Consider the following 55,718-nt stretch of genomic DNA (forward strand, 5'->3'; position numbering starts at 1 on the left):
TCCCGGCAACCGCCCTGACGCGCAGTAGGTTCGGGGCATGCATGCGATGACGATTCCCGTACCCGGCGGCCCCGAGGCACTGGTGTGGGCCGAGGTGCCCGATCCGGTGCCCGGCGAGGGCGAGGTCCTGGTCGAGGTGGCGGCCACCGCCGTCAACCGTGCCGACCTGCTCCAGCGGCAGGGCTTCTACAACCCGCCGCCCGGCGCCTCGCCGTACCCGGGCCTGGAGTGCGCCGGGCGGATCGTCGCGCTCGGGCCGGGGGTCTCCGGCTGGGCGGTCGGCGACGAGGTGTGCGCGCTGCTGTCCGGCGGCGGCTACGCGCAGCGGGTCGCGGTGCCGAGCGGGCAGCTGCTGCCGCTGCCCGCGGGGCTGAGCCCGGAGCAGGCCGCGGCGCTGCCGGAGGTCGCCTGCACGGTGTGGTCCAACGTCTTTCTCACCGCGCACCTGCGGCCCGGCGAGACCGTGCTGCTGCACGGCGGTGCGAGCGGCATCGGGACCATGGCGATCCAGCTGGCCAAGGCGGTCGGCGCCCGGGTGGCGGTCACCGCGGGCAGCGCGGCGAAGCTGGCCCGGTGCACCGAGCTGGGTGCGGACATCGCGATCGACTACCGCGAGCAGGACTTCGTCGAGGTGCTTCGGGACGCCACCGGCGGGGTCGGCGCGGACGTGATCCTGGACATCATGGGCGCCAAGTACCTGCAGCGGAACGTGGACGCGCTCGCGGTGAACGGGCGCCTGGTGATCATCGGGCTGCAGGGCGGGGTGAAGGGCGAGCTCGACCTCAACGCGCTGCTGCGCAAGCGGGCGGCGGTGATCGCCACCAACCTGCGCGGGCGGCCGCTGGCGGAGAAGGCGGCGATCGTGGCCGCGGTGCGGGAGCACGTGTGGCCGCTGGTCGAGTCCGGGGTGGTGAAGCCGGTGGTGGACCGGGTGCTGCCGCTGACCGACGCGGGCGAGGGGCACCGGGTGCTGGAGGCCGGGGAACAGGTCGGGAAGGTCGTGCTGCGGGCCTGAGACGGCGGACGGGGTGCGGCGGTCGGTGCCGCCGGAGCCCGACATGCCCGGATTGTCGGATCGTGCGAGGCTGGTCCGGAGCTGTCCCGCCGCCGACCCCGCCCCCGGGCGCGGCCGGCCGTCGGAAGGACTCCGACCGTGGCCGCATCTCTCAGCACGTTCCTCGGGCCGCTGCCCGTAGCGCCGCACCACCGTCGTACCCGTCGTTTCCGTCGCCGGCCGTGGCCGGGCCGCGCCCAGCGGCTGTGCGCGGCGGCCGTGCTGGGGCTCGCCCTCCCGCTGGCCGCCGCGACGGCGGCGGTGGCGATGCCGTCGCCGTCGGCGGGGGTCTCGCTTCTTCCTTCCCCTTCTCCCGCTGCGCCCTCTTCTCCCGCTTCTCCCGAGCCGGCACCGGGCACCGAGTCGGGCGAGCCGGGCGGGCCGGGCGCGGGGGCGACTTCCGAGGCGCCGCCGGTCTCCTCGACCGCGCCCAAGCCGGCCGCCGTGCCGCCGCAGCACCCGGCACCCCGCCCGTACCAGGATGACGACTTCCCCCGGCTCCACCGGCACCGTCCGGCATCACTGCCGGAGCGCCCGGACGCCACCGTGGACCAGGCACCGGACCAGGTGACCGGCCGGGCCCCTGACCAGGCCCCTGACCAGGCCCCCGACCAGGCCGCCGGGCAAGCCGGCGCGCAGGCTCCCGGCCAGGCCCAGGCCCAGGCCCAGGCGCAGGCCCAGGCGCAGGCGCAGAGCGCCGAAGCCGTCCGACCGGAGGCCGATCCGGACGGCTCGGACCCGGCGGCCGCCGGTGACGCCGTCGCACCGGACGCCGTCACGGCCGCCCCCGGCCGGCCCGTCGCGGCCGTCACCATCCCGGTCGTCCTCCCCGCCCGCTGGCAGGACGCCTCCACGACCCAGCTCCCGCTCGGCGTCGGCCTCGGGCTGATCGGCTGCGGCCTGGGGCTGATCGGCGTGAGACTGCGGAAGGGCTGAGCGAGCCGGCGGGTTCCACGGCGGGTGGACGGTGGACGTCACCCGCCGTGGCGGGGTGGGTACGGGCGGGGGCGACGTGCTCGGCCTCCGGTGCGGGTGGGGGTGGAGGTTCGGTGCGGGTTCCGTGGGGCGGGGGCGTCGGCGGGCGGTCGTTCTGCGGGGCACGGGATCTGAGTAGCCGTACGGATTCCCGCGCGGCGCGCGGGGGCGTACCTTCGTCACGGGTGTCGCAGGACGGCGGGACGAACGGGGGCTTCCGCCCGACCAACCCCAGTGAGAGAGAATGTTGTTCATGACGAATCCGATGAACGAGCGCTCGTCGCAGGAGCCCTACCAGGCCGCCGGCGGGCAGCCGCAGGACGGCCAGAAGGTGCTGATCGTCGGACCGGACGGGTTGCCCGTGGGCCAGGGGTTCGCCGGCCCGGCGGGGGAGGGCGACGACGACGGCGACATGCCGCGTGAGCTCCCGGTGACCGAGATGGTCGAGCAGCCCGCCAAGGTCATGCGCATCGGCAGTATGATCAAGCAGTTGCTGGAGGAGGTCCGGGCGGCGCCCCTCGACGAGGCGAGCCGGGTCCGGCTGAAGGACATCCACGCGAGCTCGATCAAGGAGCTCGAACTCGGCCTCGCCCCGGAGCTGGTCGCCGAACTGGAGCGGCTGTCGCTGCCGTTCACCGAGGAGACCATCCCGACCGAGGCCGAGCTGCGGATCGCCCAGGCCCAGCTGGTCGGCTGGCTGGAGGGCCTGTTCCACGGCATCCAGACGGCGCTGTTCGCCCAGCAGATGGCGGCGCGGGCCCAGCTGGAGCAGATGCGGCGGGCGCTGCCGCCGGGGCTGCACGGCGGGGACCTGGACGAGGACGAGCCGGGTCAGGGCCGCGGCATCCGCTCCGGTCCGTACCTGTAGCCCGAGCCCGTCGCAGCCCGTACTCGGAGCCGGCGTCCGCCGCCGGGACCGGACGGTCCGCCGGACCGGACGTACCACGACGATCCGCCCGGGGCCGTCGCCGCCGGGATCCGGCGCCGACGGCCCGGGGCCAGGACCGGCCCCGGGGCCGATCACCGTCGGCGCGAGCCGATACCCTGACCCCTGTCGCAGGCCGGTCGAGCCGCCGCGACAGGGGTCCGCCAGGCCAGCGGGCCGGGCCCACCAGCACGGACGAGACCGAACGTCACGGTTGCGGCAGCACGGCCGCGCCGAGGGGGAGCAGAGGACCATGAGCGAGCACGGCAACGCGGCGGTCGAGGGCTTCTCCCTGGGCAACGGCCGCTATGTGCTGCAGCGGCTGCTGGGCGAGGGCGGCATGGCGTCCGTGCACCTCGCCTACGACAGCGTGCTGGACCGGCAGGTCGCGCTGAAGAGCATGCACAGCGAGCTCGGCCGGGACGACTCGTTCAAGGAGCGGTTCCGCCGCGAGGCCCAGGCGGTGGCCCGGCTGGAGCACCCGAACATCGTCACGGTGTACGACAGCGGCGAGGACGTCGCCCCGGACGGCTCCAGCACGCCGTACATCGTCATGCAGCTGGTCGACGGCAAGGGCCTGCGCGAGGCGATCAACGAGGCGGTCGCCCAGTACGGCGCGATGCCGACCGAGGAGGCCCTGAAGGTCATCGTCGGCGTGCTGAACGCGCTGGAGGCCTCGCACGACATGTCCCTCGTGCACCGCGACATCAAGCCCGGCAACGTCATGTTCGACCGCAAGGGCAACGTCAAGGTCATGGACTTCGGCATCGCCCGGGCGCTGGAGTCCGGCGTCACGTCGATGACCCAGACCGGCATGGTGGTCGGCACCCCGCAGTACCTCTCGCCCGAGCAGGCGCTCGGCAAGCCGGTCGACGCCCGTTCCGACCTGTACTCGGTCGGCGTGATGCTCTTCGAGATGCTCACCGGCCAGCTGGTCTTCGACGGCGACTCGGCGTTCTCGATCGCCTACAAGCACGTCCAGGAGGAGCCGCCGGCCCCCTCCGCCCTCAACCGGTCGGTCACCCCCGAGGTGGACGCCTTCGTCGCCCAGGCGCTGCGCAAGGACCCGGCGCACCGGTTCCAGAGCGCGGCGGCGATGCGCGACGAGGCGGAGCGGCTGATCGCGGCCGCGAAGGGCGGCGGCAGCGGGCACCCGCTGCAGGCCAGCACCCCGCTGGTGATCAACGAGGGCCCGCGCTCGGTGAACGCCGCCCCGCAGGCCCCGCACACGCCGCACCCGCAGTACCTCCAGCAGGGCGGTCAGCAGGCGCCGCAGTACCAGACGCCGCCGCCGGCCTACCAGACGCCGCGTCCGCAGGCCCCCCACACGCCGCACCCCTTCCCGCAGCCCCAGCCGCAGTACCAGACGCCGCCGCCGGCCTACCAGGCGCCGCGCCCGCAGGCCCCGCACACGCCGCACCCGCAGTTCCTCCAGCAAGGGGGGCCGCAGCAGGCGCACACCCCGCCGCCGCAGCCGATGCCGCCGTACCAGCAGCCGAAGGCGCCCAGCGGTGGCGGCTGTTCGACGGTGGTGGTCGTGGTCGGGATCATCATCGGCGTGCTCGTGCTGGCCGGCATCATCATCGCGATCGTGGTCAACAACGCCGACAAGAAGACCAACGGCAAGTTCAGCCACTCGGCCCGTCCCGCGAACGTGCTGGTGGTCGACCTCCCGGCCGACCGGAATGGTCGGCTCTGACGGTTTCCGACCGGTTGGCGCATGCCACGGGTGCGCGCCGGAAGCGGTAGCGTTCGGGGATACGTAAGCGACAGGGCACCGCGATCCGAGCGAACGCCCGGGGCGAGGAGCGATGGCACAGACGCAGCATCCGGACGACGACGCCGGTGCCCGAGCGGTCGGCCGGACCGGCGGGACGCCGAGGATCCCCGAGCCCGGCAGCGAGGCCGCGACCTCGGCGGTGCCGCCCTTCGGCGGCCCGCACACCCCCGGTCGCGGGTCCGCCGTACCGCTGGGCACCGTCGGTGACGGCCGCTACCGGCTGACCCACCGGCTGGGCCGCGGCGGCATGGCCGAGGTGTTCGCCGCCGAGGACGTGCGGCTGGGCCGCACCGTCGCCGTCAAGCTGCTGCGCGGAGAGCTGGCCCAGGACGACATCGCCCGGATCCGCTTCACCCGCGAGGCACACGCCGTCGCTGCGCTCAACCACCACTCGATCGTCTCGGTCTACGACACCGGCGAGGAGTACGTCGGGGACGAGTCCACGCCGTACATCGTGATGGAGCTGGTCGAGGGCCGGACCGTCCGGGAACTGCTGGCGGACGAGGAGGCGCCGCCGGTCGACCAGGCGCTGATCATCATCGCCGGGGTGCTGGAGGCGCTCGCCTACAGCCACCGGAACGGCATCGTCCACCGGGACATCAAGCCCGCCAACGTGATCATCACGACCACCGGCGCGGTCAAGGTGATGGACTTCGGCATCGCCCGGGCGCTGACCGGCGGGGCCACCACGATGACCCAGACCGGCATGGTCATGGGCACCCCGCAGTACCTCTCGCCCGAGCAGGCGCTGGGCAAGCCGGTCGACCACCGCTCCGACCTGTACGCGGCCGGCTGCATGCTGTACGAACTGCTCACGCTGCGCCCGCCGTTCACCGGCGACACTCCGCTCTCGGTGGTCTACCAGCACGTCCAGGACATGCCGGTGCCGCCCTCGCAGGCCAACGGCCGGGTGCCGGTCGGCCTCGACCCGCTGGTGCTGCGCTCGCTCGCCAAGAACCCGGACGACCGCTTCCAGGACGCCGACGAGTTCCGCGCCCACCTGCAGCACGCGCTGCGCGAGATGCACGGCGCGGCCGGGGCCGGCTGGGCCGGTGGGCCCGGGGGCACGGGCGACACCGGTGCGACCCAGGTGCTCCGGCCGGACCAGACGGCGGCCACCGCGGCCTTCGGCGTGGTCCGCCCCGGCGACCAGACTGCCGCGCTGCCCTACCAGAGCGACTCGCAGACCCCCTTCACCCCCTACTCGGGGGGCGGCGGCCCGTACGGCGGCGGGGACGACGACGGGGACGACGACGGGCGCGGCCGGCGGCGCGGGCCGTGGGCCTGGGTGGCCGGCGGCATCGCCGTGCTGGTCGCCGCGGGTGCCGGGATCGCGTTCGCGCTCAGCGGCGGCGACAACGGCGTCACCAGGGACCACGGGGTGCCCACGACGCCGCCGCCGGTGGTCAGCACGGCCGAGTCGACCGCGCCGACCCAGACCGGCCTGCCGAGCCCGTCGGCGACGGTACCCGGCAGCAAGAAGCCGCAGCAGCCGACCGACACCGGCAACAACTCCGGTAACAACACCACCAACAACAGCGGCAACAACATGTCGCCGTCGGCGAGTTCGAGCAAGCACACCTCGACCCCGACGCCGACGGGCACCCCCACCCACACGCCGACGGCCTCCTCGTCGGCGACTCCGACCAGCGGGTCGACGGGCGGGTCGACGCCGACCTCGGGCGGGGGCGGCGGCACGCCCACCAACCCGCCGCCGAAGCCGGACCCGAAGCCGACGGGGACGCTGCCGGCCGGGTGACCCGGTCAGTTGGCGAAGGCGTCCAGGACCTGCTCGTACTCCTGGCACCACCATGCCAGTTGGCCCGCCGAGGCGGGGTAGAGCGGGTCGGCCCGGAGGTCGGCCCGCTGGTAGCGCCACTGCAGCATCCAGAAGTCGTTCAGCCGCTCCCACCACACCCGGTGGGCGGCGGCGGCCAGGTGCTCGGCGGTGGCGGCGCCGGAGGCCCGGTAGGCCTGTGAGTAGCGGCGGACCCGGACCAGGTCGAGGGCGCCGGACACGCGGTCGTTGAACAGCAGGGTGGCGGCCCGGACGGCCTCCTCGGCGCGCGGCTGCGTGCCGAGCTTGTCCCAGTCCAGGACGGCCGCCACCCGGCCGCCCGCCCGGTCGTCGCCGTACAGCAGGTTGAGGCCGTGGAAGTCGCCGTGGGTCCAGCCGGTGGGCGGCGCGGCCTGCGGGGCGGGGCGGCGGTGGGCGTGCTCGGCGAGCAGTTCCAGCCGTTCCGTGAGCCGTTGCTCGACCAGCGCGTCCAGGTCCCCGTACGGGCGGTGCTCGCGGGCGCGGTGCCGCAGGTCACGGGCCAGTGCGGCGCTGTCGGCCGGGTCGGCGCTGCGGTATCCGGCGGGCTGTTCGAAGGGGGCGCAGACGTCGTCGAGTGCGCCGTGCAGCCGGCCGAGCAGCGCGCCGAGCGCCTCGCACTGCGGGAGACCGAGCTCCGTACCGTGCCGGTGTCGGCCATCGGTCCACGGGAACAGCGCGAACAGCCGGCCGCCCCAGCCGGCCACCGTGCCCGAGCGTTCGGCGCAGGCCAGCGGGGGTGCGACGGGCAGTCCGAGGGTGTTCAGCGCGGCCATCGCGCGGTGGTGGGCGAGGATCTTCGGCCGGCCGGCGGTGGCGGTGTCGACGTAGCACTTCAGGAAGTAGTGGCCGGCCTCGGTGGTGACCCGGTACCCCCGGTTCAGCAGGCCTTCGGCGACCGGTTCGGCGGTCACCGGGCGCCCCACCCGGTAGCGGGCCAGGACCTCGACGAGCGCGGTGTGCGGGACGGGCGGGCTGAGGGTCCCCATCGGCGGTGCGGAGAGGTCGGGGCGGGCCGGGGCGCAGGCGAGGGTCTGGCTGAAAGTCACAGCCAGAGGGTATGGCCCCCTGGCGGGGGCCCTTGACAAACCGTCAGTTGTGTGAAGCCGTAAGGTCAGTACTGGTGGTCGGCCTGGTGCCGCGCCACGAAGGCGGCCGCTTGGGTGCGTCGCTCCATGCCCATCTTGGCGAGCAGACTGGAGACGTAGTTCTTCACCGTCTTCTCGGCCAGGTGCAACTCGTTGCCGATCTGACGATTCGTCATCCCCTCGCCGATCAGGTCGAGGATCCGCCGCTCCTGCCTGGTGAGTTGGGACAGCCGCTCGTCCTCCTTCTCGCCGCCGTCGCGCAGCCGGGCGAGCACCCGGCTGGTGGCGACCGGGTCGAGCAGCGAGCGGCCGGCGGCGACGTCCCGGACGGCGGTGATCAGGTCGGTGCCGCGGATCGCCTTCAGGACGTAGCCGGAGGCGCCCGCCATGATCGAGTCGAACAGCGCCTCGTCGTCCGAGAACGAGGTCAGCATCAGGCACTTGATCTCCGGCAGCAGGGACCGGACCTCGCGGCAGACCTCGACCCCGTTGCCGTCCGGCAGGCGGACGTCGAGCACCGCGACGTCGGGGTGGACCGCGGGGATCCGGGTGAGCGCCTCGGCGGCCGTGCCGGCCTCGCCGACCACCTCGATGTCGTCCTCGACCGAGAGCAGATCGTGCACGCCCCGCCGGACGACCTCGTGGTCGTCGAGCAGGAATACCCTGATTTGTCCGTTATCAGTCACGTCCAAAGCCTCCCATATCACCGTACGAAAGACCTATCGCTCGGATCGCCGTAAAGACGTGATCCGGCCAGAGACATCCGAAACCGATACCGAGAACCCCCTTACGTACGGGCGTCTGCCCGGATAACGTGCGCTGGTGTCCTGAAGGCGCTCGAATTGAGAGCTGCGTCACGTCGCCCGTCACCCCCACCCTTCCGACGGCGGTCCGAGCGCGGCACCCTCGGGGTTGTGGCCCTGAACAAGTAGGACGTCCTAGCGCAAGCGCGCCAAGGGCGGACGCTGGGTAACGTTCTCGTGAGGGACGCCGTCGGAACAGGATCACCACCTGCCCCGCAGTAGGTGCGCACACCCACGCGCGCCCCGCGAGGCGGTGACCGGACCGGTCACCGGCGACCCCGGGCGGCCGGACAGACCGAGGAGTGAACGTGACCGTCAAAAGCACGGCGAGGGCTCGCAAGAAGGCGGCCCCCGCTGTCCCTGACACCCTCCGCGCCACGGGTAAGGACGCCCAGCCGGAGCTCGTCCAGCTGCTCACGCCGGAAGGCGAGCGGGTCGAGCACCCGGACTACCCCCTCACCACCACTCCGGAGGAGCTGCGCTCCCTCTACCGCGACCTGGTGCTGGTGCGCCGGTTCGACGGTGAGGCCACCGCGCTGCAGCGCCAGGGCGAGCTGGGCCTGTGGGCCTCGCTGCTCGGCCAGGAGGCCGCCCAGGTCGGCTCCGGCCGCGCCATGCGCACCGGCGACTACGCCTTCCCCACCTACCGCGAGCACGGCGTGGCCTGGTGCCGCGACGTCGACCCGCTGAACCTGCTCGGCATGTTCCGCGGCGTGAACCACGGCGGCTGGGACCCGAACGAGAAGAACTTCCACCTGTACACCATCGTGATCGGCTCGCAGACGCTGCACGCCACCGGTTACGCGATGGGCATCAGCAAGGACGGCGCCGACGACGCGGTCATCGCGTACTTCGGCGACGGCGCCTCCAGCCAGGGCGACGTCAACGAGGCCTTCACCTTCGCCTCGGTCTACAACGCGCCGGTCGTGTTCTTCTGCCAGAACAACCAGTGGGCGATCTCCGAGCCCACCACCACCCAGACCAAGATCCCGCTGTACCGCCGCGCCTCCGGCTTCGGCTTCCCCGGCGTGCGGGTCGACGGCAACGACGTGCTGGCCTGCCTCGCGGTCACCCGCTGGGCGCTCGACCACGCCCGCAACGGCAACGGCCCGGTGCTGATCGAGGCGTTCACCTACCGGATGGGCGCCCACACCACCTCCGACGACCCCACCCGCTACCGGCACGCCGAGGAGACCGAGGCCTGGAAGGCCAAGGACCCGATCACCCGGCTCCGCGCCCACCTGGAGAAGGAGGGTCTGGCCGACGAGGAGTTCTTCGCCGCCGTCGACGCCGAGAGCGAGAAGCTGGGGCTGCGGGTGCGCGAGGGCGTGCGCAGCATGCCGGACCCGGACCCGACCCTGATCTTCGACCACGTGTACAGCGAGCCGCACGCACTGGTCGATGAGGAACGGGCCGAGTACGTCGAGTACGCGGCCTCCTTCGAGGCGGGGGAGAACCTCTGATGGCCGGTCAGCTGAGCATCGCCAAGGCGCTGAACGGGGCGCTGCGCAAGTCGCTGGAGAACGACCCGAAGACCCTCCTCATGGGTGAGGACATCGGCAAGCTCGGTGGCGTCTTCCGGATCACCGACGGCCTGCAGAAGGACTTCGGCGAGGGCCGGGTGATCGACTCCCCGCTCGCCGAGTCCGGCATCGTCGGCACCGCGATCGGCCTGGCACTGCGCGGCTACCGCCCGGTGGTGGAGATCCAGTTCGACGGCTTCGTCTACCCGGCCTTCGACCAGATCGTCTCCCAGCTGGCGAAGATGCACGCCCGCGCGCTCGGACACGTCAAGATGCCGGTCACCATCCGCATCCCCTACGCGGGTGGCATCGGCGCGGTCGAGCACCACAGCGAGTCGCACGAGGCGTACTTCGCGCACACCGCCGGTCTGCGCGTGGTCACCCCCTCCAACGCGCACGACGCGCACTGGATGCTGCGGCAGTCGATCGAGTCGGACGACCCGGTCATCTTCCTGGAGCCGAAGCGCCGCTACTGGGACAAGGGCGAGGTCGGCGACGCCGCCGACCTGGGCCTGCACGACGCCCGGATCGTCCGCCCCGGCACCGACGCGACGCTGATCGCGTACGGCCCGATGGTCAAGGTCTGCCTGGAGGCCGCCGCGGCCGCCGAGGAGGACGGCCGCCGCCTGGAGGTCGTCGACCTGCGCTCGCTCTCCCCGGTGGACTTCACCACCGTGGAGGAGTCGGTCAAGCGCACCGGTCGGGCCGTCGTGGTGCACGAGGCACCGGTCTTCCTGGGCATGGGCGCCGAGCTGGCCGCCCGGCTCACGGAGAAGTGCTTCTACCACCTGGAGGCCCCGGTCCTGCGGGTCGGCGGCTACTACGCGCCGTACCCGCCGTCCCGGGTCGAGGAGGCCTTCCTCCCCGACCTTGACCGCGTGCTCGACGCCGTCGACCGCGCGCTCGCGTTCTGATCCAGGGGAGCGAAGATGACCACCGAAGTTCGCTCGCTCCGCGAGTTCAAGATGCCCGATGTGGGCGAGGGCCTCACCGAGGCCGAGATCCTCAGCTGGTACGTCAAGCCGGGTGACACCGTCACCGACGGGCAGGTCGTCTGCGAGGTGGAGACCGCCAAGGCGGCCGTGGAGCTGCCCATCCCGTTCAACGGGGTGGTCGAGACGCTGCACTTCCCCGAGGGGACGACGGTCGACGTCGGCACCGTGATCATCTCGATCGCGGTCGCCGGGGAGGCGGGAGCCGCGGCGCCGGCCGCCCCCGTCGCGGCTCCGGCCGCCCCGGCGCCCGCCGAGGAGGCCGAGCCCGAGCGCCGCGAGGTGCTGGTCGGGTACGGCCCGCGCACCGGCGGCAGCCAGCGCCGGGCCCGCCGGACCACCACCACCACGGTCACCGCGACCAAGCCGGCCGCGGCTCCGGTCGCGCCCGCTCCGGCGGCCCCGGTCGTCCAGGCCGCTCCGGCGGCTCCGGTCGCTCCGGCGCCGGTGGCCGGAGTCCCGGCCGGGGAGCGGCCGTTGGCGAAGCCGCCGGTCCGCAAGCTGGCCAAGGACCTGGGCGTCGACCTGCGCGAGGTGACCCCGACCGGGCGGGACGGCGTGATCACCCGCGAGGACGTGCACGCGTTCGCCGCGGCCAAGGCCGCTCCGGCGGCGCCGGTCGCCCCGGTGGCCGAGGCCGCCGCTGCCGTCGCCACCGAGCCGGCCGCGGTGCCGGCGTCGGTGTCCACCTCGGATGACGTCCGGGTGCCGATCAAGGGAGTCCGCAAGGCGACCGCGCAGGCGATGGTGGCCTCGGCCTTCACCGCCCCGCACGTCACCGAGTTCGTCCAGGTCGACGTGACCCGCACGATGAAGTTCGTCCGCCGGCTCAAGGAGAGCGGCGAGCTGGGCCGGGACGTCCGGGTCAGCCCGCTGCTGCTGGTCGCCAAGGCGCTGCTCACCGCGGTCAAGCGGCACCCCGAGATCAACGCCCAGTGGGACGAGGCGGCCCAGGAGATCGTCATCAGGGGCCGGGTGAACCTCGGCATCGCCGCGGCCACCCCGCGCGGCCTGATCGTTCCGAACATCAAGGACGCCGGGTCCAAGACCCTGTCGGGGCTGGCCGTTTCGCTCGGCGAGCTGGTCGAGACCGCCCGCCAGGGCAAGACCTCGCCGGCCGACATGCAGGGCGGCACGATCACCATCACCAACGTCGGCGTCTTCGGCGTCGACACCGGCACGCCGATCCTGAACCCGGGCGAGGCCGCCATCCTGGCCTTCGGCGCGGTCCGGGAGCTGCCGTGGGTGCACAAGGGCAAGGTGGTCCCGCGTCAGGTGACGACGCTGGCGCTCTCCTTCGACCACCGCCTGGTGGACGGGGAGCTGGGCTCCAAGGTGCTGGCCGACGTGGCCGCCCTGCTGGAGTACCCGAAGCGCCTGATCACCTGGGGCTGACGGCCCGCAGGGCCTGAGCGACGACGAAGGGGCCCCTCCTCCGCACCGCCGTGCGGAGGAGGGGCCCCTTCGTGTGCCCGTTCGTCGACTAGCGCTGGGGACGGAGTCGGCGGACGGCGATCAGGACGCCGGCTCCGAGGGCGAGGAGGGCGGCGGAGGAGAGGGCGAGGAAGGTGTTGGTGGAGGAGGCGCCGGTCTGGGCCAGTTCGGGGGTGCCGGCGGGGGCAGTGGTGGGGGCGGTGGTGGGGGTCGCGTCGGGTGCCTTGGCGGGTGCGGCGGCCTCGGCCGGGGTGCGGTCGGCGACCGGGACGGCCGGCTTGGCGGGCTTGGTTTCCTTGGCCGGCGTGGTCGGCGCGGGCTTGGGCTTGGCCGGAGTGGTCGGCTTGGTGGCCTCGGCGGACGCCGGACGGACCACCTTGACCGTCGTCATGGCTCCCGTGAAGTGGCCGTTGCTGCCGTACACCTCCAGCTCCTTCAGGGCCTTGGGTGCGTTGGCCGAGACCGAGAGCCGGAACATGTAGCGGCGGGCGTGACCGACCGTGAGCGGCTCGCCGATGGACTCCAGCCCGACGGCGTGGATGGCCGGGTCGCAGCTGCCCGCCATGGTGAGGCGCTTCCACTGGCCGTGGTTCAGGACCTCCACGGTGACCTGGGACGGCAGCGGCGTGGCACCCTTCGGGTTGAAGAGCCCGAAGCCCGCGACGGCCTTGTGGTAGTCGGCCTTGCTGAAGTTCGCGATCTCCACGCCGAATTCGGCCTTGGCGCCGCCGACGGTGATCGTGGACGGGGTGGGGCTGATGAACGCCGCGGTCGAACCCGGGCCGTGCAGGTCGTAGTTGTTGTCCTGGAGGGTCTCCTGAGAGAGCTTGGTGTCGTCGCCGGGGGCGCCGCAGGCCCAGGCGGAGTCGGTGGCGAGGAACTGGATGCCGCCGGCGAGGACGGTGGTGGCGGCGAGGACGGCGATGCGGCGGCGGCCGGAGAGCGTGCGGTCGTTCTTCGCGAAACGGCTGATAACGGGCATGCGCATGACGTGACTCCCCAGGGTCATGTGACTGACGGTGTGTGTGGGTGAAGACGACCGGCTCCGCTCCTCCTGAGCGGAAGCGCCCCCCGGCTCTGCCGGTCTCGCTCTCCGTGCCTTCATCCGTATAGACGCGCATCTCCGGCAGGGGTTGCAGGTGGATCCAAAAACTTTTTCGGGAGTCTTCGGCGGTGGTCGGGAACGCGGAAGGGGCCCCCGCCCCCGCACCGTGGCGCGGAGATGGAGGACCCCTTCGTTGTGGGCCGTTCGTCGACTAGCGCTGGGGACGGAGCCGGCGGACGGCGATCAGGACGCCGGCTCCGAGGGCGAGGAGGGCGGCGGAGGAGAGGGCGAGGAAGGTGTTGGTGGAGGAGGCGCCGGTGTGCGCGAGCTCGGGGGTGCCGGCCGGGGCGGTGGTCGCCGGGGCGGTGGAAGTGGCCTGCGGAGCCGGGGACTTGGTGGTCTCGGCGGCGGGCGCGGTGGTGGGCTCGGCGGCCTTGGCCGGGGTCTGGTCGGCGGCGGGCGCGGCCTTCTTGGTCTCCTTGGCCGGCGTGGGCTTGGCGGTCTTGGTCGGGGTGGTCGGCTTCGCGGCCGCCTGCGGGTGCGTCACCTTGATGTCGGTGATCGCCCCCCGGCCGTAGCTCGGCGCGACGATGACCTGCAGTCCGTCGATGTCCTTGGCCACATCGGCGGAGAGCCCGACCCGGAAGCGGTAGCGGACGGCGCGGCCGTCGGCGAGCGGGCCGCCCGCGGACGGGGCGGAGCCGCCGACGGCCGGGTCGCAACCGTTCGCCAGCGCCACGCGCTGCCACCGGCCGTTCGACATGATCTCGGCGGTGATCTGCGAGGGCCGCGGGGTGGCGCCGTGCGTGTTGACGAAGGCGATGCTCGGGACGACCCGGTGGTAGTCGGCGCCCGTTCCGTTGAAGAACTGGACCTCGATCTCGGCCTTGGGGCCACCGGCGGTGATCGCGGCAGGGGTCGACAGGAAGGCAGTGGTGGATCCCTGGCCGTGCAGCTTGACGGACTGGTCGTCCTCGTTCGCGGTGGTCGGCTTCGCGGGGGCGGTGACCGGGGCGTTGTCCGGGGCGCCGCAGGCCCAGGCGCTGTCGGTGGCGAGGAACTGGATGCCGCCGGCGAGGACGGTGGTGGCGGCGAGGACGGCGATGCGGCGGCGGCCGGAGAGCGTGCGGTCGTTCTTCGCGAAACGGGTGATAACGGGCATGCGCATGACGTGACTCCCCAGGGTCATGTGACTGACGGTGTGTGTGGGTGAAGACGACCGGCTCCGCTCCTCCTGAGCGGAAGCGCCCCCCGGCTCTGCCGGTCTCGCTCTCCGTGCCTTCATCCGTATAGACGCGCATCCCCGGCAGGGGTTGCAGGTGGATCCAAAAACTTTTTCGGGAGTCTTCGTCAGGCCTCCGGGATACTGCCGGGATGACGGATGAGCTGACGATCCGACCGGAGACTGAGCCGGTCGGGAGCGGGGACCGTCGGTCGCTGCGGCGGGACGCGTCGGGGCCGGCACTGCTGGCCGGGCTGGTGTGCGTCGCGGTGTCCTTCTCGGGACCGCTGGTGGTGGTGCTCGCGGCGGCCGCGGCCGGACGGTTGGACCCGGCGCACACCGCGTCCTGGATCTGGGCGGTGGCGATCGGCAGCGGGGTGAGCGGCTTCGCGCTGAGCTGGTGGACCCGGACGCCGGTGATCACCGCCTGGTCCACCCCGGGGGCCGCGCTGCTGGTGACCAGCCTGGGCGACTACCCGTACCGGGAGGCGGTCGGGGCGTTCCTGGCGAGCGCGGTGGTGGTGGCACTGTTCGGGGTGACCGGCTGGTTCGGCCGGCTGATCGCGGCGGTGCCGGTCGGGATCGTGAACGCGATGCTCGCGGGCATCCTGTTCTCCTTCGGCGCCGGGATCTTCGGCGCGGTGCACAGCGCGCCGGTCCTGGTGGTGGGCAGCTTCGCCGCCTTCCTGCTGGCCAAGCGGTTCGCGCCGCGGTACGCCGTACCGGTCGCGCTGCTGGTCGGCGGGGTGCTGGCGGCGCTGACCGTCGGGTTGCCGCTGCACCCGGGCTCGGGCGGGCCGACCGTGCCGGTGCTGACGGTGCCGGCGTTCTCCTGGTCGGCCCTGGTCGGGCTGGCGCTGCCGCTCACGATCGTCTCGCTGGCCTCGCAGAACGCGCCGGGCCTCGGCGTGATGCGGGCCTTCGGCTACCGGGCGGACGACCGGCTGCTGATCGGCTCGACCGGCGCGGTGTCGATGCTGATGGCTCCGTTCGGCTCGCCCGGGGTGAACCTGGCGGCGATCACGGCGGCGATCTGCTCCGGCCAGGAGGCCCATCCGGACCCGCGCCGCCGGTACGTCGCGGGGATGTCCTCGGGCGTGCTGTACGTGCTGGTGGGCAGCTTCGGCGGGGTGCTGGTCAGCCTGTTCACCGGGCTGCCGAAGGAGCTGATCGCGGTGATCGCCGGGGTCGCGCTGCTGGCCTCGCTGCAGGGCAGCCTGGCGGCGGCGGTCGCGGAGGAGCGCGGGCGGGACGCGGCGGTGGTGACCTTCCTGGCGAGCGCCTCGGGGATGACTCTGTTCGGGATCGGCTCGGCCTTCTGGGGGCTGGTCTTCGGGCTGGGCACCCATCTGGTGCTGGGCCTCCGGAAGGCCTGAGCGGGGGAGCGGGAGGCCCTGAACGGGGGTGTGGTTGGTATGACCCGCATGGCCCGTATGGCAGGGAGGATGCGGATCGTTCGGCCAGGTCGGTGACATTTGCGCCCGCCGGTGGGGGCGACACGCCGGTCCGGGTACGTCTCCGCTCCACCACCCGGGCGACACCGGGTGACCGGAGCCCCGAGGACGCACCCGTATGCCGCCTGGCAACCCTGGCCGTCTCGTCCGGAGTCTGGCCGCCCTCGTGCTGGTGTCCACCGCCCTGCTGCCCGCCGCCCTGGAGCTGGCCGGTCCCTCGCCGTTCGGCGTGATCGGGCCGGGGGCCCCGGCCGACCGTGCGGTGCCGCCGCACACCGCGCTCCGCGCCGACCAGCGGATACCCGGGGCCGCCCCGACGGTCGACATACGTCGGACCGGGGACCCGGCCAACCGGATCACCCTGGTCCTCCTCGGGGACGGCTACACGGCGGGCGAGCAGGACCTGTTCCGGCAGCAGGCCGACAAGGCCTGGCACGCCCTGATGGACATCGAGCCCTTCCGCACCTACCAGGGCTTCTTCAACATACGGCGGGTCGAGGTGGTCTCCCCGGCGTCCGGGATAGCCGAGACCGAGAGCCGCGGCCGAAACCCGGCCACCCCGCTCGGCATGCACTTCTGGTGCGAGGGCACCGCCCGGCTGCTCTGCGCCGACGAGGCCGCCACCGCCCGGTACGCGGGCGACGGCAGCGGGCCGCAGTACCTGATCGCGCTGGCCAACTCCACCGAGTACGGCGGCGCCGGCGGTACCGGGGTGACCACCCTGGCGGGCGGCAGCCAGGACGCCGGGCGGATCATCCAACACGAGATCGGGCACACCGTGGGGGACCTCGGCGACGAGTACGACAGCGCCCCCGACGACGCCGACTACCCGAACCTCTCCACCCTCAACGCCGACGACATGCGCAAGAAGCAGACCAAGTGGTGGCGCTGGCTGGGCGCCGAGTCCCCGGACGGCGCCGGGGCCGTCGGGGCGTACCGCAGCGGCAACGGCCTCTACCGGCCGACCCAGGACTCGGTCATGCGCACCCTGGGCAGTGCGTACAACCTGCCCTCGCGCGAGGCGATCATCGAAGAGCTCTACCGCAAGGTCCGTCCGACCGACGCCCCGCTGCCGGCGCCCGGCGAGGTGACCGGGCGGCCCCGGCTCGACGTCCGGCCGCTGCCGCTGAACGGGGCGCGGCAGCTGAAGGTGGAGTGGAAGGTGGACGGCGTCCCGGTGGCACCGCAGTCCGCCGACGCCTCCTGGCTGGACACCGCGCGGCTGGACCTGGCCCCGGGCCGGACGGCCACCGTGACGGCGACCGTCCGGGACACCACGGACTGGGTGCGGGACGAGGCCTTCCGGGACCGCTTCATGACCCGGTCGGTGTCCTGGACGCTGACCGGCTGAGGCGGACCGGGGAGGGGCGAGCCGGGGCCGGCCGGGGCCGGGGGAGCGCACCGGCGGATCCACGGGTCCGGGGAGCGCGGGTTCGCACCCGGGCGACCGAACCCCGCCCTGGGCGTCCAATCATGGGATGACTAATCTGGTCGCACTATGTCCGTGGAGCCCGCCCGTTCAGCAGCGCCCCCGTCCGCCTCCGCTCCCCGAGCCACCGCCGGGCCCCCGACCGCCCCCGCGACTGCGCCCGCGTCCGTCCCCGTGTCCGTCCCCGCGCCGCCGGGTGGCCGTGCGGCCTGGGTGGCCTGGTCCGTCGGCGTCAGCGTCTACGTCCTGGCGGTCATCCACCGCACCAGCCTCGGCGTGGCCGGGCTGGACGCCGCCGACCGCTTCGGCATCGGCGCCTCGGCGCTCTCCACCTTCTCGATCCTCCAGGTGCTGGTCTACGCGGCCATGCAGATCCCGGTCGGCCTGCTGGTGGACCGCTTCGGGCCGCGCCGGGTGCTGCTGCTCGGCGTCGTGCTGCTGAGCACCGGTCAGCTGGCCTTCGCGTTCAGCTCCTCCTTCGCCCCCGCGCTGGCCTCCCGGGCGGTGCTCGGCTGCGGCGACGCGATGACCTTCATCAGCGTGCTGCGGATCGCCGCCCGCTGGTTCCCGGCCGCCCGGAACCCGTTCGTGGCCCAGCTGACCGGCCTGGCCGGGATGGGCGGCAACCTGGTCACCACCGTGGTGCTGGCGCAGGCGCTGCACAGCGAGGGCTGGACGCCCACCTTCGCCTCGATCGCGCTGCTCGGCGTGGCCGTGTTCGCCCTCGTCGCGCTGTTCCTCCGAGAGGCCCCGGCGCCGGCGGAACCGATTCGGCCGGTGGAGCACCGGGAGCGGCCCGGGGTCGGCCGGCAGGTCCTGGACTGCTGGCGGGAGCCCGGCACCCGGCTCGGGCTGTGGATCCACTTCACCACCCAGTTCCCCGGCAACGCCTTCGGCCTGCTCTGGGGCCTGCCCTACCTGGTGCAGGCGCAGGGCATGTCCCGGGCCGGGGCGGGCGGGCTGCTGACCCTGCTGGTGCTCAGCAACATGAGCTTCGGGTTCCTGTTCGGCCGCCTGCTCTCCCGCACCGCGCGCGCCCGGATGCCGATCGTGCTCACCGTCATCGCCGCCACCGCGCTCGGCTGGGCCCTGGTGCTGGCCTGGCCCGGCGGGCACCCGCCGATCTGGCTGCTGGTCGGGATCATCCTGGTGATGGGCAGCAACGGTCCGGCCTCGCTGGTCGGCCTGGACTACGCGCGCTCACGGAACCCGGCGGAGCGGCTCGGCACCGCCTCCGGGATCGTCAACATGGGCGGATTCATCGGCACGATGATCACCCTCTTCGGCGTCGGCGTCCTGCTGGACGCCCTCACCCCGGAAGGCACCGACGGCTACCCGGCCGATGCCTTCCGCTGGGCGTTCTGCTGGCAGTACGTCCCGCTGGCGGTGGGGACGCTGATGATCCTCCGGCTGCGCCGGAGGGTCATGGCCTCGGAAACGTAGGGTCTCCGACCTGCGAAGACGTGCTTACCCTCACTTCGGATGAGGCTCGGCGGCGGTATCAGCGGCCGTACTCCCGGATGAACGCGGCCATCTGCCGTGGTGTCCCGAAGAGCCGGGCGCCGTGCAGTTCGGCATACATCCGTCCGTGATCCGGCCCGGACCGGGTGCCGGCGGCCGGCCGTGCTTCGCGCCGCAGGCGGATCAGGTCCACCAGCTTCAGCTTCGGGCAGCCGGGGACGACCCGGCTGCCCCGGATCCCGACCCGCTCCCCGCCCGGGCAGGCGAAGTACGCGCCGAACGGCGGCCCGCTGTCCTCCTCCCGGCTCGGCAGGTGGAGGACCATCTCCCCGTGGCGGCAGTGGACCGTCCCGTCGGAGTGGACGGTCAGGCCGGGCCAGTCCTCGTGGTCGATCTCCGCGACGATCTGCCCCCGCTGCCCGATCGCCTCGGCCAGCGTCTCCGCCATCCGTCGCTGCTGGGCGGGGACGTCGGTGTCCCCCCGGCGGACGGAGGGGAGGAGGTCGCGCGTGACCCACTCCTGGAAGGGTTTGGCGTTGGGCTTCCTCGACCTCATGACGAGGAGGTAGAGCCCCGCCTCACTTACGAGGTTCAGGAATGGGTTTCCGCGTACGGATCCATTCCCACCTGCGGAAACGCCGTATGCCTGAGTTGAACTCCGGTGTACCGAGCGCATATCGACGGTGCGGGTGTCGCCGGGGTCGACCATCCTGCTGGCCCAGCTCGGGCTGCCGCGGTCGAGCACGGCACACACGTCCTTCGTGACGAACCACGGCTCGCCGTCGATCATCACGACCCTGATCGGCTGGCCCGTGACCGGGAAGCTCGACTGCACCAGCACCATCTGTTCCTGCTGTTCCTGTTCGTCGTCCATCGGGACGCCCCTCCTTCTTCCGGGTGGTGGCAGGACTGCCCGGAACAACGAGGCCGAACGGGTGGGGTGACTGGCGCTGGGTTGACGTATGGATGCACGAGTGGTGCCGACCCGGCGTGCATTGGTGCGTGTACGCCGGGTGGCGTGCGCCGGTGGTGGGCGTCAGATGGTGACGGAGAAGTTCGCCAGCACCCGGTCGGCCAGCTCCTTGTCGCCCTCCACCGACACCGGCCCCGGGCGGCCGCGGCCGCAGGCGAGCCGGAGGTAGGTCTCCCAGCCCATGGTGAGCTGGACGTCGGGGGCGAGGCTGATCGACTCGTCCACGGTGCAGTGGCCGGTGGCGTCCACCCGGACGGTGCGCAGGAACTCGACCGGGCCGGTGACGTCCAGGACCAGGGCCGTGCCGGCCGGGACGCCGGCCTTGTTGGCGACGGCCTTGGGCAGCAGCTCCAGCAGGAGGTCCCGGGTGATCAGGGCGGCCGGGGCGTCCAGGTTGCCGGGGGTGTCCAGGGCGCGGCGCAGGTCCTGCTCGTGGACCCAGACGTCGAAGGCCCGCATCCGCAGCAGCTCGTGGTACGGGACGTCCCTGGCGAGCGGGCCGGCCGGCCAGCGGACCGGCTCGGCGGGCGTCTGCTTGGCGTTCCGCAGCGCCCGGGAGCGGCGGATGATCGTGTACTCCAGCTCGCTGGTCATCTCCAGCGCGGTGTGGCAGCGGCGCTTGTCCACCGGCAGTTCGACGTAGCGGGCGAACTCGGTGGTCACGTGACGGAGGTCACGCGGCAGGGAGTGGATCGGGCGCGGGTCGCCGAGGAGCTCGGACTCGACCGCGATGACGTGTGAGACGACGTCCCGGACGGACCAGCCGGGGCACTCGGTGGCCCGGTTCCAGGAGCCCTCGGGGAGGGGGGCGACCAGCTCCGATATGGACTCGATGCTCTGGGTCCACGCCTCGGTGTAAGCCTGCACGGTCTGGTTGTCCGTCACGGGAATCTCCGGCCCTCCGTCAGCTTCCTTGCCGTCTGTGCCCCGCCGTCACCGCCGGCCGGGATGGTCCGGCTTTCCGGGCGCACACGCTAACCGCACGTTACGCTGCCGGGAGACAGCTGGGCAGCGCTTTCGGGTGACGATCGTAGGACTCTTGCCGTGGACGGTGGTACTGTGCGCGCTTCATTGATCCAACTCGCGGTCTCCGACGCCGAGCCGCCCGCCGAGCGGCGGGCCAGGGCGGCGGCGCTGGTGCGGGCCCAACAGGGCGCCGACCTGGTGGTGCTGCCGGAGCTGTGGCCGCTCGGCGGTTTCGCGTACGACCTCTGGTCGGACGGCGCGGAGGGCCTGGACGGGCCCACCTCGGACGCGATGGCGGCCGCCGCCCGGGCCGCCGGGGTCTGGCTGCACGCCGGTTCGATCGTCGAGCGGGACCCGGACGGGCCGATCTACAACACCTCGATGCTGTTCGCCCCGGACGGCGAGCTGGTGCACACCTACCGCAAGATCCACCGCTTCGGCTTCGACAGCGGCGAGGCGGTGGTGATGGGCGCGGGCCAGGAGATCGTCACGGCGCCCACCGACTTCGCCACGCTGGGCCTGGCCACCTGCTACGACCTGCGCTTCCCGGAGCTGTTCCGGGCGCTGCTGGACGCCGGCGCGCAGCTGCTGGTGGTCCCGGCGGCCTGGCCGGCCCGGCGGCGCGAGCACTGGACGCTGCTGGCCCGGGCGCGGGCGGTGGAGGAGCAGGCCTTCGTGCTGGCCTGCAACACGGCCGGGACGCACGCCGGGGTCGAGCAGGCCGGGCACAGCATCGTGGTGGACCCGTGGGGCCGGGTGCTGGCCGAGGCGGGGACGGAGGAGGAGGTGCTGACGGTCGATTTCGACGTGGCCGAGGTGGCCGCGGCGCGCAAGGACTTCCCGGTGCTGCGGGACCGCCTGCTGGGGATCCCGGCGCCGGTCCAGCGCTGATCCGGGCCGTCGCCCCGGCGTCATCGGAGGGTTGGTTCGGACCTGGCCCCGGCGGGTTTGAGAAGATGAGCACTCGTCGTGTTCCCGCCGGTCCATCGAGGGTCGGCACGGTAGGCCCGCCGGAGGAGGTCGCGCCCATGCCTGGCGACGGCGCAGGCGACACCCCCCGTCCCGTCATCCACCGCAACAGCCTGCGCGAGCAGATCGCCGGCGCGCTGCGGGAGGAGATGATGGCCGGCCGACTGGCGGCCGGTCGCAACTTCACCGTCAAGGAGATCGCCGAGCTGTACGGCGTCTCCGCGACCCCGGCCCGCGAGGCGCTGGTCGACCTCGGCGCGCAGGGGCTGCTGCGGGCCGAGCACCACCGCGGCTTCACGGTGCCCGAGCTGTGCTGGGACGACTTCCTGGAGATCTTCGAGTCCCGGGTCCTGCTCACCGACAGCTTCCACCGGCAGTTCCTCACCCGCCGGGCCCTGCCCGACCTCAGCCGGCTGCCCTCGCTGCGCCGCCGGGCCGACGCGGCGGTCCGGGCCGCCCGGGCCGGGAACCTGGACGTGATGGTGGGCTGCGACCGCCGGTTCTGGCAGGAGGTCGCCGGACTGCTGGGCAACCGGCGGGTCGCCGACTACCTGGACTGGCTGCGGGTGCAGTCCTGGATGTTCGCCGCCCCCTACCTGCGGGCGATGACCGGCCTGGCCGGGGTCTGCTGGGACCGCCACCCGGAGCTGGTCGGGGCGATCGAGGCGCACGACCTGGCCGGCGCGTACCGGATCATCTGCGAGTACAACCTCTACACCGCCCGGCTGCTGGCCGAGCTGGCCGGGCAGCCGTTGGAGTCGGTGACCGTCCTGGGGCTGCTCGCCGAGGCCACCGGGACGCAGCCGGCGCCCGTCCCGGTCGAGCCGTCGGCCCCGGAGCCGGGCCCCGAACCGGTCGTCGAGCCCGGTGCGGCCCGCGGCGAGCGGCCGTTGCGCGGTGACGAGGTCGGCCGGGAGCTGGGCCGGGAGCTGGGACTGGGCCTCGGCCTGGTGCCGCAGCCCCGCTCGGTGCCCCACAGCCGGTTCGGCCGGCGGCTGCCTCCGGCGCCCCCCGAGGCCCCGCTGGGACGGTCCGACCCGCACACCGCCCCGGGCCGGTAGGGTGACGGGCGTCGAACCGGGCGCCCGCGAAGGGCCGTCCGGGTACCGACTCCGCCCCCGTCGTCGCCCCGCCCCGCGGGCGATCCCCCGCCGCCCGGAGAGGAACTGCCGGCCATGGCCTGCGACCTCTGGCTCGTCCCGCTGGTGGACGTGCTGAGCCACAGCCCCGACAACCCCTTCCGGGACGATCTAGCCCTCTACAACACGGTGTTGGCCTCGCGCGGGCTGCCCGAGGTGCCGGTCTACCAGTACGTCCCGGGCATCAGCGGCGCGGTCGAGCCGATAGCCGCCTTCGACTACGACTCGCTGCACTTCCTGCGCCGCGCCTACCTGCTGGGCATCACCGGCCTGGACATCACCCCGGTCGACGCGCTCGGCGGCGACTACGAGCAGCTGCTGGAGATGTTCGAGAGCAGCGCCGAACAGTCGCACCTGGTCTGGCACTTCGACCACGCGGGCGCGTACGTTCCGGTCGAGTTCGCGGTGCCGCTGGTGGACGACGCGCTGCTCGCCTCCGGCGGCCCGCTCGGCTCCAGCCACGGACTGCTGCGCGAACTGCAGGCGGTGGCACCGGTGCTGGGCATCGACCCGCTCAACCCGCCGGACCCGACCCGGCCGCTCGGTCCGACCGGCCTGGAGCAGCCGTTCGGGCCGCCGATCGACGACGTGCACCCCTTCGCCCGGGAGCGGCACGCCTGGTCGGGCCTGTACGCGGCGGCGACCAGGAGCGTCGCCCAGGGCTCGATGATCGTCTTCGCGTAGCGCCGCGGCGACCGACCGCGGCAACCGACCGCACCGACCGCACCGGCCGACTGCACCGACCCACCGCGGCCCGCGCCCGGGGCGCCGCACCCCCGGAGGGGCCCCTAGCGCAGCGGCCCCTCCGGCGGCCGCTGCCGCGGCATGGTGGGCCGGGTGCCCGGCGGCGGCAGTACCCGCACCTGGGCGCCCACCCCCGGCTCGGAGCGTCCGCCCCAGCTCCCGGGGCCCTGGGTGGGCAGCTGGGTCATCGAGGCGCGGAACTCCAGCATCCACTCCGAGGTCTCGGTGCGGACCATGTCGGAGACGTCCTCGCAGAACCGCCGCAGCACGCCCAGGCAGCGCTCGGCGGCCTCGCCCGCGGTGCCCTCGGTGGGGCCGAGCACCTCGCGCACGCACTCCGACGCCCAGTCGAACTGGAAGGCCTCCAGGCGGCGCTGCAGGGCCTGTCCGGTGGAGACGTCCCGCATCCAGCCCGAGGTGAGGCCGAAGGCCCGGTCGGCGCCGTAGCAGGCGGCGGAGAGCGCCAGGCCGACGTAGCCCCAGCTGGTGCCGTGCGCGAAGCTGCCGGCCAGGTCGACCAGCGGGGCCGTCACCGCGCCCACCGCGAAGCCGGCCGAGCCGAACCGCAGCAGGCGCGCCCACCGGCGCTTCCAGACCCGGTCCCGGCGGTACCACTCGATCGCCTCGACCGCCCGCTCCTCGGACCAGCGGTAGAGCTCCTCCAGCCGCTCGGCCGGCTCGCCCCAGTCCCCGAGGGGGAACTGTCGGGTGCTCAGATCGGTCCGGCGGCGGGTGGACTCCGGCCGGACCACGGCGGTGGCGGGCGGGTCCTCCTCGCCGATCTCCTTGCCCCAGGCACTCTCCTCGGGCTGCATTTCCGGCTGGCTCACCTGTGGGGCTCCCTGTGGCGGGCGGGCGGCTTGGTCTGGCGGCGCATCGGCTGACGCGGTGTCTGCCGGTGGTTGTCCAACAGCACTTCTTACCGCCAAATGGCTGACCGTGGGGGACCTTCCCGGTTGATCGTTACCGGTTTAGGCCACTGGAACCCGAGGTGAGCGGGTTGCGGGGGGCGGCGAGATTTCACCCGTCCGAGCGAGGGCCCGGTGACCCGTGGTCGTGACCCGGACACCCACCGCCCACCCGGGCCCCTCGGGCTTGGAGGATCCTCCGGCATCGTCGGCGTACGGAGCTCTTCTCCTGGAGGATCCGACGGGACCGGAGAGCGGCCGGAACTGGCCACCGACTACTCTTGCGAGGCGTGAAGGTCCTCGTCATCGGCGGCGGCGCCCGCGAACACGCCCTGTGCCGCTCTCTGTCCCAAGATCCCGCTGTCACCGAGCTGCACTGTGCCCCGGGCAACGCCGGGATCGCACAGGTGGCGACGGTCCACCCTGTCGATCAGCTCGACGGTGCCCAGGTCACCGAGCTGGCCCGGCGGCTCGACGCCGCCCTGGTCGTGGTCGGCCCGGAGGCGCCACTGGTCGCCGGCGTCGGCGACGCCGTGCGCGCGGCCGGCATCCCCGTCTTCGGCCCCTCCGGCGCCGCCGCGCAGCTGGAGGGCTCCAAGGCGTTCGCCAAGGACGTGATGGCCGCCGCCGGCGTCCCCACCGCCCGCTCCTACGTCTGCACCACCGCGGCGGAGGCCGCCGAGGCGCTGGACGCCTTCGGCGCCCCGTACGTGGTCAAGGACGACGGCCTGGCCGCCGGCAAGGGCGTCGTGGTCACCTCCGACCGCGAGGCCGCCCTGGCGCACGCCGCCTCCTGCGAGCGCGTGGTCATCGAGGAGTACCTGGACGGCCCCGAGGTCTCGCTGTTCGCGATCACCGACGGCACCACCGTCCTCCCGCTGCAGCCCGCGCAGGACTTCAAGCGCGCGCTGGACGGCGACGAGGGGCCCAACACCGGCGGCATGGGTGCCTACTCGCCGCTGCCGTGGGCGCCCGCCGGGCTGGTCGAGGAGGTCCTGGAGACCGTCCTGCAGCCGACCGTGGACGAGCTGCGCCACCGCGGCACCGAGTTCTCCGGCCTGCTGTACGCGGGCCTGGCGCTCACCTCCCGCGGCACCCGGGTGATCGAGTTCAACGCCCGCTTCGGCGACCCGGAGACCCAGGTCGTGCTGGCCCGGCTGCGCACCCCGCTGGCCGGCGTGCTGCTGGCCTCGGCCAACGGCACCCTGGACCAGCTGGAGCCGCTGCGCTGGGACGACGGCGCGGCCGTCACCGTGGTCGTCGCCTCCGAGGGCTACCCGGCCGCGCCGCGCACCGGCGACCCGATCGAGGGCCTGGCCGAGGCCGAGGCGGACGGCACCGCGTTCGTGCTGCACGCCGGGACCGAGGCGGGCGAGGACGGGCAGGTGCTGAGCGCCGGTGGCCGCGTGCTGTCGGTCACCGCGACCGGCGCCGACCTGGCCGAGGCGCGCGAGCGCGCGTACGCCGCCGTGGACCGGATCTCGCTCGAGGGCGGCCAGCACCGCACCGACATCGCGCTGAAGGCGGCCACCGCGTAGGGCAGTTAGGCCGTGCCGAGCCCGTACCGGGGGCGCTGCGGACCGTGGGAATCAACCCCATGGGCGCAGCGCCCCCGGCGTTTCGGGGCCGGAGTGGTTCCGGGGGCCGACGCACCGATCGGCCGACGGATTCCAGCCCATCGGGTGACAGCGCCCGCATCCGGCTGACGTAACGGGGCGCCCGGCCTTATGGTGCGCTGGATCGCAGTGCGCGGGGCCCGCGCGCCGGGGTCGCCGCCGGGTAGCGGCGCCCCTGCGGGGGGATGCTGGACGGCGTCCGGCCGGGCGGTCGCCGGGTGCTTCGCACCGGACCGGTCGCGGGCGTCCGGAATCCGGGCGACGTCACCGGGACGAGTGGAAACCGGGGCGATCCGGAACGACCACCCGGGCCGGGGCGTCGAAAATGGCAGTAGCGCCACGCAGCATGCACTACCGGGATCGGACGCCTCCGCTTCCCGGTCGGAACTGATCGTTTCGAGTCGGCTCAGGGCCCGTAGCCGGGCGCCCGAGGGCTCCGAAGGGGGTGCCGCACCGTATGGCCGCTGTCGACACCGCGCGCGCTCACGCCCAGGCGGTCCTGCGGGTCCGAGGCCTCGCCCTGGCCGCCGCCGTCCTGCCCGCCGCCGTGGCGGTGGTCCTGCTCGCGGGCCGGTTCACCGGCCGGATCGGCGCGCCCGGCGCCGCCGACGCGGCCGGCTGGGACGCCGCCCGCTGGGCGGTCTGCGCGGTCGCCGCGCTGACCCTGCTGGTCGCCGGGCTGACCGCCCGCGCCCTGCACCGGGCCGAGCCGCCCCGGACCCCCGCCGTGCCGCTGGAGCGTGCCGAGGCCCCCGAGCTGTACCGGCTGATCGACGAACTCGCCGACCGGCTGGACGTCCCCGCGCCCTCCGCGGTCGCCCTCACCCCGGACTGCGACAGCTGGCTGGAGGACGTCCCGCCGGTGCGGCGACCGGGCCCGCCGCGGCCGCACCCGCTGCGCCCGCACCCCGAGCCACCCGCCCCGGTGCTGGTGATCGGCTCGCCGTTCCTCTGGTGGATGCGGGCCGGCGAGCTGCGCGCCCTGCTGGCCCCCGTGGTGGCCGGCGCCGCCGCCTCCGCGGACCCGGAGATCGCCGCCGCCCGCCAGTTCCTGCGCAGCCTGGACGCCTGCCTGGACTCCGGCCGGGGCACGGCCCCCGGCCTCGGCGGCGGCACCCTGGCCGCCCCGCCCCGGCCGCCCCGGCGCGGTCCGGCCGCGCTCGCCGACCGGATCACCCGCCGGATCACCCGCCGGCTGCTCGGCGCCTGCCGCGGCCACTCCGCCGAACTGGAGCGGTCCGTCGCGAGCTGGGCCTCCGAGCAGGCCAAAGCCGTCGACTACGGCCTGCGGATCGCCGCCCAGGAGCAGGTCGGCCTCGCCTACGCCGGCTGGGACCGGCTGCTCACCCGGGTCGCGCTGCCGGCCTGGCGGCTCGGCCGCCACCCCGCCCACCTCAACGCGGGCGTGGTCGCCGCCCTCACCGAGCTGTCCCGCCGTGACCGGCTGGCCGACGGCTACGGCAGCCGTCTCGGCGACCGCCCGGCCTGCGACCTGCTGGAGGAGCCCGGCGCCGTCGACCGGGCGGTCTCCCGGCTCGCCGCCGAGCTGTTCTTCGGCCGCCCGGCGGCCGGCGCCTGGCACGAGCTGGAGTGGGCCGACTACCCGGCCGACGCGGTGGACGCCGGCTGGCGGGCGGGCGCCGCCGCCCTGCAGGCCGCCCTGGACCGGCTCGCCCCGCAGTCCCGCCCCGGCTCCCCGACCCTGACCCGGCTGCTGGTGCGGCTCGCCGAGGGCGACGGCGAACGGCTGGCCGCCGCGCTCGCCGCCCAGCTGGCCCGCACCACTGCCCCGGCCCCGTTGCTGGAACCCGACCGCACCGGTCGCGACCTGCTGGTCGACCACGTCACCGCGATGGTCTGCTGCGCGGCCGTGGACACCGCCGGCGGCGCCCCCGGGCTGGACTGGCTGGACGGCCCGGTGCTGCTGCTCGGCGGGGTCCGCCGCACCGACCTGGCCGGCCCGGTCGCCCAGGCCGTCGAACAGGGCCAGGACGGCCCGCTGCGCGCCTGGCTGGACGCCGCCGACGTCCGCCTGGAGAAACCCGTCCGGCTGTGACGGGTGGGACGGCGCTCGACACCCCCGCACGCGCCCCCGGACGGCTCGGCCGCCGGTCGTCTCCGCAGGCCGGAGGCCCCCTCCGGGCGGACCGCGAGATTCCCGGCACCAATTGCCACCGGAGGGTGACGGAGCGCCAGCACTCTGTGGTGTATTAGACCGCACGCACATCCGGGGGGCACGTGCCAACCGGGCGGAAGTGCACCTGGGAGGGGCGCGTGGGCACCGAACTCAACGGCCGCTGGGAGTCCGGAACGCACGCCTACAGCGTCTCCGACCCCTTCGGACAGGGCCCGCTGCCCTGGCTGCGCAGCCCGGACCAGTACCTGGCCGGAGCGGAGGGCGCCGTCCCCTGGTACGTCTCCGTGGACGCGCCCGGCCAGCAGCCGCTGACCGCCGGGGTCCGGCCCAAGCCGTCGGTCGGCACCCCGCAGAGCTCCAACGACGTGGACCAGCAGATCAAGGGCTTCGCCTCGGCCGGGGTGATCCGCCCCGGCGGCTCGGTGGACTTCCGGGTCACCGTCAACCCGCCCCGCGAGTTCACCGTGAGCGTCTTCCGGATCGGCCACTACGGCGGCGACGGCGCCCGCCACATGACCACCAGCCCGCCGGTCTCCGGCCTCGTCCAGCCCGCCCCGCTGGTGGTCGACCGGACGGTCTCCTGCCACCACTGGTGGCACTCCTGGCGGCTGCAGATCCCGGCACACTGGAAGCCCGGCGCGTACGTCGCCGTGCTGACCACCTCGGACACCGCGCACCGCAGTCACATCCCGTTCACCGTGAGGGACTTCGAGGACCGCGGGCACACCGCCGAGCTGCTCCTGGTACTCCCCGACGTGACCTGGCAGGCGTACAACCTCTTCCCCGAGGACGGCCGCACCGGCGCCAGCCTCTACCACGCCTGGGACGGCCGGGGCGGCCTGCTCGGCGAGTCGGAGGCGGCCGTCACCGTCTCCTTCGACCGTCCGCACGCCACCGCCGGGCTGCCGCTGCACGTCGGCCACGCGTACGACTTCATCCGCTGGGCCGAGCGCTACGGCTACGACCTCTCCTACGCCACCGCCACCGACCTGCACGCCGGCCTGGTCGACCCCGCCCGGCACCGGGCGCTGGTCTTCCCCGGCCACGACGAGTACTGGTCCGCACCGATGCGCCGGGCCGCCGAACGGGCCCGGGACGGCGGCACCTCGCTGGTGTTCCTCTCGGCCAACACCATGTACTGGCGGGTCGAGCTGACCGCCGCCGCCTCCGGCGAGCCCAACCGGCTGCTCAACTGCCGCAAGCGGCAGAAGGTCGGGCCCGGCAGCCCGGCCGCAGGCGTGTCCGGCGCCGCCGGCGCACTGTGGCGGGACGCGGGGGAGCCCGAGCAGCACCTGCTCGGGGTGCAGTACTCGGGCCGGGTCGCTGCGCCCGTCCCGCTGGTCGCCCGGCACACCGCACACTGGCTCTGGGACGGCACCGGCCTGCAGGAGGGCGACGAGCTGCCCGGCCTGGTCGCCGGCGAGGCCGACCGGTACTACCCCAAGGTGGCGCTGCCCGAGCACACCGAACGCGTGCTGCTGGCCCACTCGCCGTACCAGGACCCGGCCGGCCGCACCCGCTACCAGGAGACCTCGCTGTACCGGGCGCCCAGCGGCGCGTACGTCTTCGCGGCCGGCACCTTCGCCTGGTCGCCCGCGCTGGGCCGCCCCGGACTGACCGACGAGCGGATCCAGCGGGCCACCGCCAACCTGCTGGACCGGCTCTGCAAGAACTGAGCCCCGGCGGCCGGGGCAGCGGGATCCGGCGGTCGTGAAAGACTGCGGGGGCAGTGACCTCCCCTTTCGCAGTGCCCCACGCCCGCGAACGACCCCTGAGGACTGAGACACCTTGAGTGGATTTGTCACCAAGCCCGAGCCGGTCCAGGTACCCGGCCTGGTCCACCTGCACACCGGCAAGGTGCGCGACCTCTACCGCACCGAGTCGGGTGAGCTGGTCATGGTCGCCAGCGACCGGACGTCCGCCCACGACTGGGTGCTGCCGAACGAGATCCCCGACAAGGGCCGCATCCTGACCCAGCTGTCGCTGTGGTGGTTCGAGCGGATCGCGGACATCGTGCCCAACCACGTGATCTCCACCGAGGTCCCGGCCGGCGCCCCCGCCGACTGGAAGGGCCGCACGCTGGTCTGCCGCAGCCTGGAGATGATCCCGGTCGAGGCCGTCGCCCGCGGCTACCTGGCCGGCTCCGGCCTGGCCGAGTACAACGAGAGCCGCACGGTCTGTGGCATCGCGTTGCCGGAGGGCCTGGAGAACAGCTCCGAGCTGCCCGCCCCGATCTACACCCCGGCGCTCAAGGCCGAGGTCGGCGAGCACGACGAGAACGTCTCCTACGAGGAGACCGCCCGCCGGATCGGCGCCGAACAGGCCGCCCAGCTGCGCCGCACCACGCTGGACGTCTACGCCCGTGCCCGGGGCATCGCCCGCGAGCGCGGCATCATCCTGGCCGACACCAAGTTCGAGTTCGGCCTGCTGGACGGCGAGCTGGTGATCGGCGACGAGGTGCTCACCCCGGACTCCTCGCGCTACTGGCCCGCGGACGAGTACCGGCCGGGCCGCTCGCAGTCGTCCTTCGACAAGCAGCTGATCCGCGACTGGCTGGTCTCCCCGGCCTCCGGCTGGGACCGCCACAGCGAGCAGCCGCCGCCGGCGCTGCCGGACGAGATCGTCGAGCAGACCCGGGCCAAGTACATCGAGGTGTACGAGCGGCTGACCGGCACCACCTGGGCCTGACGCCCCCGGTGACGCCCGCGGGTACGGCTGCGGCTCAGATCCAGCCGTGCTCGCGGGCGATCCGCACCGCCGCATGCCGGTTCTCCGCGCCCAGTTTGGTGGCCGCCGAGGACAGGTAGTTGCGGACGGTGCCCTGGGAGAGCGCGGCCCGCTCGGCGATCTCGGCGATCGGGGTGCCGTCGGCGGCGAGCTCCAGGACGTCCGTCTCGCGCGGCGTCAGCGGGGTCTCGCCCGCGCTGATCGCGTCCGCCGCCAGCTCCGGGTCCACGTACCGGCCGCCGGAGCGCACGGTGCGGATGATGCCCGCCAGGTCCGCCGCCGAGACGGTCTTCGGCAGGAAGCCGCGCACCCCGACCTCCAGCGCCCGCTTCAGGTAGCCGGGGCGGCCGTGCCCGGTGACGATCATGCAGCGGCAGTCCGGCAGCAGCCGGCGCAGCTCGGCGGTCACCTCGATGCCGTCCTTGCCGGGCATCTGCAGGTCCAGCACCGCGACGTCCGGCCGGTGCGACTGCGCCATCGCCAGCGCCTCCGGGCCGGAGCCGGCCTGTGCGACCACCTCGATGTCGTCCTCCAGCGAGAGCAGCGCGGCCAGCGCGCCCCGGATCAGGTGCTCGTCGTCGGCGAGCAGGACGCGGACGGGCGCGGTGTCGGTCATCGCAGGGTCTCTCCGGGGTGCAGTGGGACGGTGGCGACGAGCCGGAAGACGCCCCCGTCGGCGGGTGTGACGGCCAGCTCGCCGTCGTGGGCGGCGAGCCGCTCGCGCAGCCCGCGCAGCCCGGTGCCGCTGCCCTGGGAGGGGACCGGCACGGCGGGCACCCCGTCATTCTCCAGCTCCAGGACCGCCCGCTCGCCCTCCCTGCCCAGCCGGATCAGGCAGCGCTCGGCCTCGCTGTGCCGCAGCACGTTGGTGGTGGCTTCGCGGATCACCCAGCCGAACACCGACTGGACGTGCGGCGGCAGTTCGTCGGCGTGCTCGCCGAGGTCGATCTCGCAGTCGACGTCGGCGGAGCGGAGCACCGCGCGGGCGCCGATCGCCTCGGCGTGCAGGTCGGCGGTGCGGTAGCCGCGGATGACGTCGCGGACCTCGCGCTGCGACTCCTGGGCGATCCTCTGCACCTCGGCCATCTGCTCGGCGGCCTCGGGGCGCCCGCGGCGGGCGAGCTGGACGGCGAGCTCGCTCTTCAGCGCGATGGTGGTGAGGTTGCGGCCCATCACGTCGTGCAGGTCGCGGGAGAAGCGCAGCCGCTCCTCGGCGACGGCCAGCCGGGACTGCGTCTCGCGGGCGCCGTCCAGTTCCCAGACCACGGCCGTCAGCCAGGCGAAGCTGCGGCAGCTCGCCGCGATGAAGGGCATCCCGAGCAGCGTGCCGATCAGCTGCCCGGCGGTGGTGCCGGCGCTCATCCCGGCCAGCATCATCGCCGGGGCGACCAGCAGGGTGAGGGCGGCGGCGGCCGGGGCGGACCACCACAGCCGGAGGCCGATGGAGATCGGGCCGTAGGCGACGATCAGCAGGACGGTCGCCGTCACGACGGTGGCCGGCGGAGTGCCGGTCCCGTCCGTCTGCGGGCCGGTCAGCAGCAGGGCCCAGCTGCCGGCGACGGTGAGCACGCCGTTGGCGACGAGCCAGCGGCGGTGGTCGGCGGGCCGTCCGAGGTAGTGGTCGAGCGAGGTGCGGCAGGCCCGGATGCCGACCAGGGTGGTGGCCAGCGAGACGGCCACGGTGACCCGGGCGGCGCCGGCCGAGTACTCCCCGAGGTGGGCGCCGAGACCGAGCAGCGCCACCGGCAGCGCGGCCAGCGGCATCAGGTAGATGGACCAGCGGAAGTAGATCTCGGCGCGCTGGGGTTTACCGAAGCCCCGCCATCTGCGCAGCGGTGAGCGCATGTCCACGTGCCGTCCCCCCGGTTCAACCATGATCGTGCTGCTGCCTTCATATCAGAGGTCGAACCGGGGCATTTCCTTGGTTTGCTGCCGGACGGTCAGCGGCGCGGCTCCCAGCGGAAGTAGCGCACCGCGGCCCAGACCGTCAGGCCCAGCCAGACCGCGCCGGTGACGAGGTGCGGGCCGGCGGCGCCCCAGCTGCCGGCGAAGCCGGTCGCGGCGGCCGAGCCGTCGGTGCCGAACCAGCCGACGCGGATCAGCTGGAAGGCCGGGGTGGTCGGCAGCAGGCGGCAGACGTCGGCCAGCTGCGAGGGCATGACCTCCAGCGGGATGAACAGTCCGGAGCCGAGCTGGATGATCAGCATGACCGGCAGGGTGGTGATGCCGGCGCTCTCGACGGTCCTGGTGAAGGCGCTGGACAGCGCGGCCAGGGCGATCATCGTGGCCAGCACCAGCACCAGGCCGACGAGCATCAGCAGCGGGTTGACCGGCACCGCCAGGTGCAGTCCGACGCTGCCGCCGATCCCGATCACGGCGGCCATCAGCAGGCCGAGGGCGAGCGAGGGGACGGCCGTGCCGAGCATGATCTCGATGTCCCGGGCCTCGCCGGTGCGCAGCCGCTTGAGGACCAGCTCACCGCGCCGGGCGACGTAGGCGGCGGTCAGGTTGTAGTAGACGACGAAGGCCAGCATCATCCCGACCGAGCTGTAGACCAGCAGCGAGTCGACGTCCAGCCCGGGGTGGCTCTCGGCCTGCTGGCTGAGGGTGCCCTTCAGGGTGAAGACCAGGAACAGCGGCAGCAGCAGGGCGGTGAACAGCGCCGTGCGGTTGCGCAGCAGCAGGACGGCCTCGGCGCGGCCGAGGGCGAGCAGTCGGCGGGCGGTGGTGCCCTGCGGGCCGGTGGCGGCGGGTGCGGTCGGGGCGGCGGTGGTCATCGGGCGGATCCGATCAGGCGGCGGCGGGCGGGACGGGCGGGGGCGGTAGGGGCCTGCGGCGGCGCCTGGTGGGCGGCCTCGGAGGCGATGGCGAGGAAGGCCTCCTCCAGCGAGGCGCTGCGGGCGTCCAGGGCGCCGAGCGCGACACCGTGCCGGTGGGCCCAGCCGAGCAGGTCGTGGAGGGTGTGCTGGAGGTCGCCGGTCTGCACGGTGACCTTGCGGCCGTCGACGGTGACCGACGCCGGGGCGAGCGGCGGGAGCGAGGCCCCGGCGAACTCGGGCAGCTCGAAGGTGATCCGGGACGGCCGTCCGGCGATCACCTCCGCGACGGTGCCGGAGGTGACGATCCGGCCGCCGTGCATGATGGCCAGCCGGTCGGCCAGCTCCTCGGCCTCCTCCAGGTAGTGCGTGGTGAGCAGCACGGTGGTGCCCTGGGCGCGCAGTTCGCGGACCAGCCGCCAGACGGCGGCGCGCGCCTCGGGGTCGAGGCCGGTGCTGGGCTCGTCCAGGAACAGCACCTCGGGGCGACCGAGCAGGGCCATCGCGAGGTCGAGGCGGCGCCGTTCGCCGCCGGACAGCTGCTTGACCCGGACGTCCCGGCGGTGGGTGAGGCCGACCAGCTCCAGGGCCTCCTCGACGGGCCGGGCGCGGCTGGTCATCCCGGCCCAGGCGCGGCCGGTCTCGGCGGCGGTGAGGTCGCCTGGGAAGCCGCCCTCCTGGAGCATGATGCCGATCCGCGGTCGGAGGGCGGCGCGCTCCCGGTAGGGGTCGTGGCCGAGCACCCGGACGGTGCCGTCGCCGGGGGCGGCCAGGCCCTCGATGAGCTCCATGGTCGAGGTCTTGCCCGCTCCGTTCGTGCCGAGCAGGGCGAACAGCTCGCCGCGGCCGACGGTCAGGTCCACGCCCCGGACGGCGTGGTGGCCGGTGGCACCGCTGCCGTAGTGGCGGTGCAGGTCGGTGACCTCGATCACACGGTCGCTGGGGCGGGTGGGGCGGCTCGTTTCCATGCCCCAAGCCTTCCGCCGACCCGGCCGCGCGGGCAGTGCGCGCCGTCATGACATCGCGGTGGGGATCCACGGGTCGGCGATGACAAATGTCATGGAGCATTCGGGGCGGGAATGCCGAAGGGCCCCCTCGATCGAGGGGGCCCTTCGTTCCGGAGCGGACGACGAGATTCGAACTCGCGACCCTCACCTTGGCAAGGTGATGCTCTACCAACTGAGCCACGTCCGCATGGTCAAACTATTGAGTTGTGCTGTGCTCGCGCACTGCGAGCGGACGACGAGATTCGAACTCGCGACCCTCACCTTGGCAAGGTGATGCTCTACCAACTGAGCCACGTCCGCATGGTGCCTGGTGGGGCACCCGCCGCCTCTTCGGATCTCTCCGTTGCGGCGACGAGGAATACTCTACAGCATCGTTCGGGGTGGTCGCCCCACCCTTTCGAGCCGGGTGGGCAGGGCGACCGGGGGCCTGGTGCCCCGGGGGTCAGTTCGCCTCGGCGAACGCCTCGTACACGTGCTTGGGGATGCGGCCGCGGGCCGGCAGTTCCATGCCGCGGGACAGCGCCCAGGCGCGGACGGCGGCCGGGTCCGGGGTGAGGGCGGTGCGGCGGAAGGACTTTCCGGTGCGGCTCTGGCGCCGGCCGGCCGCGACGAACGGGGCGAGGGCCTCCCGCAGCTTTTCCGCGTTGTCCACGGACAGGTCGATCTCGTACGACTTCCCGTCGACGCCGAAGTGGACGGTTTCCGCGGCGGCGCCGCCGTCCAGGTCGTCGGAGAGCGTGACAACTACACGCTGAGCCATGGGTGTCAATCCTCTCGGGCAATTCGGCCACCGGTCCACGGGGGTGCGCCCGGGGCCTGATGTGCACCAACTCGCGCAAGCGCATACGGGCAGGCCGGACGGCCCGCCTGATACGCAGCACTTGCCGCGACAGGTGGCCCTATTCTGCACCCGAAGGGGGTCGAAATCGAAGAGTCCGGCATTCTTTTCCGGATATTCACGTGTCTACGCGGGACTGTCGGATACCGGTGTGCGGGACGGGCGGATCTGTCCCCAAGTGCCGTATTCGGGTGTTCTCCGGAGGGGGCGGTTCCGGGCGTCGAAACCGCGGAAACGGGCCGCTCCGGACGGGGGGTGGGGGGCCCGGATCCCTTGCGGCGTAAGGGGCCCGGGTCTACGCGCGTCGCTATCCCCGGCCAGCAATCCTGCCCGAAACCACCGGTAGTCTGGAGTTCCCCCGCCTCACCGAAGACACCACCGGGAGTGCCAGTGGCACGCGTCGTAGTCGACGTCATGCTCAAGCCGGAGATCCTCGACCCCCAGGGACAGGCGGTGCAGCGTGCACTGCCCCGTCTCGGATTCACCGGGATCGCCGACGTCCGCCAGGGCAAGCGTTTCGAGCTGGATGTGGAGGGCCCGGTCGACGACGCGGCGCTCGCCCGTATCCGCGAAGCCGCCGAGACCTTTCTCGCCAACACCGTGATCGAGGACTTCACCGTCCGGGTCGAGGAGGAGGGCAAGTGACCACCCGCGTCGGCGTCGTCACTTTCCCGGGCTCCCTCGACGACCGCGACGCCCAGCGGGCGGTCCGTCTCGCGGGTGCCGAGCCGGTCGCCCTCTGGCACCGTGACAAGGATCTCCACCAGGTCGACGCCGTCGTCCTGCCGGGCGGATTCAGTTACGGCGACTATCTGCGCTGCGGTGCGATCTCGCGCTTCTCCCCGGTGATGGAGACCGTCATCGAGCAGGCGAAGCTCGGAATGCCGGTCCTCGGTATCTGCAACGGCTTCCAGGTGCTCTGCGAATCCCACCTGCTGCCCGGTGCGCTCACCCGCAACGACTCGCTGCACTTCATCTGCCGCGACCAGAAGCTGCGCATCGAGAACGCCGGCACCGCCTGGACCCGGGATTACGCGGCGGGCCAGGAAATCGTCGTCCCGCTGAAGAACGGCGAGGGCCGGTTCGTCGCGGACCAGCACGTCCTGGACGAGCTGGAGGCGGAGGGCCGGGTGGTCGCCCGTTACGTGGACGTCAACCCGAACGGTTCGTACCGCGACATCGCCGGCATCACCAACGCCGCCGGCAATGTCGTCGGCCTGATGCCGCACCCGGAGCACGCCGTGGAGCCGCTCACCGGTCCGACCACCGAGGGCCTGGGCTTCTTCACTTCCGTCCTGAAGCAGCTGGTGAACGCCTGATGAGCCTCGACACCGTCAAGAACGCCGAGCAGACCCCGGACGCCGCCCAGCCCTGGGCCGAGCTCGGCCTCAAGGAGGACGAGTACGCGCGCATCCGGGAGATTCTCGGCCGCCGCCCGACCGGCGCCGAACTCGCGATGTACTCGGTCATGTGGTCGGAGCACTGTTCGTACAAGAGCAGCAAGGTCCACCTGAAGCAGTTCGGGGAGAAGAAGCCCGATTCGGACGCGATGCTCGTCGGCATCGGCGAGAACGCCGGTGTGGTCGACGTCGGCCAGGGCTACGCGGTCACCTTCAAGGTCGAGTCGCACAACCACCCGTCGTACATCGAGCCCTACCAGGGCGCGGCCACCGGCATCGGCGGCATCGTGCGCGACATCCTGGCGATGGGCGCCCGCCCGGTCGCCGTGATGGACCCGCTGCGCTTCGGCGCGGCCGACCACCCGGACACCCGGCGCGTGCTGCCCGGGATCGTCGCGGGCATCGGCGGCTACGGCAACTGCCTGGGCCTGCCGAACATCGGCGGCGAGGTCGTCTTCGACTCCTGCTACCAGGGCAACCCGCTGGTCAACGCGCTGTGCGTGGGCGTCATGAAGCACGAGGACATCCACCTCGCGCAGGCCTCCGGCGCCGGCAACAAGGTCATCCTGTACGGCGCCCGCACCGGCGGTGACGGCATCGGCGGCGTCTCGGTGCTGGCCTCCGAGACCTTCGACGACACCAAGCCGGCCAAGCGCCCGGCGGTCCAGGTCGGCGACCCGTTCCAGGAGAAGCTCCTCATCGAGTGCACCCTGGAGATCTTCCGCGAGAAGCTCGTCAAGGGCATCCAGGACCTCGGCGGTGCCGGACTGTCCTGCGCCACCAGCGAGTTGGCCTCGGCCGGCTCCGGCGGCATGCGGATCGAGCTCGACACCGTGCACCTGCGCGACCACACGCTCTCGCCGGAGGAGATCCTCATGAGCGAGTCGCAGGAGCGCATGTGCGCGATCGTGGAGCCCGACAAGGTCGACCGCTTCCTCGAGATCTGCGAGAAGTGGGACGTCATCGCCAACGTCATCGGTGAGGTGACCGACGGCGAGCGCCTGGAGATCTACTGGCACGGCGAGCTCGTGGTGGACGTCCCGCCGCGCACCGTCGCCCACGAGGGCCCGACCTACCAGCGCCCGTTCGCCCGCCCGAACTGGCAGGACGCGCTGCAGGCCGACGCCCCGACCGCCGAGCGGCTGGCCCGCCCGACCACCGGCGAGGGCCTCAAGGCCGACCTGCTGAAGGTCGCGAGCCACCCGAACCAGGCCTCCAAGTCCTGGATCACCGACCAGTACGACCGCTACGTGCTCGGCAACACCGTGCTCTCGCACGGCGAGGACTCGGGCATGATCCGGATCGACGACGAGACCAACCTCGGCGTCTCGGTCGCCACCGACGGCAACGGCCGCTTCGCCAAGCTGGACCCGTACACCGGTGCCCAGCTGGCCCTGGCCGAGGCGTACCGCAACGTCGCGGCCGGCGGTGCCAAGCCGCTCGCGGTCTCCGACTGCCTCAACTTCGGCTCCCCCGAGGACCCGGACGTGATGTGGCAGTTCGCCGAGGCCACCCGCGGCCTGGCCGACGCCTGCCTGGTGCTCGGCACCCCGGTCACCGGCGGCAACGTCTCGCTCTACAACCAGACCGGCGAGGTCGCCATCCACCCGACCCCGGTGGTCGCGGTGCTCGGCGTCATCGACGACGTCACCCGGCGCACCCCGTCCGCCTTCGCCGAGGAGGGGCAGCTGCTCTACCTGCTCGGCGACACGGCGGACGAGCTCGGCGGCTCGGCCTGGTCCCAGGCGGTCCACGACCACCTCGGCGGCCTGCCGCCCAAGGTGGACCTGGAGCGCGAGCGGCTGCTCGGCGAGATCCTGATCGCCGCCTCGCGCGACGGCATGATCGACGCCGCGCACGACCTCTCCGACGGCGGCCTCGGCCAGGCGCTCGTGGAGAGCTGCCTCAAGGGCGGCCACGGCGCGCGGATCATCGTGCCGGAGGGCGCGGACCCGTTCGTCCTGCTGTTCTCGGAGTCGGCCGGCCGCGCCGTCGTGGCGGTGCCGCGCAGCGAGGAGCTCCGGTTCAACGACATGTGCACCGCGCGCGGCCTGCCGGCCACCCGGATCGGTGTCGTGGACGGCCAGGACCTGGAGGTCCAGGGTCAGTTCAGCGTTTCGCTGACCGAGCTGAAGGACGCCCACACCGGCGTCATCGAGGCCCTGCTGGGCTGACGGCACCCGTCCCGAGGGGCGGTCGGCTCTGCGGAGCCGGCCGCCCCTCGGCGTATCTTGGGCCCATGCCTCCCAAGTCCCGGACGTACCAACCCCAGAAGGTCCGTGCCGCACTGGCCGCCCAGACCGGGGCGCTGCGCTCCGCCGTGAACGGTCTCACCGCGGAGCAGCTGGACCTGCCGACCAGGCTGGGGTCGTGGACGGTCCGGGAACTGGTCGCGCACCTCGCCGTCCAACTCGACTTCGTGCCCGCGCACCTGGACGATCCGCTCCGGGGCCGGCCGCCCCTGGACCTGTCGGGGTGGGTGGCGGCGGTCGGCACGGTCGCCGGACCGTTGGACGAGCAGGCCAGGGAGCGGGCCACGGCGGACTTCGGCGGGGATCCGGCCGCGGTGGCGGAGGCCTTCGGGCGCGCCGCCGACGCGCTGACCGGACTGCTGGAGCGGCCCGAAGCGGCCGACCCGGCACGGCGGTTCGAGATCCGGCTCGGCTCGATGACGCTCGCCGACATGCTGGTGACCCGGCTGGTCGAGGTCGTCGTCCACGCCGACGACCTGGCCGACGCGCTCGGCCCGGACGCCTTCCCGCACGACCGCCAGGCCCTCGCCGCCGTCACCCGGATGCTGGCCGACGCCTTCGCGGACCACGCCCCCGGCGGCGCGGTGGAGCTGCGGATCCCGCCGTACGCCGTCGTCCAGGCCGTCGAGGGCCCCCGGCACACCCGGGGCACCCCGCCCAACGTGGTCGAGACCGACCCGCTGACCTGGATCCGGCTGGCCACCGGGCGGACCGACTGGGCGGCGGCGGTGGAGTCGGCCGCGGTGTCCGCCTCGGGGGAGCGCAGCGACCTGCGGGCCCACCTGCCGGTGCTCGGCTAGCCGGTCGGCTCAGCGCGGCTGCCCCGCCGGTTCGTCGGCCAGGTCTCAACTCTGTGCCGGCGCGGTCGGGTTCACGGTGTCGTCGGGTTCACGGTGCAGGTTCACGGTGTCGTCGGGTTCACGGTGCGGGTTCGCGGCGCCGGGGGCTACGGGACGGCCGGGCCGCTCAGGTAGGTTCCCTCCGCCGAGTACGGCCAGGCGTTGGGCGTGCAGCCCTTGAGCCCGTAGATCTGCTGCATCATCGCGGGTGCGGGCTTGCCCGGGGCGGGGCAGCCCTCGTGCCCGTGGCCGATCCGGTGGCCCACCTCGTGGTTGACGATCAGCGCCCGGTACTCCTCGATCGGCCCGCTGAACTGTGGTGAACCGGTGTTCCAGCGCTTGGAGTTGACGACCACCTGGTCGCCGACGTTGCAGTTGACCTCGCCGTGGGTGTCCAGGCCGGAGGCGCCGCAGATCCGGTCCACGGTGGCCGGCGAGGCGATCTTCACGGTGAAGTCGTACGAGCCGGACGCGACCAGCTGGAAGCCGTTGCGGCGGTCGTTGGTCCAGCCGCGCGGGTCGCCGAGGATGCCGTGGATCTGGGCGGCGGCCGCCGCCGCGTCGATCCCGATGCCGTCCTCGACCTCGACCCGGTAGCGGCGCACGGCACCCCGTCCGACCGCCTTGGCGCTGGCCGGGGCGGTGGTGAAGGTGCCCGCGCCCTTGGTGGGGCCCGGATCCGGCCCGGTGGGGGTGGGCGTGGGCGGCGGGGGTGTCGGTGTGGGCGTGGGGGTGGGCGTGCTGACCGGGGTGGGGGCCGGCGTCGCCGCGGCGGTCTCCTCGCCCGGCGGGACGGCCCGCGCCTGGGTGGTCGGGGCGGCGGCCGGGGTGTCGGAGTGCCGGTCGAGCACGACCGCGGTGGCGCCCAGCAGCACGGCGACTGCCACCAGTGCCGTGAGCATGCCAGGGCTCACCCTCCGGCGCGGCCGGCGGCGTCTGCGGCCGCCCTTTCTCTGCGGGGCGGCTCGCCTGCTGGCGGGTCGGACTGCGCGCACGACCGTCACCTTGGCATGGCGAACGGGTGAATGTCCATGTACCCGGTATGCAGATCGTCGGGCGCGGGCATGCGCTCGCCGTCCGGCCCGCGCCCTGCCGATGACCTGGCCGCTGAACGGCTGGGGCTACGCCGTGTCCGCCCTCGTCGGGGACCGGGAGGCGCTCGACCGCGGCAGGGCCTTCGTCCACGCCGGGCTGCGCGACGGCACCCTGAGGCCGCTGATCGACCGCACCTTCGACCTGGCGGAGATCGTCGACTCCCACCGGCACATGGGGGCCGACGGACGGGTCGGCAAGATCGTGGTGACCGTCCGGCACTGAGCGGCCCGGTGGGATGCGCCCACGGTGCGGCGGTTGACCCCTGCGTCTCGGGTGGCAGACTTCAGGGCATGGCGATTCACAGGAATCTTCTCGACGGTCCCGAACCGACCCTCCTGCCCGAGGAGGAGCGGCCCTACCGCATGCTGGCGGAGGAGTCCGCCTCACCGACCCAGGTGGCGGCCGAGTTCCCGGCCTTCTGCCTGGCCTGGGCCATGCTCGCGGACGACGCCTACGCGGCCGGCCGGTACGTCGAGTCGTACGCCTACGCCCGTACCGGCTACCACCGGGGCCTGGACGCGCTGCGGCGCAGCGGCTGGAAGGGCCACGGCCCGGTGCCGTGGGAGCACCGCGGCAACCGCGGCTTCCTGCGCTGCCTGGCGGCGCTCGCACGGGCGGCCGGCGCGATCAAGGAGACCGAGGAGGAGGCGCGCTGCTGGCAGTTCCTGAAGGACAGCAGCGCGGAGGCGTACGCGGAGCTCAAGCAGTAGGAACGCGGACACGCGGAGTTCGAACAGGAGAACCCCGGACGTGCGGGTGCCCCCGGCGGAGGACCGCCGGGGGCACCCGTGTCTCACACGGCTGCCGCGCTCGTTCCGCGCGGCCGCCGGGCTCACTTCAGGCGCTTGCCCGCCGAACGCAGCTGCTCGGCGGCCTCGACCACGCGGGCGGCCATGCCGGCCTCGGCCAGCTTGCCCCAGGTGCGGGGGTCGTAGGTGTTCTTCTTGCCGACCTCGCCGTCGACCTTCAGCACGCCGTCGTAGTTGGCGAACATGTGGCCGGCGACCGGGCGGGTGAAGGCGTACTGGGTGTCGGTGTCCAGGTTCATCTTCACGACGCCGTTCTCCAGCGCGGTGGCGATCTCCTCGGCGGTGGAGCCCGAGCCGCCGTGGAAGACGAAGTCGAACGGGTCGGCCTTGCCGTACTGCTTGCCGATCGCGTCCTGCAGCTCGCGCAGCAGCTCCGGCTTCAGCACGACGTTGCCCGGCTTGTACACGCCGTGCACGTTGCCGAACGAGGCGGCCAGCAGGTAGCGGCCCTTCTCGCCCAGGCCCAGGGCCTCGGCGGTGCGCACGGCGTCGTTGACGGTGGTGTACAGCTCGTCGTTGATCTCGTGCGTGACGCCGTCCTCCTCGCCACCGGTCGGGGTGATCTCGACCTCAAGGATGATCTTGGCGGCGGCGGCCTGGGCCAGCAGCTCCTGGGCGATGGTCAGGTTGTCGGAGAGGGTCTCGGCGGAGCCGTCCCACATGTGCGACTGGAACAGCGGGTTCTCGCCCTTGGCCACGCGCTCGGCCGAGACCGCCAGCAGCGGGCGGACGTAGCCGTCCAGCTTGTCCTTCGGGCAGTGGTCGGTGTGCAGCGCGACGGTGATGTCGTACTTGGCGGCGACGATGTGGGCGAACTCGGCGAGCGCGACCGCGCCGGTCACCATGTCCTTGTTGTGCTGACCGCCCAGGAACTCCGCGCCACCGGTCGAGATCTGGATGATGCCGTCGCTCTCGGCCTCGGCGAAACCACGCAGCGCGGCGTGCAGGGTCTGCGACGACGTGACGTTGATGGCCGGGTAGGCGAACTTGCCCGCCTTCGCCCGGTCGAGCATCTCGTTGTAGACCTCGGGAGTTGCGATGGGCATGCGATCCGCTCCTGTCGGGTTGCGGCGTACGGACGGTGCTGTCCGACGCTGTGTACGCCTTCGTGACGACTCCGTGCCGGACCGCCGACGCGCGGCGTTGCGATGTGGCTCTCCGGCACCAAGGTTCGAGCGACCTCCGCGATACGGCCATGAGGGTGGTGGGCCGCCGCGGACCGGACGCCTCGGCCATCTTCCCAGACTCGTGCCCGCAGGTCAGCAGGAGCCCGCCTGTCGGAACGCGGCCCCGTGCGGCCGGTGGGGCGGGTGGGGCCCGCGTGCGGCGGGCGGCGTCGGGAGCCCCGGGCGCGGTACGCCCGCCCGTCCGCAAGGTACGCCCGCTATCCTGCGCCCGTGGACTACAACCAGCTGGCCGTCAACCTGCTCGACGCCAAATCCCTGATCTCGTCCCTCGGCGCCATCGGGCTGATCGCGATCATCTTCGCGGAGACCGGCCTGCTGGTCGGCTTCTTCTTCCCGGGTGACTCGCTGCTGATCATCGCGGGCGTCGCCGCCTCGAACGCCGCCTCGTCGGTGCTCGGCGACGGTGCCAGGCTGCCGATCGCGGTCCTGCTCATCGGCTGCCCGGTCGCGGCGATCGCCGGCGCCCAGCTGGGGCACCTGATCGGTGCCAAGGTCGGGCCGAAGATGTTCGACAAGCCCGACTCGAAGATCTTCCGCCGCCAGTACGTGCAGAAGGCGGAGGAGTACTTCAACAAGTTCGGCTCCGGCAAGGCCGTGGTGCTGGCGCGCTTCATCCCGGTCGTCCGCACCTTCCTGAACCCGGTCGCCGGCACCCTGGAGATGCCCGCCAGGACGTTCTTCGTGTGGAACGTCATCGGTGGTGTGCTCTGGACCGAGTCCATGCTGCTGATCGGCTACTTCTTCGGCGAGGCGCTCGCCCCGGTGATCGACAAGTACCTGATCCCGGCGGCGCTGCTGATCGTGCTGCTGTCGATCTCGCCGATCCTGATCGAGGTCATGCGCGAGCGGAAGAAGAAGAAGGCGGGCGGCGCCGACAACGACGGCGACAGCCACGCGCAGGCCGGTGGCGGTCGGCACCGGCGGAGCTGAGCGCCGAGCCCGTACGGCGGGAGGGCCGGGTCTGTTTCACGTGAAACAGACCCGGCCCTCCGTCGTTCGTGGGGTCGTCCGGAGACGTGCTGTGTCCGGAGACGTGCTGTGGTTCGGAGACGCGCTGTGTCCGGGACGCGGGGTCGTCCGGAGCTCAGAGACCCAGGTCGTCCAGGGTGTACGCGGTCACGTACTCCAGGCCCTGCTCCTGGACGGCACCCGCGCCGCCGCGCTCGACGATCACCGCGACGCCGACCACCTCGGCGCCCGCCTCGCGCAGCGCCTCGACGGCGGTCAGCACCGAGCCGCCCGTGGTGGAGGTGTCCTCGACCGCCAGCACCCGGCGGCCCTTCACCTCCGGACCCTCGATCCGGCGCTGCAGGCCGTGCGCCTTGCCGGCCTTGCGGACCACGAAGGCGTCCAGCTTCTGCCCGCGCGCGGCGGCGGCGTGCAGCATCGAGGCGGCCACCGGGTCGGCGCCCAGGGTCAGCCCGCCGACGGCGTCGTACTCCAGGTGTGAGGTCGCGTCCAGCATCACCCGACCGACCAGCGGGGCGGCCTCGCCGTCCAGCGTGATCCGGCGCAGGTCGACGTAGTAGTCGGCCTCCTTGCCGGAGGAGAGGGTGACCTTGCCGTGCACGACGGCCTTGTCCTTGATCTGTGCCAGCAGGGCGTCGCGGTCGTTGCTCATGAGCGTTCAGTCTAGGGCCTGGCGACGCCCCCGGCGCTCCCGACTAGCGGCGACGCAGCGCCCTGACCAGCACCACGGCGCCGCCCAGCAGCGCCACCGAACCGCCGATCACCCACGGCACCGCGCTGCGGCCGCCGGTGCCCGGCACCACGATCCCGCCGGCCTCGCCGCCCCAACGGGACGCCGCCCGGGCCCGCGCACTGCGGGCCGGCAGCGCCGGGGCGTACGGGCCGCGCGGCGGGGCGTGGTCCACCTCCTCGGCGGACCGGCCGACGATGCTGCGGCGCACCGGGCCGGTGAGCGCCGGCTCCTCCTCGTAGGCGAAGAGCGGCTCGACGGGGATCTCCTCGGCCACGGCGTCCTGCTCCGCGGTGCCGGCGTCGATGTCGTCCTGGTCCTCGTCGCGCTCCCCGTCCCCGTCCTCGTCCTCGTCGGCGGAGCCGGTGGGGAGGCCGAAGCGCTCGGCGTCGGCGTCGGAGAACGCGATCAGGTCGGAGAGGTCGTCGTCGAGGTCGTCGCCGGGCTCGTCCTGGCGGTCCTCGATGAAGAACACCCCGGCGGTCTCGGTCCCGGTCTCGGCCCCGGTCTCGGCTCCGGGCTCGGTTCCCGCCTCGGCGTCGGAGTCCTCGTCCCGGTCCCCGCCCTGCTCGCCCTCCGGGGCGACCAGGGCGGCGGCGAACCGGTCCAGCAGGCGGCGGCCGGTGGCGTCGAGGGTCTCCTCGTCGAACTCGGTCAGCCGACCGGTTGCGCTCAGGTCGCCGGTGAAGCGGATGGCGGCGGTACCGGCCTCGGCACGGTCCGCGACGCTGACCCGGACGGTGGCCGTCGCCTCGCCGCTGCCCCGGGCCTCCTGGCCCTCGGCGAGCACGGTCAGAACGCCCTCCCGGCCCTCGATCAGCGACAGCACGCCCTTGTACGTGATCGTGGAGCTGCCGACCCGCAGCTTCAGCCGCCCGCCGATCTCCTCGGCCGGTCCGCCCCCGACCGCAGCCGGCTCGGTGCTCAGCCCCGGCACACTCCGCGCCAGCAGCGCCGGATCCTGCAAGGCCTGCCGCACCAGCTCGGCGGGCATCGGGACGACAACCTCATGCTCCATGCCACGGAGCCTACCGACCCAACCCCGCCCGGTCCCTACCCACCACCACCCGACTTTCCCCACCCCACCCGCCCCACCCCGGCCCGCGGCCCCCGGGGTCCCCGGTGCACCGAGGACGAGGCCCCGCCCCGGGCCGGGCGGCGGCTCGATGCGCCGTGCGCGGGGGGCTGCCGCACCGTCCGCGTCGCCCCCTCCACCGAGGGCGGGCCACAGCGGGGCTCCCCGTCCGAGCAGCCGTCCGGCCCGGCCCGGGTCCGTCGCGGGCGTGTGTCGGTGGCTCGTGGTCAGTGGGGGCTGAGGAGGGTGAGGGCGGCCGGGGGGCGGACGGGGCGGAGGGCGGTGAGACGGGCGCTGGAGGTGCGGAGGGTGTCGGGGGTGAGGGCCCGGGGCGGCGAGGCGTCGGGGGCGAGGGCGAGCGGGGGGCGGGTGGCGGCGGCGAGGAGGTAGTTCTGCCCGGAGACGTCCGGCGGGCCGGGGCGGCAGGTGGCGCTGGGGCTGCCCGGGACGGCGTACGGGGCGGTCTGCAGGCCGGCCGTGCGCAGGCCGGAGTCGATCCGCCAGAGGCCGTCCAGGTCGCTCCCGGCCCGGACCGCGATGCGGCCGCCGGGGGAGAGCAGCCGGGTGGCGAGGCCGTAGAACTCCTGGGAATGGAACTTGACCGGCCCGCCGTCGGCCGGTGCGGGCAGGTCGGCGAGGACCACGTCGTACGGTCCGTCGTCCTCGGAGGCGTTCGCGCCCGCGCCGCGCAGCCAGGCCATCGGGTCGGCGGCGGTGGTGTGCACCCGCGGGTCGTCCAGGGAGTGGCCGCCGAGGCCGGCGAGCCCGGGGTCGGTGCGGGCGAGCCGGGGAAGCACGGGGTCGGCGTCGACCAGGCGGACGGAGCGGACGCCGCGGTGCCGCAGCACCTCCCGCAGGGCGAGCCCGTCACCGCCGCCGAGCAGCAGGATCCGGGTGTCCGGCCCGGCGGCCATGGCGGGGTGGACCAGGCCCTCGCTGGCGCGGTACTCGTCGGGCCCGCAGACCGCTAGCCGTCCGTCGAGGTAGAGCCGCAGCGGGCCCTCGGCGGGGCCGGTGAGCACGATCTCCTGGTGCCGGCTGCGGGTGGCGAAGCGGACCTGGCCGCCGTAGAGGGCGTGCCGGGCGGCGCGTTCGATCGCGTCGGAGCCGGCCGCGGCCGCCGCGAGCAGGCCGAGGACGAGCAGGCAGCCGCCCCAGAGCAGCCGTCGTATCCGCGGGGCGGGTTCCTCCCGGAAGAGCCAGAGCACCAGGGCGGCGCCCGCGACGGCGTTCACGGCGCCGGTGAGGAGCGCGCCGTCGCCGGGGCCGAGCGTGGGCAGGATCAGGAACGGGAAGGCGAGGCCGCCGATCAGTGCGCCCACGTAGTCGGCGGCGAACAGGTCGGCCGCGGCGCGGCCGGCGTCCTCGCGCCTGATCCGCTGGACGAGGGTCATCAGCAGGGGGATCTCGGCGCCGATCAGGATGCCGATCAGGCAGGTGAGGCCGACCATCGCGGCCTGGTAGCGGCCTAGCCAGGCCCAGCAGGAGTAGAGGGCGAGGACGGAGAGGCCGCCGGTGAGGGCGAGCGCGCACTCGACCAGGGCGAAGGCGGTGGCGGGTCGGCGGGTGAGCCGCTTGGCGAGCAGCGAGCCGAGGCCCATCGCGAACACCATGACGGAGAGCACGACGGAGGTCTGGGTGACGGTGTCCCCGAGCAGGTAGTCGCCGAGCGCGACGAGTTCGAGCTCGTAGACCAGCCCGCAGGCCGCGCAGACGAACGCGGCCATCATGACGGCCAGCCGGGCGAGCCGGGGGCGGGATCGCATCCGGGATCGACGGCGGGCGGGCAGTGGGGCGAGGCCGTGCCCGGGCCGGGGTGGGGTGCCGTCGTCGAGGTCCACTCGCGGGCGTGCGGGCGGACCGGCCGGATGGTTGATCACGAACAAACGCTAGGGGACGTGCGGGACGGATAGCTGCGCCCATCCGACGGACAGTGGGCCATGTCGGATTGACGAACCGTTCCTGCGTGCGATTCGAAGGACTTCGCTTGGCAGCCTGTGTCCGGATCGGTGCTTCCGTCCCGGCTTTCGACAGTCACGGCCCCGGCACCACGAGCGAGGAGCGGGTGCACACCAGCTGCCCCTCCTGCGGGTAGGCGTGCCAGGTCCGCCAGAGCAGGCGCTCGGTGCCGCCCTGGGTGACCAGGGCGGTGAAGGCGCTCGGGTCGCCCGGGAAGACTCCGGCGAGGCCCCGCGGGTGGCCCTCGACCAGGGCCAGCAGCTCCTGGGCGCGGGCGGCGAAGTCGTGCGGTGGCAGCGCCTCGATCCGGGCGGCGAACTCGTACTCCCAGCCGCCGACCTGCTTGGCCACCCGGGCCGGCAGCGGGGTGCGGCGGCCGGGCAGGCAGGCGACGGTCTCCAGGCACCGGCCCGGACCGGCGTCGATCACCACCTGGTGCGAGGCGCCCAGCAGCCGCAGCTGGAGGGCGCCGGTGGCGCCCGGACGGCCGCCTCCGTCGAGTCTGAGGTCGCGGACCGCGAGCGCGGGCAGCGGGTCGCCGCCGAGGCACCAGGCCAGGTCACCGGCGCGGGTGTCCGTGTAGGAGGTCTGCAGTGTGGTGAGCATGCTCGGCTCCGCGTTTCAGCTCCGTGCGCGCCCGCCGAGCAGCAGCGAGTAGGCCTAGGCGATGGCGAGGCTGTTCGTGGCTGTGCGGCCCTGGGCGCGGCCGACCGTGGAAGGAAGGATTCCGGCTGGAGATTCAGCAGCAGAGAAGCACGAATACGCCGGGTCCGCCGGTGATTTACCCAACTTTGTCAAGCATTCACCGTTTCGAGCACACCTGCTTCCCGGCTCTGATCGACCCGGTGTGCGACTTTGCACAGCGCGCGCCCCTACCACCGGGTTGCGCGCCGTGCGCGCCGGTTGTGCGCTGCCAGCGCGCATCACGCGCCGCCGCCCTCCACGCACGGGGCGGGGAGGGCGGCGGCGCCGTGCCGGACAGGCCGTCGGTTTTGCCCAGGAGGCAGCAAACGGGCAGTCCGAACACGCCAGTTGATGGCGTCTCAGGATAGGTGCCGGGTCGGCGTCGGCCGTCGTCGGGAGGCGCGAAAGGGGGCGCGCGGCCCCTCAGGGGCGCTGCAGACGGGACACGGCCTCCCGGAGGACGTCATCCTTCTTGCAGAAAGTGAAGCGGATCAGGCTACGGACGGCGTCGGCGTCGGCGTCGTCCGGCGCGGCATGCCGGGTGTGACCCGCCTCACGGGCGTCATTCGAAACTGCGTCAGCTTCCCGCGTCATCTCACTCTTCGCACTGATCCGAGGTGCGGACAGCATGGGGGTGTCGTTGTGGCAGATGACGGGGCGAAGGCGGGTGGGCCGGAGTTCAAGGTCCGGCCGGGGGAGTTGACGGACGCCGCACCGACCTTCGAGAACCAGAGCAAGGCGCTGAAGACGGCGCTGGACACGCTCAGGCGCAGCCTGGCCGACGCGGGCAGTCCGTGGGGCGGTGACAAGCAGGGCAACGAGTTCGCGGCGGCCTACAACGGTCCGCACGACAAGGTGCTTTCGGCGCTGGACGTGCTGGTCCAGGGGCTCGGCAGCATCGGCGCGGGGCTGCGCGCCCATGCCGACAACCATGCCGGGGCCGACGACCACGCCAAGAACCTGCTGTCGTGATCCGGTCCGTTCCCAGTCGGGGGTCGGCCGGTGGGTGAGTCGACGGTCGCGAAGGCCGTCCAGAAGGTCACCGGCATGTGGTGGCCGGATGCCGACCCCGACAAGCTGCGCAAGGTCGCCGACGCGTGGGAGGCGATGGCCACGGCCATCGACAACGTCACCGCGCCCACCAACCAGGCCGCGGCCGCCATCGTCGCCAACAACCACGGCCCCGCGATCGACGCCTTCGGCCAGTTCTGGGGCCGCTACTACGGCGGCAAGGACAGCGCGGGCAAGGGCAAGGGCTGGCTGCCCGACACCGCGGAGGCGTGCCGCAGCCTGGCCAAGGCGCTGCGCGAGTTCGCCCACGAGGTCGACAAGGCGATCAAGAAGCTGGAGGAAGAGGCCGCGATCGTCGGCGGCACCCTGGTCGTCGGCGCCGCCCTCGCCTTCGTCACCTTCAGCATCTCCGCGGACATCGCCGCCGCCACCGCCGCGGGCATCGTCGCCACCGCCGCGTCGGTGGGCGTCGCGGTCTCCGAGGTCGTCGCCACGATCGCCGCCACGATTCTGGTCGGGGCCGTCTTCGGTTCGGTCGAGGCCATCGCCGTGGACCTCGCCGTGGCCCAGCCGATCCGGGTGGAGTTCTTCGGGGACGGCGGCTACAGCCTCACCGAGGCCGCCGACTCCGCCAAGACCGGCGGCATCATGGGCGCCGCCGGCGGCGGCCTCGGCGCCGGCGGACGCGCCGTGGCTGCCGCGGCCGAGAGCGCCGAGAGCGCCTCCGTCGTCCTCAACGGCCTCGCCAAGGTCGCCAACGCCGCCGACACCCTCCCCGGCCGCATGGTCACCGGCGCCGGCCTCACCTACGGCTACGACGCCGCCTTCAAGACCGGCCCGGTCATGCCCCTGGACCTCATCGTCGGCGCAGTCGGCGCCGCCGCCGCACCCGGAGGCACCCCGAAGCGCCGCCCGAGCTTCACGGGGGCCGAGGCCAACGGCTTCTCGCGCGCACCTGACGGCGCTCCCGAACCGTGGGTCTCCGAATCCGGATCACGGTATGTGCACGATCCGGAGAGCAGTACGGGAATCGACCCCAGGGCCGTCAGGCTTTATGAGGAGTACCGCACCAGGACCGACGACATCGCGGAGGTGGCCACGGACGCCAAGGTCGATCCGCGAATCGTCGAAGTCGCGAAGAACAACCTCATGGTGAACCGCCATGACGTTCAGGTCGGCCCGGGTGAGAAAAACGTCATGAAGGACGTCTATTTCGAACCCGAGTGGGAGATCGCACGGCGCTGGAACGCCATCGTGAAGGGCATCCCGGCACCGAAGGACAAAATCGAGATCATCCGCTCCGTCATAGCCCACGAGTACGTGGAGGCCAAGCTCTTCGAAGCCGGTCTCCCGTATCTGCCCAGCCACCCCGACTGCTGGGTGGGCGCCAGGCCGGAAGCCCATCCCGAACACTTCAGCGCCCACCAGCTGGCACCCAACAGCTTTGATAAGATTGACTTCTCGAGCGACAACATAACCAGTTCGCTCTGGATCTGGAAGAAGTACGGTATCGAGGTTCCGCCCGTTCCGATTGCCGACGATCTCTCGAATCTCGACGTTCTGGTCGACGCGATTAAATCCCATCTCCGGGCGAAAGGTTACGACCTCAAGTGAGTTCCGACGCTGTGCAGTCGATGGTTGATCGCCTCAAGGCTGTCAACTGGAAGTCCCCTGGCGAGGCCATCGAAAAGGGCTATTCGCGCGCTGCGCTGATGGAGGAGTACTTCCGGCGGGCCGCGCTCTGGCTCGACGCCTACGGAGAGCCTCAGATGTGGCCCTTCTTCGACCTCGCGGAGATCGTGGACCCTTCCGTCCGTGCCGACCCGGCGGTGATCGCGGACATCGAGAGCTTCATCGACGACGCCTCCTGCTCGTCGTACGCCATGGACAGCGGCGCGGCCGCCGTACAGTGGGCCGCCCTGACCAGCACGCCCGGGGTGCAACTGCGCCCGCTGCCGGATCCGTTCGAGCCCCTGCTCCGCCTCTACGAACGCGGCGGCTCCAGCTTCCGCTTCACCAACGGCTTCATCGACTTCGGCATGACCATGGTGCCGCGCAGCACCTGGCGGAAGCACCTGTCCCTGACCCCGGCCGTCGAGCTGGACGACCGGGCCCTCGATGCGCTGGATGCGGCGGGCTGGGACCGTTTCGACCATCCGACCGGCTGACGTCGACAACCGGCCGGCCGGCCGGCGCGCCGGTCAGAGGCGCTGCAGACGGGACACGGCCTCCCGGAGGACGTCATCCTTCTTGCAGAAGGTGAAGCGGATCAGGCTACGGCCGGCGTCGGCGTCGTCGTAGAAGACGGCGTTGGGGATCGCGACCACGCCGCACCGCTCGGGCAGGGCGCGGCAGAACTCGATGCCGTCCTTCTCGCCGAGCGGGGTGATGTCGGTGGTGACGAAGTACGTGCCCTCGGGGGTGAAAGCCCGGAACCCGGCCGCGGTGAGGCCGTCGACCAGCAGGTCGCGCTTGCGTCGCAGGTCGGCGCGGAGGGTGTCGAAGTAGGCGTCGGGCAGCCGCAGGGCCTCGGCGACGGCGTACTGGAAGGGGCCGGCGCTCACGTAGGTGAGGTACTGCTTGGCGGTGCGCACGGCGGAGACCAGGGCCGGGCTCGCGGTGACCCAGCCGACCTTCCAGCCGGTGAAGGAGAAGGTCTTGCCGGCGGAGGAGATGGTGACGGTGCGTTCGCGCATGCCGGGGAGGGCGGCCATCGGGTGGTGGGTGGCGCCGAAGACCAGGTGCTCGTAGACCTCGTCGGTGACCACCAGCAGGTCGTGCTCGACGGCGAGTTCGGCGATGGCCGCGAGTTCGTCGGCGGTCAGGACGGTGCCGGTGGGGTTGTGCGGGGTGTTGATCAGCAGCAGCCGGGTGCGCGGGGTGATCAGGGCGCGCAGCTCGTCGAGGTCGGGGCGGAAGTCCGGGGCCCGCAGGGTGAGCGGGCGGCGGGTGGCGCCGGCCATGGCGATGCAGGCGGCGTAGGAGTCGTAGAAGGGTTCGAGGGCGATGACCTCGTCGCCGGGCTCCAGCAGCGCGAGCAGGGTGGCGGCGATGGCCTCGGTGGCTCCGGCGGTGACCAGCACCTCGGTGTCGGGGTCGTACCCGAGGCCGTGGAAGCGCTGCTGGTGCTCGGCGATCGCGGTGCGCAGCTCGGGGATGCCGGGGCCGGGCGGGTACTGGTTGCCGTGGCCCTCGCGCAGCGCGCGGACGGCGGCCTCGCGGATCTCCTCGGGTCCGTCGGTGTCCGGGAAGCCCTGCCCGAGGTTGATCGAACCGGTGGCCGTGGCCAGGGCGGACATCTCGGCGAAGATCGTCGTGCCCATTCCGGCCAGTCGGCGGTTCAACAGCGGCCTCGCACTCATGTCCGGCTCCTCGTGGCTCGTCGGTGGGGTCCATCCTCCGGGGCGAGCGGACGCGCGGACAAGTCCGTCGGGCCGTGCCGTACGACCCGGTCGAGCGCTACGTCACCGCGCCGACGAACCTCCGACGGCCAGTGCCTGGTTCCGGTAGCGGTCCTGTCCGGTGATCTCCTCCCCGAACCAGGCCGGGGGCTCGAACGCCTCCGCCTCGGCGGGCGAGCCGAACTCCACCTCGACGGTGCGCAGGCCCTGCAACGGGCCGGCGTACACGTCCAGGTACGCGGTCGTCGGGCCGAGTGGCACAGGCGTCCTGGTCTTCTCCAGACGGGCGCCGTCCGTCGCGGGCCACAGCTCGGTGAACTGCTCCGCGGACAGCTCGACCTCGAGTTCCGTGCGGACGAGGCCCGAGCCCTCCTTCACCGTGAGGAAGTAGCGCTCGCCGTGGCACCGCAACCGGACCTCCTTCCGGCCGAGCGCCACGTACCCCTGCAGGATCCGCTCGCCGGCGGGTGCGGTCGGCTCCAGGTCCGGCCGGTCCGCCAGGTACTTCCGCTCGATCTCCACGCCCATGACCGTGACTCTCCTCGTCCACGTACCGTCGTCCACGCACCGTCGCCCGAAGGCTCAGACCAGATCCCAGGACCCCTGGCGCCGCGCACGAGCGGTCATCCAGGCGAACATCACCAGGCCGGCCGCTCCCCATGCCAGTCCCACCAGGCATTCCAGGCCGATGGCGGACCAGTCGAACCCGCCCCGCTCCAGGTGTACCAGGGCGGCGTCCACCGCATGGCCCAACGGCAGCCACGGGGAGAGGGCCTGAATGAACGCCGGGAGGTGGGTGACCGGAACGAAGGCGCCCGAGACCACGGTCAGGACGGCCTGGCCGATGTTCGCCGGGGTGAACGTGTCGCGCAGCGCCACCGCCAGCGCGGCCAGCAGGATGCCCAGCCCGGTACCGCTGACGGCCGCGGTGACGGCACTGATCAGCAGTGCCAGGGCATCGCCGGGAGAGATCGCCGTGCCGAACATCGTGGCCGTCGCCGCAAAGGTCACCGCGGCGCTGAGCAGTCCGTCGACCGCGTGGGTCACCGACTTGCCGAGCAGGCTGGAAACCAGGCCCTGGGGTGAGGACAGCCAGGCGCCGAGCGTTCCGTAGAAGCGCTCGTTGGTCACGGCGAGGGTCACGCCGAACAGCGCGGCGGCGGCCACGGCCATCAGGGCGCCGCCGACCACGGGCCGCTGCACGTCGTTGCCGGAGTGCCGGGCCACCGTCGCGAAGAGCAGCGCGGTGAAGATCGGGGCGAGGAAGCGCGATGCCACGTATCCCGCCGGATTCAGCCACGTGAAAAGCGCTCGATAGGAGAGTCGCGCCGACAGCCAGAACCTACCCATGGTGATACTCCAGATCGACCGGCATTCCTGCCCCTGCGCAGCTCACGCCAAGAACGCGGACGAAATCCGGCGAATCCGCCGTTCCGCGAGGGACAGATAGCAGACTGCGGCCACCAGCCACAGCAGAAGGACGACGCAGCCGAATCCGAGCTCGGCGTACGACTGCTCGCGCACCGCGGACATCGCCGACGTCGGCGGCAGGAGTTCGGCGATGCGGCGACCCGCCGGCTGGAGCGCCGCGACCGGGACGAACATTCCGGTCAGGAACGTCACCAGGCCGAAGAACCCGTTGATCATTCCTGCGAAGAACCGGTACCGCACGAGGAATCCGACCAGGAACGCGCTCATCGCCGCGCAGCCGATCAGGATGAGCAGGAGGGCGGCGGCCAGGATGACCGGATCGCCGAATGCGGGGACCTGCCAGATCAGGCTGACCGCGAGGAGGCTCGCGGGTACTGCGGTGAGGCCCTGTACGGCTCCGCCGACCACGCGTCCGAGCAGGGGCCAGGCCATCGAGGTCGGCGCCGTCACCAGGAGTTGCAGCGTGCGGGCGCGGCGTTCGCCGAGGACCGCGAAGAGGGCCGACGTGAGCGTCGTCGTCCAGATCCCGGCGGCCGCGATGCCCGTGGTGATGCCGATGTCCGGGGCCGAGCCGCTGCTGATCACGAGGATGCCGTAGGCGAGCGGGCTGAGCACCGCCGACGCGACCGCGAGCGGCGTCACGGCCGAGATCCGGAGCTGGGCGACCAGCCCTGCTGCGAACGCCCTGATCACGCCGTCCCCTCCAGCAGGTCCAGGTACGCCTCTTCGAGGGTCGGCGGGGCGACCTCGACGAGCTGGATGAGCTTGGGCACCCGGTCCATCACGTAGGCGAGGCCGGCCGCCGAGTCCGTGCAGAAGAGCCGGTAGGAGAAGCCGTCCACATGGGATCGGACCAGCGAGGGGAACTCGGCGAGGAACGCCTCCCCCGGGTCGTCGGTCAGGGCCAGCTCGATGCAGGAGCCCAGGCGGCGCGCGCTCTCCGCGCGCAGCTCCGTGGGCGAGTCCTCCCGGACGATCCGGCCGCCGTCGAGGATGAGGACCGAGTCGCACAGCTCCTCGGCCTCGGCGAGGTCG

At 73.0% G+C, this 55,718-nt stretch carries 51 protein-coding genes and 2 tRNA genes (1 of these 53 running past the window's edge); 28 read left to right on the forward strand and 25 right to left on the reverse strand.

Annotated features, from left to right (window positions below):
* The first annotated feature begins 37 nt into the window (after positions 1-37).
* From ABTY56_RS27650 to ABTY56_RS27670, 5 genes are all read left to right on the forward strand, one after another.
* The gene (locus ABTY56_RS27650) at positions 38-1,015 is read left to right on the forward strand and encodes an NAD(P)H-quinone oxidoreductase (RefSeq protein ID WP_350631902.1); all 978 of its coding nucleotides are present in this window, start codon (positions 38-40) and stop codon (positions 1,013-1,015) included.
* A gap of 138 nt (positions 1,016-1,153) precedes the next feature.
* Complete coding sequence (locus ABTY56_RS27655) at positions 1,154-1,990, forward strand: hypothetical protein (RefSeq protein WP_350631903.1); 837 nt, start codon at positions 1,154-1,156, stop codon at positions 1,988-1,990.
* Between the two features lie 292 nt (positions 1,991-2,282).
* Positions 2,283-2,897, forward strand: a complete 615-nt coding sequence (locus ABTY56_RS27660) for a bacterial proteasome activator family protein (RefSeq protein ID WP_350631904.1) — start codon at positions 2,283-2,285, stop codon at positions 2,895-2,897.
* 310 nt (positions 2,898-3,207) lie between these two features.
* Positions 3,208-4,653: a protein kinase domain-containing protein gene (locus ABTY56_RS27665; RefSeq protein WP_350631905.1), complete on the forward strand. Its 1,446-nt coding sequence runs from the start codon at positions 3,208-3,210 to the stop codon at positions 4,651-4,653.
* Between the two features lie 112 nt (positions 4,654-4,765).
* Entirely contained in the window at positions 4,766-6,493 is a 1,728-nt protein-coding gene (locus ABTY56_RS27670; RefSeq protein ID WP_350631906.1) for a protein kinase domain-containing protein, read from the forward strand.
* A 5-nt stretch (positions 6,494-6,498) separates the two neighbouring features.
* Here ABTY56_RS27670 and ABTY56_RS27675 read toward each other — a convergent pair whose 3' ends face one another.
* Together ABTY56_RS27675 and ABTY56_RS27680 are read right to left on the reverse strand one after the other, a co-directional pair.
* Entirely contained in the window at positions 6,499-7,599 is a 1,101-nt protein-coding gene (locus tag ABTY56_RS27675) for a phosphotransferase (protein ID WP_350631907.1), read from the reverse strand.
* A gap of 65 nt (positions 7,600-7,664) precedes the next feature.
* Positions 7,665-8,324, reverse strand: coding sequence for a response regulator (locus ABTY56_RS27680; RefSeq protein WP_350631908.1), 660 nt, complete (start codon positions 8,322-8,324; stop codon positions 7,665-7,667).
* A gap of 425 nt (positions 8,325-8,749) precedes the next feature.
* Between ABTY56_RS27680 and pdhA the strand changes: the two genes are divergently transcribed.
* The 3 genes from pdhA to ABTY56_RS27695 are packed head-to-tail and all read left to right on the forward strand — an operon-like array spanning position 8,750 to position 12,351.
* Positions 8,750-9,904 carry a pyruvate dehydrogenase (acetyl-transferring) E1 component subunit alpha gene (gene pdhA, locus ABTY56_RS27685; protein WP_502893198.1) on the forward strand — a complete coding sequence of 385 codons (1,155 nt, stop codon included), beginning with the start codon at positions 8,750-8,752 and terminating at the stop codon, positions 9,902-9,904.
* Positions 9,904-10,878: an alpha-ketoacid dehydrogenase subunit beta gene (locus tag ABTY56_RS27690; protein WP_502893199.1), complete on the forward strand. Its 975-nt coding sequence runs from the start codon at positions 9,904-9,906 to the stop codon at positions 10,876-10,878. Before pdhA ends, ABTY56_RS27690 begins: the two co-directional genes overlap by 1 nt.
* A gap of 15 nt (positions 10,879-10,893) precedes the next feature.
* Positions 10,894-12,351: a dihydrolipoamide acetyltransferase family protein gene (locus tag ABTY56_RS27695; protein ID WP_350631910.1), complete on the forward strand. Its 1,458-nt coding sequence runs from the start codon at positions 10,894-10,896 to the stop codon at positions 12,349-12,351.
* Positions 12,352-12,439: 88 nt separating this feature from the next.
* Here ABTY56_RS27695 and ABTY56_RS27700 read toward each other — a convergent pair whose 3' ends face one another.
* Together ABTY56_RS27700 and ABTY56_RS27705 are read right to left on the reverse strand one after the other, a co-directional pair.
* Positions 12,440-13,378, reverse strand: coding sequence for an LPXTG cell wall anchor domain-containing protein (locus tag ABTY56_RS27700; protein ID WP_350631911.1), 939 nt, complete (start codon positions 13,376-13,378; stop codon positions 12,440-12,442).
* A gap of 268 nt (positions 13,379-13,646) precedes the next feature.
* Positions 13,647-14,603, reverse strand: a complete 957-nt coding sequence (locus tag ABTY56_RS27705) for a hypothetical protein (protein WP_350631912.1) — start codon at positions 14,601-14,603, stop codon at positions 13,647-13,649.
* Between the two features lie 206 nt (positions 14,604-14,809).
* Between ABTY56_RS27705 and ABTY56_RS27710 the strand changes: the two genes are divergently transcribed.
* From ABTY56_RS27710 to ABTY56_RS27720, 3 genes are all read left to right on the forward strand, one after another.
* On the forward strand, positions 14,810-16,033 hold the full coding sequence (locus ABTY56_RS27710) for a benzoate/H(+) symporter BenE family transporter (protein ID WP_350631913.1): 1,224 nt from the start codon (positions 14,810-14,812) through the stop codon (positions 16,031-16,033).
* Between the two features lie 196 nt (positions 16,034-16,229).
* The gene (locus ABTY56_RS27715; protein ID WP_350631914.1) at positions 16,230-17,462 is read left to right on the forward strand and encodes a M64 family metallopeptidase; all 1,233 of its coding nucleotides are present in this window, start codon (positions 16,230-16,232) and stop codon (positions 17,460-17,462) included.
* Between the two features lie 147 nt (positions 17,463-17,609).
* Positions 17,610-18,983 carry an MFS transporter gene (locus tag ABTY56_RS27720; RefSeq protein WP_502893200.1) on the forward strand — a complete coding sequence of 458 codons (1,374 nt, stop codon included), beginning with the start codon at positions 17,610-17,612 and terminating at the stop codon, positions 18,981-18,983.
* Positions 18,984-19,041: 58 nt separating this feature from the next.
* On the opposite strand, the gene ABTY56_RS27725 is transcribed toward ABTY56_RS27720, so the two are convergent.
* Together ABTY56_RS27725 and ABTY56_RS27730 are read right to left on the reverse strand one after the other, a co-directional pair.
* Entirely contained in the window at positions 19,042-19,875 is an 834-nt protein-coding gene (locus ABTY56_RS27725; RefSeq protein WP_350631916.1) for a BRO-N domain-containing protein, read from the reverse strand.
* A gap of 162 nt (positions 19,876-20,037) precedes the next feature.
* On the reverse strand, positions 20,038-20,859 hold the full coding sequence (locus ABTY56_RS27730; RefSeq protein WP_350631917.1) for a maleylpyruvate isomerase family mycothiol-dependent enzyme: 822 nt from the start codon (positions 20,857-20,859) through the stop codon (positions 20,038-20,040).
* Positions 20,860-21,033: 174 nt separating this feature from the next.
* Between ABTY56_RS27730 and ABTY56_RS27735 the strand changes: the two genes are divergently transcribed.
* The 3 genes from ABTY56_RS27735 to ABTY56_RS27745 all read left to right on the forward strand — a co-directional run bounded on the left by ABTY56_RS27735 (position 21,034) and on the right by ABTY56_RS27745 (position 23,732).
* Complete coding sequence (locus ABTY56_RS27735) at positions 21,034-21,831, forward strand: carbon-nitrogen family hydrolase (RefSeq protein WP_350631918.1); 798 nt, start codon at positions 21,034-21,036, stop codon at positions 21,829-21,831.
* A gap of 137 nt (positions 21,832-21,968) precedes the next feature.
* Positions 21,969-22,970, forward strand: coding sequence for a GntR family transcriptional regulator (locus ABTY56_RS27740; protein WP_350631919.1), 1,002 nt, complete (start codon positions 21,969-21,971; stop codon positions 22,968-22,970).
* 114 nt (positions 22,971-23,084) lie between these two features.
* A complete protein-coding gene (locus tag ABTY56_RS27745; RefSeq protein ID WP_350631920.1) occupies positions 23,085-23,732 on the forward strand; it encodes a putative DNA-mimic protein in 648 nt (215 codons plus the stop codon).
* A gap of 104 nt (positions 23,733-23,836) precedes the next feature.
* On the opposite strand, the gene ABTY56_RS27750 is transcribed toward ABTY56_RS27745, so the two are convergent.
* Positions 23,837-24,622, reverse strand: a complete 786-nt coding sequence (locus ABTY56_RS27750) for an SLATT domain-containing protein (protein ID WP_350631921.1) — start codon at positions 24,620-24,622, stop codon at positions 23,837-23,839.
* Positions 24,623-24,990: 368 nt separating this feature from the next.
* Here ABTY56_RS27750 and purD point away from each other — a divergent pair, with 368 nt between their 5' ends.
* From purD to ABTY56_RS27770, 4 genes are all read left to right on the forward strand, one after another.
* Complete coding sequence (gene purD / locus ABTY56_RS27755; protein WP_350631922.1) at positions 24,991-26,238, forward strand: phosphoribosylamine--glycine ligase; 1,248 nt, start codon at positions 24,991-24,993, stop codon at positions 26,236-26,238.
* Positions 26,239-26,773: 535 nt separating this feature from the next.
* Positions 26,774-28,372, forward strand: coding sequence for a hypothetical protein (locus tag ABTY56_RS27760; RefSeq protein ID WP_350631923.1), 1,599 nt, complete (start codon positions 26,774-26,776; stop codon positions 28,370-28,372).
* A 218-nt stretch (positions 28,373-28,590) separates the two neighbouring features.
* Entirely contained in the window at positions 28,591-30,129 is a 1,539-nt protein-coding gene (locus ABTY56_RS27765; RefSeq protein ID WP_350631924.1) for a N,N-dimethylformamidase beta subunit family domain-containing protein, read from the forward strand.
* Positions 30,130-30,241: 112 nt separating this feature from the next.
* The gene (locus tag ABTY56_RS27770) at positions 30,242-31,141 is read left to right on the forward strand and encodes a phosphoribosylaminoimidazolesuccinocarboxamide synthase (protein WP_350631925.1); all 900 of its coding nucleotides are present in this window, start codon (positions 30,242-30,244) and stop codon (positions 31,139-31,141) included.
* Between the two features lie 34 nt (positions 31,142-31,175).
* On the opposite strand, the gene ABTY56_RS27775 is transcribed toward ABTY56_RS27770, so the two are convergent.
* The 7 genes from ABTY56_RS27775 to ABTY56_RS27805 form a co-directional block, all read right to left on the reverse strand.
* Positions 31,176-31,796 (reverse strand): response regulator, encoded by a 621-nt coding sequence (locus tag ABTY56_RS27775; RefSeq protein ID WP_350631926.1) that lies wholly within the window; start codon positions 31,794-31,796, stop codon positions 31,176-31,178.
* Positions 31,793-33,025 (reverse strand): sensor histidine kinase, encoded by a 1,233-nt coding sequence (locus tag ABTY56_RS27780; protein WP_350631960.1) that lies wholly within the window; start codon positions 33,023-33,025, stop codon positions 31,793-31,795. The genes ABTY56_RS27775 and ABTY56_RS27780 overlap by 4 nt, the downstream gene beginning before the upstream one ends.
* 95 nt (positions 33,026-33,120) lie before the next feature.
* Positions 33,121-33,957, reverse strand: a complete 837-nt coding sequence (locus ABTY56_RS27785) for an ABC transporter permease (RefSeq protein WP_350631927.1) — start codon at positions 33,955-33,957, stop codon at positions 33,121-33,123.
* On the reverse strand, positions 33,954-34,964 hold the full coding sequence (locus ABTY56_RS27790) for an ABC transporter ATP-binding protein (protein ID WP_350631928.1): 1,011 nt from the start codon (positions 34,962-34,964) through the stop codon (positions 33,954-33,956). Before ABTY56_RS27790 ends, ABTY56_RS27785 begins: the two co-directional genes overlap by 4 nt.
* Before the next feature lie 153 nt (positions 34,965-35,117).
* Positions 35,118-35,190 (reverse strand) — tRNA-Gly (locus ABTY56_RS27795).
* 40 nt (positions 35,191-35,230) lie between these two features.
* Positions 35,231-35,303 (reverse strand) — tRNA-Gly (locus ABTY56_RS27800).
* A gap of 142 nt (positions 35,304-35,445) precedes the next feature.
* Positions 35,446-35,763 carry a histone-like nucleoid-structuring protein Lsr2 gene (locus tag ABTY56_RS27805; RefSeq protein WP_030056585.1) on the reverse strand — a complete coding sequence of 106 codons (318 nt, stop codon included), beginning with the start codon at positions 35,761-35,763 and terminating at the stop codon, positions 35,446-35,448.
* 468 nt (positions 35,764-36,231) lie between these two features.
* On the opposite strand from ABTY56_RS27805, the gene purS reads away from it, so the two are divergent.
* The 4 genes from purS to ABTY56_RS27825 all read left to right on the forward strand — a co-directional run bounded on the left by purS (position 36,232) and on the right by ABTY56_RS27825 (position 40,293).
* Positions 36,232-36,486 carry a phosphoribosylformylglycinamidine synthase subunit PurS gene (gene purS, locus ABTY56_RS27810; RefSeq protein ID WP_049654013.1) on the forward strand — a complete coding sequence of 85 codons (255 nt, stop codon included), beginning with the start codon at positions 36,232-36,234 and terminating at the stop codon, positions 36,484-36,486.
* A complete protein-coding gene (gene purQ, locus ABTY56_RS27815; RefSeq protein ID WP_350631929.1) occupies positions 36,483-37,160 on the forward strand; it encodes a phosphoribosylformylglycinamidine synthase subunit PurQ in 678 nt (225 codons plus the stop codon). The genes purS and purQ overlap by 4 nt, the downstream gene beginning before the upstream one ends.
* Entirely contained in the window at positions 37,160-39,415 is a 2,256-nt protein-coding gene (gene purL, locus ABTY56_RS27820; RefSeq protein ID WP_350631930.1) for a phosphoribosylformylglycinamidine synthase subunit PurL, read from the forward strand. The genes purQ and purL overlap by 1 nt, the downstream gene beginning before the upstream one ends.
* 65 nt (positions 39,416-39,480) lie before the next feature.
* Complete coding sequence (locus ABTY56_RS27825; RefSeq protein ID WP_350631931.1) at positions 39,481-40,293, forward strand: maleylpyruvate isomerase family mycothiol-dependent enzyme; 813 nt, start codon at positions 39,481-39,483, stop codon at positions 40,291-40,293.
* A gap of 146 nt (positions 40,294-40,439) precedes the next feature.
* Here the strand turns inward: ABTY56_RS27825 and ABTY56_RS27830 are convergent, their stop codons facing one another.
* Positions 40,440-41,234 carry a DUF3152 domain-containing protein gene (locus tag ABTY56_RS27830; protein ID WP_350631932.1) on the reverse strand — a complete coding sequence of 265 codons (795 nt, stop codon included), beginning with the start codon at positions 41,232-41,234 and terminating at the stop codon, positions 40,440-40,442.
* Positions 41,235-41,427: 193 nt separating this feature from the next.
* On the opposite strand from ABTY56_RS27830, the gene ABTY56_RS27835 reads away from it, so the two are divergent.
* Positions 41,428-41,649 carry a zinc-binding dehydrogenase gene (locus ABTY56_RS27835; protein WP_350631933.1) on the forward strand — a complete coding sequence of 74 codons (222 nt, stop codon included), beginning with the start codon at positions 41,428-41,430 and terminating at the stop codon, positions 41,647-41,649.
* Positions 41,650-41,717: 68 nt separating this feature from the next.
* Positions 41,718-42,137, forward strand: coding sequence for a DUF3151 domain-containing protein (locus ABTY56_RS27840; protein ID WP_350631934.1), 420 nt, complete (start codon positions 41,718-41,720; stop codon positions 42,135-42,137).
* 122 nt (positions 42,138-42,259) lie between these two features.
* Here the strand turns inward: ABTY56_RS27840 and fbaA are convergent, their stop codons facing one another.
* Complete coding sequence (gene fbaA / locus ABTY56_RS27845; RefSeq protein WP_350631935.1) at positions 42,260-43,282, reverse strand: class II fructose-bisphosphate aldolase; 1,023 nt, start codon at positions 43,280-43,282, stop codon at positions 42,260-42,262.
* 351 nt (positions 43,283-43,633) lie between these two features.
* On the opposite strand from fbaA, the gene ABTY56_RS27850 reads away from it, so the two are divergent.
* Complete coding sequence (locus ABTY56_RS27850; protein WP_350631936.1) at positions 43,634-44,353, forward strand: DedA family protein; 720 nt, start codon at positions 43,634-43,636, stop codon at positions 44,351-44,353.
* Between the two features lie 154 nt (positions 44,354-44,507).
* Here ABTY56_RS27850 and pyrE read toward each other — a convergent pair whose 3' ends face one another.
* From pyrE to ABTY56_RS27870, 4 genes are all read right to left on the reverse strand, one after another.
* On the reverse strand, positions 44,508-45,044 hold the full coding sequence (gene pyrE / locus ABTY56_RS27855) for an orotate phosphoribosyltransferase (protein ID WP_350519638.1): 537 nt from the start codon (positions 45,042-45,044) through the stop codon (positions 44,508-44,510).
* Between the two features lie 43 nt (positions 45,045-45,087).
* Positions 45,088-46,140 carry an SRPBCC family protein gene (locus ABTY56_RS27860; RefSeq protein WP_350631937.1) on the reverse strand — a complete coding sequence of 351 codons (1,053 nt, stop codon included), beginning with the start codon at positions 46,138-46,140 and terminating at the stop codon, positions 45,088-45,090.
* 284 nt (positions 46,141-46,424) lie between these two features.
* A complete protein-coding gene (locus ABTY56_RS27865) occupies positions 46,425-47,963 on the reverse strand; it encodes a polyamine aminopropyltransferase (protein ID WP_502893202.1) in 1,539 nt (512 codons plus the stop codon).
* A gap of 268 nt (positions 47,964-48,231) precedes the next feature.
* Entirely contained in the window at positions 48,232-48,762 is a 531-nt protein-coding gene (locus tag ABTY56_RS27870; RefSeq protein WP_350631939.1) for a DUF2617 family protein, read from the reverse strand.
* A gap of 720 nt (positions 48,763-49,482) precedes the next feature.
* On the opposite strand from ABTY56_RS27870, the gene ABTY56_RS27875 reads away from it, so the two are divergent.
* From ABTY56_RS27875 to ABTY56_RS27885, 3 genes are read left to right on the forward strand one after another with little or no spacing between them, the layout of a single operon-like run.
* Positions 49,483-49,812 (forward strand): WXG100 family type VII secretion target, encoded by a 330-nt coding sequence (locus tag ABTY56_RS27875; RefSeq protein ID WP_350631940.1) that lies wholly within the window; start codon positions 49,483-49,485, stop codon positions 49,810-49,812.
* 30 nt (positions 49,813-49,842) lie between these two features.
* Complete coding sequence (locus tag ABTY56_RS27880) at positions 49,843-51,465, forward strand: WXG100-like domain-containing protein (RefSeq protein ID WP_502893201.1); 1,623 nt, start codon at positions 49,843-49,845, stop codon at positions 51,463-51,465.
* Positions 51,462-52,019, forward strand: coding sequence for a hypothetical protein (locus ABTY56_RS27885; RefSeq protein ID WP_350631942.1), 558 nt, complete (start codon positions 51,462-51,464; stop codon positions 52,017-52,019). The genes ABTY56_RS27880 and ABTY56_RS27885 overlap by 4 nt, the downstream gene beginning before the upstream one ends.
* A gap of 33 nt (positions 52,020-52,052) precedes the next feature.
* Here the strand turns inward: ABTY56_RS27885 and ABTY56_RS27890 are convergent, their stop codons facing one another.
* The 5 genes from ABTY56_RS27890 to ABTY56_RS27910 form a co-directional block, all read right to left on the reverse strand.
* Positions 52,053-53,213 (reverse strand): pyridoxal phosphate-dependent aminotransferase, encoded by a 1,161-nt coding sequence (locus ABTY56_RS27890; protein ID WP_350631943.1) that lies wholly within the window; start codon positions 53,211-53,213, stop codon positions 52,053-52,055.
* Between the two features lie 102 nt (positions 53,214-53,315).
* The gene (locus ABTY56_RS27895) at positions 53,316-53,780 is read right to left on the reverse strand and encodes a CYTH domain-containing protein (protein ID WP_350631944.1); all 465 of its coding nucleotides are present in this window, start codon (positions 53,778-53,780) and stop codon (positions 53,316-53,318) included.
* A gap of 54 nt (positions 53,781-53,834) precedes the next feature.
* Positions 53,835-54,602, reverse strand: a complete 768-nt coding sequence (locus ABTY56_RS27900) for an ABC transporter permease (RefSeq protein WP_350631945.1) — start codon at positions 54,600-54,602, stop codon at positions 53,835-53,837.
* 42 nt (positions 54,603-54,644) lie between these two features.
* Positions 54,645-55,376: an ABC transporter permease gene (locus tag ABTY56_RS27905; protein ID WP_350631946.1), complete on the reverse strand. Its 732-nt coding sequence runs from the start codon at positions 55,374-55,376 to the stop codon at positions 54,645-54,647.
* Positions 55,373-55,718: the end of an ABC transporter ATP-binding protein gene (locus tag ABTY56_RS27910; protein WP_350631947.1), read on the reverse strand. It continues 605 nt past the right edge of the window; only the last 346 of its 951 coding nucleotides appear in the window; its start codon lies off the right edge, out of view; it ends in the stop codon at positions 55,373-55,375. The genes ABTY56_RS27905 and ABTY56_RS27910 overlap by 4 nt, the downstream gene beginning before the upstream one ends.

The organism is Kitasatospora sp. NPDC097691, assembly GCF_040302665.1.
Taxonomy (GTDB): Bacteria; Actinomycetota; Actinomycetes; order Streptomycetales; family Streptomycetaceae; genus Kitasatospora.

Excerpts from the sequence above, each read along its gene's own strand:
- ABTY56_RS27650 (WP_350631902.1), top strand. The coding sequence starts at position 38 with ATGCATGCGATGACGATTCCCGTACCCGGCGGCCCCGAGGCACTGGTG.
- ABTY56_RS27660 (WP_350631904.1), top strand. The coding sequence starts at position 2,283 with ATGACGAATCCGATGAACGAGCGCTCGTCGCAGGAGCCCTACCAGGCC.
- ABTY56_RS27665 (WP_350631905.1), top strand. The coding sequence starts at position 3,208 with ATGAGCGAGCACGGCAACGCGGCGGTCGAGGGCTTCTCCCTGGGCAAC.
- ABTY56_RS27670 (WP_350631906.1), top strand. The coding sequence starts at position 4,766 with ATGGCACAGACGCAGCATCCGGACGACGACGCCGGTGCCCGAGCGGTC.
- ABTY56_RS27690 (WP_502893199.1), top strand. The coding sequence starts at position 9,904 with ATGGCCGGTCAGCTGAGCATCGCCAAGGCGCTGAACGGGGCGCTGCGC.
- ABTY56_RS27695 (WP_350631910.1), top strand. The coding sequence starts at position 10,894 with ATGACCACCGAAGTTCGCTCGCTCCGCGAGTTCAAGATGCCCGATGTG.
- ABTY56_RS27700 (WP_350631911.1), bottom strand. The coding sequence starts at position 13,378 with ATGCGCATGCCCGTTATCAGCCGTTTCGCGAAGAACGACCGCACGCTC.
- ABTY56_RS27705 (WP_350631912.1), bottom strand. The coding sequence starts at position 14,603 with ATGCGCATGCCCGTTATCACCCGTTTCGCGAAGAACGACCGCACGCTC.
- ABTY56_RS27710 (WP_350631913.1), top strand. The coding sequence starts at position 14,810 with ATGACGGATGAGCTGACGATCCGACCGGAGACTGAGCCGGTCGGGAGC.
- ABTY56_RS27715 (WP_350631914.1), top strand. The coding sequence starts at position 16,230 with ATGCCGCCTGGCAACCCTGGCCGTCTCGTCCGGAGTCTGGCCGCCCTC.
- ABTY56_RS27720 (WP_502893200.1), top strand. The coding sequence starts at position 17,610 with ATGTCCGTGGAGCCCGCCCGTTCAGCAGCGCCCCCGTCCGCCTCCGCT.
- ABTY56_RS27725 (WP_350631916.1), bottom strand. The coding sequence starts at position 19,875 with ATGGACGACGAACAGGAACAGCAGGAACAGATGGTGCTGGTGCAGTCG.
- ABTY56_RS27740 (WP_350631919.1), top strand. The coding sequence starts at position 21,969 with ATGCCTGGCGACGGCGCAGGCGACACCCCCCGTCCCGTCATCCACCGC.
- ABTY56_RS27745 (WP_350631920.1), top strand. The coding sequence starts at position 23,085 with ATGGCCTGCGACCTCTGGCTCGTCCCGCTGGTGGACGTGCTGAGCCAC.
- ABTY56_RS27760 (WP_350631923.1), top strand. The coding sequence starts at position 26,774 with ATGGCCGCTGTCGACACCGCGCGCGCTCACGCCCAGGCGGTCCTGCGG.
- ABTY56_RS27775 (WP_350631926.1), bottom strand. The coding sequence starts at position 31,796 with ATGACCGACACCGCGCCCGTCCGCGTCCTGCTCGCCGACGACGAGCAC.
- ABTY56_RS27780 (WP_350631960.1), bottom strand. The coding sequence starts at position 33,025 with ATGCGCTCACCGCTGCGCAGATGGCGGGGCTTCGGTAAACCCCAGCGC.
- ABTY56_RS27785 (WP_350631927.1), bottom strand. The coding sequence starts at position 33,957 with ATGACCACCGCCGCCCCGACCGCACCCGCCGCCACCGGCCCGCAGGGC.
- ABTY56_RS27790 (WP_350631928.1), bottom strand. The coding sequence starts at position 34,964 with ATGGAAACGAGCCGCCCCACCCGCCCCAGCGACCGTGTGATCGAGGTC.
- ABTY56_RS27805 (WP_030056585.1), bottom strand. The coding sequence starts at position 35,763 with ATGGCTCAGCGTGTAGTTGTCACGCTCTCCGACGACCTGGACGGCGGC.
- purL (WP_350631930.1), top strand. The coding sequence starts at position 37,160 with ATGAGCCTCGACACCGTCAAGAACGCCGAGCAGACCCCGGACGCCGCC.
- ABTY56_RS27825 (WP_350631931.1), top strand. The coding sequence starts at position 39,481 with ATGCCTCCCAAGTCCCGGACGTACCAACCCCAGAAGGTCCGTGCCGCA.
- ABTY56_RS27830 (WP_350631932.1), bottom strand. The coding sequence starts at position 41,234 with ATGCTCACGGCACTGGTGGCAGTCGCCGTGCTGCTGGGCGCCACCGCG.
- ABTY56_RS27835 (WP_350631933.1), top strand. The coding sequence starts at position 41,428 with ATGACCTGGCCGCTGAACGGCTGGGGCTACGCCGTGTCCGCCCTCGTC.
- ABTY56_RS27840 (WP_350631934.1), top strand. The coding sequence starts at position 41,718 with ATGGCGATTCACAGGAATCTTCTCGACGGTCCCGAACCGACCCTCCTG.
- fbaA (WP_350631935.1), bottom strand. The coding sequence starts at position 43,282 with ATGCCCATCGCAACTCCCGAGGTCTACAACGAGATGCTCGACCGGGCG.
- pyrE (WP_350519638.1), bottom strand. The coding sequence starts at position 45,044 with ATGAGCAACGACCGCGACGCCCTGCTGGCACAGATCAAGGACAAGGCC.
- ABTY56_RS27860 (WP_350631937.1), bottom strand. The coding sequence starts at position 46,140 with ATGGAGCATGAGGTTGTCGTCCCGATGCCCGCCGAGCTGGTGCGGCAG.
- ABTY56_RS27865 (WP_502893202.1), bottom strand. The coding sequence starts at position 47,963 with ATGCGATCCCGCCCCCGGCTCGCCCGGCTGGCCGTCATGATGGCCGCG.
- ABTY56_RS27870 (WP_350631939.1), bottom strand. The coding sequence starts at position 48,762 with ATGCTCACCACACTGCAGACCTCCTACACGGACACCCGCGCCGGTGAC.
- ABTY56_RS27890 (WP_350631943.1), bottom strand. The coding sequence starts at position 53,213 with ATGAGTGCGAGGCCGCTGTTGAACCGCCGACTGGCCGGAATGGGCACG.
- ABTY56_RS27895 (WP_350631944.1), bottom strand. The coding sequence starts at position 53,780 with ATGGGCGTGGAGATCGAGCGGAAGTACCTGGCGGACCGGCCGGACCTG.
- ABTY56_RS27900 (WP_350631945.1), bottom strand. The coding sequence starts at position 54,602 with ATGGGTAGGTTCTGGCTGTCGGCGCGACTCTCCTATCGAGCGCTTTTC.